This window comes from Streptomyces sp. NPDC051567, from assembly GCF_044454165.1.
GTDB lineage: Bacteria > Actinomycetota > Actinomycetes > Streptomycetales > Streptomycetaceae > Streptomyces.
Map to the genome: position 1 here is coordinate 55,976 of NZ_JBITDK010000018.1, position 54,356 is coordinate 110,331.

Below are 54,356 nucleotides of genomic sequence, written 5' to 3' on the forward strand. Positions count from 1 at the left end.
CGCCACGACCGTGGCGACCATGGCCAGGAGCAGCACCGGATAACCGGCCCGGCGCAGGAGCGGGAACCATAGGATCTTCGGATCATGAACGATGTCCCGCCACACCTGGAATCCTCCCGCACCTGTTCTGTCGCCTCCCCGCAGAGATCTTTCGGATGTTAGCGGAATTCGACGGCCACAGGGCCAATCGGCGTGATATCCGAAACAAGTCCGATAAACGACGCGATACTTTTGTCATTTATTCATAATGGATATTTCAGGGCCGAACGGCCGAATATTCGGTCACGCATTCGGCCCTGTATTCGATCGGGTGTTCCGGGGGCGTTCATGGCGGCGGTTCGGCCCCGGCGCCCCGGCGCCCGTGCCTATGGTGGCGTCGACCGCTGCCGCCGCCCGCCGCAGCGCCAACGGGCCTGGAGGTGTCATGTCCTTCACGATCGAGGAAGAGGCTGTCCGCGACCGGCGGCTGCCGCCCCTGCACCGGCTGACCTACGCCGAGGTGGGCCCGCCCCGGCCGACCACCCTGCCGAACGGCACACCCGCCTGGCTGATCACCCGCTACCAGGAGGCCCGGCAGGTGCTGACCGACCCCAGGTTCAGCCGGGCGGAGCTGCTGGCCCCGGACGCCCCGGTACTGGGCGACGCGGCGGACGTGGCCACCAGCCCGGCCTCGATCTTCAACCAGGACGGCGAAGGCCACCGGCGGCTGCGCCGCACCGTGCAGAGCGCCTTCACCCCGCGCGCCGTCGCGGGCTGGGAGCCCTGGGTGGCCTCCGCCGTCGAACAGGTGCTGGACACGATGGAGGCCGCGGGCCCGCCGGCGGACCTGGTCGCCTCGTTCACCCGGCCGCTGCCGTTCGCCGTGACCAGCCGGCTGATGGGTCTGGAAGGGCTGGACGCGGAGCGGCTGGGCCACTGGACCGGGTACGTCCTCGCGGAGGACCGGCCCGCCGAGGAGGTCGCCGCGGTCCTGGAGGAGTTCGCCGGGTTCGCGGCGGGGCTGATCGCCGAGCGGCGGCGCGCGCCCGGGGAGGACCTGGTCGGCCGGCTGGTGCGGGCGGCGGACGAGGACGGCGCCATCCCCGAGGAGCAACTGGTCCACCTGGTCTGCGGCCTGGCGTCGAGCGGCAACGAGAGCACGACCGGAATGCTCGGCAACTCCCTGGTGTACCTGCTGGGGGAACGGCGGGACGCCTGGTCCCGGCTGGCCGACGACGGGGCGGCGGCGCTGGCGACCGAGCGGCTGCTCCACGCCATCCCGCTCGGCGACGAGGAGAGCAGTACCCGCCGGGCCGTCGAGGACGTGGAGATCGGCGGGGTGTCCATCGCGGCCGGCTCGGTCGTCGCCGTCAGCTTCGGCAGCGCCAACCGCGACCGGAGCGTCTTCCCCGGCGAACCCACCGGCGACCTCTTCGCCCCGCTGGAGGCGGCCAGCATGGCCTTCGGCGCGGGTCCGCACCACTGCCTGGGCGCCAGGCTGATCCGGATGGAGATGCGCCTCGCGCTGCGCGGCATCGCCGCCCGGTTCCCGGAGCTGCGGCTCACCGAGCCGGTGGAGTCCATCGCCTGGCAGCTGGGCTCCACCACGCGCAGCCCGGAGCGGCTGGGCGCGGCCTGGTGAGCAGCTGACGGCCCCCCGGCCCGGGGTGACGGACCCGCATCCGGGCCCGGTCCGGCCCAGGCGGCGCGGGCCCTGGCCGGGGGCCGGGCCGGGGGCCGGCCGATAGCTCTGGGTCAGAGGTAAAATGGTGGGGTGTCCACCGATGTGCTGGACGAATCGTTCGCCGACGCCCTCTCCGGTGTCCAGCGGCTGATCCGACGGAGGCTGCGGGACGGGCTCACCGCCCCCGCGCTGCGGGGCGCGCAGATCGAACTGGTGCGCCTGGTGGCCTCGTGCCCCGGAATCCGGGTCCGCGCCGCCGCCGGAAAGCTCCATCTCGCCGGTAACTCGGTGTCCACGCTGGTCAACCAACTGGTGCGGGCGGGATACCTGATCCGCGAGACCGACCCCGCCGACCGCCGCTCCGCGCTCCTGCACGCCACTCCCGCCGCCCTGGCCAGGCTGCGGGACTGGCAGGAGCGGCGCGACGCGCTCGTCCACGCGGAGCTGGCGCGGCTCGGTCACGCCGACCGGGCCGCACTCGCCGCGGCCCTGCCCGCGCTGCGCAGACTTGCCGAGAACCTGGCCGAGGAGGCGCACGACCCATGAGGACCGACCCCGCCCACACCCTGCCGGCCGAGCCCGGCGAGGGCCCACCGCCCCTGCCCGACGCCGTGCTGACCAGCGGTCTCACCTACGCGTTCGGCGAGCGGCGGGCCGTCGACGGGCTCGACCTGGCCGTCGCGCCGGGCGAGGTGTTCGGGCTGCTCGGGCCGAACGGCGCCGGGAAGACCACCGCGATCCGCTGCGTCACCACCCTGCTGCCGGTGCCCGCCGACCGGGTGCGGGTGTTCGGGCACGACGCGGCCAAGGAACGGATGGCCGTCCGCCGGCTGCTCGGCTACGTACCGCAGCAGCTGTCGGCCGACGCCGGGCTGACCGGCCGGGAGAACGTCTCCCTCTTCGCCCGGGTCTTCGACGTCCCGCGCCGCGAGCGCGCCGAGCGGGTGGCCCAGGCGCTGCGGGCGGTCGATCTCACGGACGCCGCCGACCGGCTGGCCAAGACCTACTCCGGCGGCATGATCCGCCGCCTCGAACTCGCCCAGGCCCTGGTCAGCGCGCCCCGGCTGCTGGTCCTGGACGAACCGACGATCGGGCTGGACCCGATCGCCCGCACCAGTGTGTGGGAGCACATCAACGCCGTGCGCCGGGCCACCGGCATGACCGTGCTGGTGACCACGCACTCCATGGACGAGGCCGACCAGTACTGCGACCGGGTCGCGCTGATGCACCGCGGGCGCATCCACGCCCTCGGCACCTCGCACGAGCTGCGCGCCGCGCTGTGGGAGCGGCTCCGGGTGGCCGGTACGGCAGAGGGGGACACCCTGCCGACCCTGGAGGACGTCTTCCGGGACGTGGCCGGCCACGGTCTCGACCGTCAGGGAGGCGACTTCCGTGATGTCCGCAGCACCCGCAGCACCGCGTCCCGTCTCGGCTGAGAAGCAGGCCGACGCGTTCGGACTGCTCCTGGTCCCGCCACAGGCCCGTACCGGCCGGATGGTCCTGCCCTCCCGGGTCGTGGCCTTCTGCGTGGTGGAGCTCCAGAAGCTGCGCCACGACCGCACCGAGCTGTACACCCGGGCCGTGCAGCCCGCCCTGTGGCTGCTGATCTTCGGCGAGACCTTCACCCGGATCAAGGCCATCCCGACCGGCGGCGTCCCGTACATCGACTACCTGGCGCCCGGGATCATCGCCCAGTCCGCGATGTTCATCGCGATCTTCTACGGAATCATGATCATCTGGGAGCGGGACGCGGGCGTCCTCGCGAAACTGCTGGTGACACCCACTCCCCGGTCCGCGCTGATCACCGGCAAGGCGTTCGCGGCGGGTGTCAAGGCGCTGGTCCAGGCGGTGGTGGTGATCGTCATCGCGGCCCTCCTCGGCGTGGCCATGACGTGGAACCCGGTGAGGCTGGCCGGTGTGGCCGTCGCGGTGGTCCTCGGTTCGGCCTTCTTCTCCTGCCTGTCGATGGCCATCGCCGGGATCGTCCTCACCCGTGACCGGCTGATGGGCATCGGCCAGGCCATCACCATGCCGCTGTTCTTCGCCTCCAACGCCCTGTACCCGGTCTCGATCATGCCCGGCTGGCTCCAGGCCGTCAGCCGGGCCAATCCGCTGAGCTACCAGGTCGACGCCCTGCGGGGGCTGCTCCTGGGCACCCCGTCCCATCTGGCGCTGGACTACGGGGTGCTGGCCTTCGCCGCGGCCCTCGGCATCGTCGCGGCCTCGTCGCTGCTGGGACGGCTGGCCCAGTGAGGGCGCGGTGACGGCTCAGCGGGCGAGGCCCTCGACCACCTCGGCGCCGGGGAGTTCGGCGAACAGCTTTCCGGGGGCGAGGAGTTTGCCCCGGCGCAGGCCGCTGCCGACCAGGACGTAGGGCAGGTCCACGACGGCGGAGTCCACCAGCAGCGGCCAGCCGGCGGGGAGGCCGATCGGGGTGATGCCGCCGTACTCCATGCCGGTCAGCTCGACGGCGGTCTCCATCGGCGCGAAGGAGACCTTGCGGGCCCCCAGCCGGCGCCGGACCACGCCGTTGACGTCGGCGCGGGCGGCCGACGGCACCACGCAGGCGGCCAGCGTGGTCCCGCTGCCGCGCCGGGCGGCCACCACCACGCAGTTCGCCGAGCGTTCCAGCAGTTCGGGCCCGTAGTGGGCGACGAAGGCGGCGGTGTCGGCGATCGCCGGATCGGTGTCGATGTAGAGGATCTGGGCGGCCGGGACGCTCCCGCTCCAGCCGCGGATCGCGTCGGCCACCGGCCGGGGCAGCGCGTCGAGGCGGTCGGGGGCGGGGCGGACGTCGTCGAAGGAACCGATGGGGGCGTTCATCCCCGCACCCTAAGGGCCGGGACGTGCGGGGGCGGGGGCGGGGTCAGGCGGAGCGGGCGAGGTCGCCGGGGTCGACGCCGTGGGCGAAGGGCAGGCCGTGGGCGTACCGCTCCACCTCGTCGACGGCCCAGTGCGCCATCCGGGTCAGCTCGTTGCCGAGCGAGCCCGCGAGGTGCGGGGTGAGGAGCACGTTGGGCAGGGTGTAGAGCGGTGATCCGGGCGGTGGCGGCTGCGGGTCTGTGACGTCGAGGACGGCGTGGATGCGGCCCGACTCCAGTTCGGCGACGAGGGCGTCGGTGTCGACGAGGGAGCCGCGGGCGGTGTTGACGAGGGTGGCCCCGTCCGCGAGGAGCCCGAGCCGTCTCGCGTCGAACATGTGCCGGGTCCCGGGGAGTTCGGGCGCGTGGACGCAGACCACGTGGGCGCGCGGGACGAGTTCGTCCAGCGGGAGCGGCTCCACCCCGAGGGCGGCGGCCTCCTGCGGGCCGACGTACGGGTCGTACAGCAGGACGTCGAGGTCGAAGGGGCGCAGCAGCTCGATGACGCGGCGGCCCGTCCGGGAGGCGCCGACGATCCCCACGGTGCGCCGGTAGTTGCCGTGCCCGGCGAAGCCGGGCAGGAGGTCGGGCGCGACCCGGGTGCGGCAGTAGTGGCGGGAGGTCTCCAGTACCCGTTTGTTCGCGAACAGGATCGCGGCGAGGGTGAACTCGGCGACGGCCAGGGCGTTGGCGGTCGCGGCGCAGGAGACGGTGACGCCGCGGGCCCAGACGGCCGGGGTGACATGGCTCTTGACGGAGCCGGCGGCGTGGACGACGGCCTTCAGCGCGGGCAGGCGGTCCAGCGCGTCCTCGTCCAGGAGGGGCGAGCCCCAGTGGGTGAAGAGCAGCTCGGTGGCCGCGAGCAGCCCCGGGTCGGCGGTGCGGTAGTCGGTGACGAGCAGGGCGGTGTCCGCGTCCGCGACGCGGGAGAGCCGTTCCAGGGCGGGCGTGCCGAGCAGGGCGCGGTGGACGGGGGCGCCCATGGCCAGCAGGGTGCGCGGGGTGCCGGGGGCGCTCGGGGGGTACGGGGTGCGCGGCATCGCGCGGCTCCGGGGTCTCGTACGGGACGACGGTCGGACGGGGTGGACGGGTGGGGTGGACGGGGGTGGCGGGACCATCGTTCGGCCGGGGCCGGGCGGGGTCAAGGACGGACGCGCGTGAGAACCGCACCGGCGGTACGGCCGAGGGGCGCCGGGTGCCCGTGGCTCCCGCACCACGGGCACCACAGGCGCCACGGGTCCCTGCCGTCCACGCCCTCTTGTGGGCCGGTGACGGTCTCTTGAGAATGCACATGACAATCGAAGGGTCTTCGGTCACCTTGCCGTCGCCAGTCATCGGAGGGGAACCCCACATGAAGAAGCCTCTCGCCGGAGCACTGCTCTCCCTGCTCCTGCTGGGGGTGACGGCCGCACCGGCCGTCGCCTCGGCGCCCACGGAGAAGGCCGCGCCCGCCGTAGCGGTCGGCTACGCGGGGACGGTCGCGCTCAGCAACTGTTCCGGCGCCGTCGTCCGCGCGCCCGGCTCCCAGCCGGGCGATCCCGCCCTCGTCCTCTCCAACGGGCACTGCCTGGAGACCGGCTTCCCGGCGGCCGGCGAGGTCGTCAGGGACCGGCCCTCGACCCGCTCGTTCTCGCTGCTCAACGCGGCCGGCACCAAGGTCGCGACCCTGCGCGCGAGCAAGGTCTCGTACGCGACGATGACCGACACGGACATCTCCGTCTACCAGCTGACCCGGACCTACGCCCAGATCCAGAGCCAGTACGGCATCGGCGCGCTGACCCTCGACACCGTCCGCCCGGCGCAGGGCTCGTCGATCAGCGTGGTCTCCGGGTACTGGAAGCGGATCTACACCTGCTCCGTGGACGGCTTCTCCTACCGCCTCAAGGAGGGCGACTGGACCTGGAAGGACTCGGTCCGCTACACCCCGGCCTGCAACACCATCGGCGGCACCTCCGGCTCACCGGTGATCGACACGACGACCGGCAAGGTCGTCGCCGTGAACAACACCGGCAACGAGGACGGCGCGCGCTGCACGGTGAACAACCCGTGCGAGGTCGACGAGAACGGCGTGGTCACCGTCCGCCAGGGCATCAACTACGCCCAGCAGACCCACACCCTCGTCCCCTGCATAGGCGCGGGCAGCGTGATCGACCTGAACCGGCCCGGCTGCGCCCTGCCCAGGCCGTAGGCCCCGGCCGCTCCCCCGCGGGCCGTACGCGCCGCCCTCGTCCGGCGCGTACGCTCTGCGAGGAGCACGGCACGACGATGAGGAACAACGATGAGCAGCGATTCCCCGGCCAGGATTCTCCTTGTGGCGAAGGACCGCAGACTGTGGTCGCTGCTGGAGCGCCTGCTCACCGGCACGGGGTTCGCCGTGGTCGACGGGGGCGGCGGCGCGGAGACGGTGGCCCTGCTGGACCGTGACGGCCCGATCGGCCTGCTGATCTGTGAGCGTACGGGGCCGGGGCTGGACGAGGTGGCGCTGTTCGAGGAGATCCGCGCCCACCCCGTTCACCGGCTGCTGCCGATCCTCGCACTGCCCCCGGCGGACCCGGAGTGCACGGTCCAGGCACTGCGGGCGGGCGTCGACGCGTGTCTCGCGAAGCCGTTCCACCCGGCCGAGTTCCTCGCCCAGGTCCGGCGGCTCACCGGCCGGCAGGCGTGAGCGAGGCCGTGCGGCGGGCCGTCCGGTAGGCCCTCGGGGTGGTGCGGGTGAGCCGGCGGAAGTGGCGGCGCAAGCTCTCGGGCGAGCCGAACCCGGCCTGGACGGCGACCTCCTCGGCCGGGCACTCCCCCCGCTCCGCAGGTGGCGGGCCCGGTCCGGCCGGGCCCGCAGGAGGTACTGGAGCGGGCTGAGCCCCGTGTGTTCGCGAAAGCGCCGGTTGAGGGTGCGGACGCTGGTCCGGGCGCGAGCAGCGCGACCACTGACATGCCCGCGACCCTATCCGGCCGGTCGCCACCACCGTCTCCCGGCCGTGCCCGCCCGCCCGCGGGGCCCGTAGGCACCGCCCCGTACGTACGTCGGCCCTGGTGCTGTGAACGGAAAGGTTCACCGGCCCGTGGCGTCCGGCACGGCCACAGCACCGGCCGCGCGCCGGACCTGGTCGCGCGCGTCGATCGTCCGGGCGATCCAGCCGCGGTAGGCGGGCAGGGAGGTCCAGATGCCGGGGCCGGTGGCGCAGTACGGGTCGCTGCCCGTGTCGCCGTCGCCGGAGCTGCGGTACTCGCTGCCGACGCGGACCGTACCGGTCGGGCGGGCCTGCGTCCGCTGGACGCAGTGGCCGGCGGTGATCACCCATTCGGGGTCGATCAGGGCGCCGCCGCAGACGCCGTGGAGGGTGGTCCCGTCGTACTCCATGGTCATCGGGACGGAGACCATGAAGGAGTAACGCTCGCTGGAGTCCTCGCCGTTGACGACGGCTCCGGCGGTGCCGCTCGCCGCCGTGGCGCACAGCACGGTGGCCGCGCCGACCGCCGCCGCTCTCGCCGGCAGACGGCGTACGGTGCGGGCGGGCGCCGTCCCCTGGCGAGGGGCGGGGGCGGAGGCCGGGTGGTTCATGGTGGTGTCCGTTTCCTTCGTGGTCGTCATGTTCCGCACGGCTGGCGGGCGTTGTCCCGCCCGCGCCGTGGGTTCCTCCATCCTCCGCGCGGCAAGTCGGCCGAAAAAACCGGCCGCGGTACCACTCCGGGTTAAATTCTGGCCATGTCAGTGGTCGCGCTCATCGTGTTCGACGGAGTCCCCGCCCCTCACCTCACCACCCCCGGGCTGATGTTCGACGCCGCCTCCCGCAGTTCCTACCACCGTGTCCCCTACGAGCTGCGGATCTGCGCCGCTTCGGGCGCCGGCCAGGTCGCCACCGGGGCTCCCGGGGCGCTGCGGGTCGCCACCCCCTGGGGGCTCGACGGCCTGGCCGGCGCCAAGGCGGTGGTGCTGGCCGGTTCGGAGGGGTTCCGCCGCGACCCGCCGCCCGGGGTGCTCGACGCGGTGCGCGCCGCGGCCGCCCGTGGCAGCCGGGTCCGCGCGATCGGGACGGGCGTGTTCGCCCTCGCGGCCACCGGTCTCCTCGACGGGCGCCGGGCCACCACGGACTGGCGGCACACCGGAGAACTGGCCCTGCGCCATCCCCGTGTCGACGTGGACCTCGGTGACCGGGTCGTGGCGGACGGGCCGTTCCTCACCTCGTCGGGGGTGTTCGGCGGCAAGGACCTCTGTGTGCGCCTGATCGAGGAGGACCATGGCGAGCTGCCCGCGAACGAGGCCGACCGGCAGCTCTTCCTGATGCTCCCGGACCCCTCGGACGTGCTGGGGGCGGGCCGGGGCACGGGCGACGGCCGCGCGTTCGGGGCGACCACGCGCTGGATGGAGGAATGCCTGGACCGCCCGCCGGCCCTCTCCGACATCGCGGCCCACGCGGGTATCAGTGTCCGCAGCCTCAACCGGCGTTTTCGGGCCGACACGGGGATCACCCCGCTCCAGTACCTGCTGCGCGCCCGGGTGCGCAGGGCGCAATGGCTGCTGGAACACTCCGGCACCCCGGTCGATCTCATCGCGGCCCGGACCGGTCTGGGAACGCCCGCCAATCTCCGGCACCATTTCCAGCGTTTCAACGGCACTACCCCGGTTGTCTACCAGGCGGCCTTCCACACCTTGGTCTCCGTGTTCACCACGGAATAGTCAGAGAATGCTTTCTTCGCGGTTCCTGATGATCTGTCCTGTCCAAAAGGGCTGACGGGAAGGGTCTGAGGTGTCACGATGATCCGTGCTTCCACAGCAGTGCCGGGGCGGTGCACCGTACGTGCGGTGACATCGCGCCCGGCAGCCCTACGCCAAGAAGGGGCCGGGACCGACCATGAACGCCACGCCATTCATATCTCCTTTAGACGGCGGCCAGGGCTTGGACGAGGACCAGGTACGGCTCTACTACAGCCGTAAGACCGGAGACATCCTCCACAAGTACGGGCCGGGCCCGCGCGTGCATTTCCACGTAGGGCTTTTCCCGGACGGTGTCCATCCGGGAACCACCGTCCCGCAGAGCGTCCTCAAGGCCCGCATAACCGGGTCGCAGGAGGCGATAGTCGAATACGCGGCCCGGTCCTGGGGCGCGTACGAGAGGCCGCCGCGGCGGGTCCTCGACATCGGCTGCGGTCTGGGCGGGGGCTCCCTGTACTGGGCGCAGCAGCACGGGGCCTCGGTCACGGGTCTGACCGTCGCGGCCGAACACGTTCCGCTGATCGAGCACTTCGCCCGGCAGGCGGGCGTGGGCGACCGGGTCTCCCCCTCGCTGGGGGACGTCCACGAGTTCACCACCGAGCACGCCTTCGACGCCGCGTACGCCAACGAGAGCAGCGGCTACATGGACCGGACCCGGCTCTTCGAGGTCGTCGCGCGGGCGCTGAGGCCCGGCGGGTGGTTCGGCATCCAGGAGCACTTCGTGTGCCGGCCACAGTGGCGGGAGTTCATCGACGGCTACTACCGGACCAGGCTGGGCACCCGGTCGGAGTACCTGAGAGCCGCCGAGGCCGCCGGTCTCCAACTGGCCCGGGACGAGGACGTCACCGACCGGGTGTGCGAGTTCTGGGTGCAGTCGATGGCCTGGAACACCGCCGAGGCCGACCGGATCAGGTCGGGCACCGCACAGGCGGGCTGGACCCGCGAGCGGCTCCAGGAATCGACCGCCGTGCACGGCAAGTTCTTCCGCGTCTGGCGCGACCACGCGGTGGAGACCCGGCTGATGCTCTTCCGGAAGGGGTGCTGAGGATGACCGTGACGGAGCGTCCTTCCCGCATCGGGCGGCCCCTGCCGCCCTTCTACTGCCCTCTCCCCCTGGAGCCGGGGCTCGTCCATCCACGGGCGAAGGAGCTGGAGGAGCGGGCGGTGGAGTGGGTCGACGCGTTCGGCCTCTATCCCGACGCGACCGAGCGGGCCTGGGGCCTGGCGACCCGCAGCGCCGACTTCTCCTGCCGCATCGTCCCCCGGGGGGAGGTGGAACCGCTGCTGCTGTTCATCGAGTGGAACTACTGGGCCAACGCCGTCGACGACTGGCAGGACTCGGGGGCGGCCGAGATACGGACGGCCGCCGTCGCGGATCACGGCGTACGGCTGCTGCGCACCCTGGAGGCGCCCGGCGCGGCCGTGCTGCCCGATGGTCCGATGACGCGGGCCCTGGTGGATCTGGTGACCCGGACCCATGCCGTGCTGACCCCGTTCGAGCTGCGCAGATTCACCGAGGGGACACGGGACTGGCTGCTCGGGGCGGCCTGGGAGGCGGCGAACGCGGAGCGCGGTGCGATGCCGGGTCTCGCGGACTTCGCCGCCATGGGGACGCTGGCGAACGGCACCCGTTTCTCCCTCACCTGGTCGGACGCGGCGAACGGAATCCGGCTCTCGCCCGAGGTGCTGTACGCGCCGCCGCTGCGGGCCCTGACCGAGGCGGCGGGTTTTGTCGTCAGCGCCGACAACGACCTGTTCTCGTACGACAAGGACGACCACGTCGAGCCGTGGGAGGTGAATCTCGTCAATGTCCTCGCCCGGCAGGAGGGCTGCACCCCGCGTGAGGCGGTGCCGCTCGCGGTGGCCCTGCGGGACCGGGTGATGAGCCTGTTCGTGCGGTTGCGGGGGCAGCTGGCGGACGGGGCGGGGGAGCCGCTCGCCCGGCATCTGGAGGCGCTCGGCCACTATGTGGCGGGCAGCATCGCGTGGCAGGACCGGGCGCCCCGCTACGCCGCCCCCCGCAACCGCAACGAACTGCCGTTGCCGCAGGCGCACTTCGCGGTCCGTTTCACCACCACCCCGAGCGACGGCCGCCAGGGGCCGCCGCCGCTGCCCGCGCTGGCCTGGTGGTGGGAGCAGCTGCGCCCCGTGTGAGGTGGTGCGGGAACGCTACGGGGCCCTGCCGCTGCGGCAGGGCCCCGTGGTGGGCGCGGGCTCCTCAGGAGATGCCGAGGAGCCGGCGCCACCAGCTCGGCCGGCGCCTGCGCGCGGGCCCCGGCCGGGCGGGGCGGCCCGGGGACGGGTTCCCGGTGGTGGCCGCGGTCGCGGTGCGGGGCGCGTCCGGGGTGTGGCCGGACGGCTGCGCGTAAGGGTAGGTGTCCGGCTCCTGCACCGCGCGCGGGGCGAACCGTACGGGCAGGGAGAGCAGGTGGCGGGACATCAGCGTGCCGTGCCAGCGCAGTTCGCTGACGTCGATGGCGAGCTGGATGTCGGGCAGGCGGTCGAGCAGCACCTCGATCCCGGTGTCCGCGATGGCCCGGCCGATGTCCTGGCCGGGGCACTCGTGGGGGCCGCTGCTGAAGGCGAGGTGGGAGCGGTTGCCGTGGACGGAGGCCGCGGGGTCGGGCCGGATCTGCGGGTCGACGTTGCCCGCGGCCAGGCCGAGCAGGAGCATGTCCCCGGCCCTGATCTGCTGGCCGCCGAGCCGGGTGTCCCCGGTGGCCCAGCGGCCGAGGATCGTGTTGATCGGCGGGTCGTCCCAGAGCACCTGTTCGAGGGCGTCGGGCAGGGTCATGTGGCCGCCGGAGAGGTTCGCGCGGAACCGCCGGTCGGTCAGGACGGTCCGCAGGGTGTTGGCGATCAGGTTGGCGGTGGTCTCGTAGGCCGCGATCAGGACGACCCGCAGGTGCATGAGCACCTCGGTGTCGGTCAGCTGCGCGGGATGTTCCAGCAGCCAGGAGGCCAGGTCGCGGGCGGGGGCCGTCTTGCGTTCCCGGACCAGCTGTTCCAGGGTCGCGGTGACGTACCGGTCGCTCTCCAGGGCCGTCTCGGTGCCCTGGAGCATGTCGCGGGCCGCCTTGACCAGCCGGGGGCCGTGCTCGTCGGGTGCTCCGGCGAGCTGGGTCATGACCAGCATGGGGAGCTGGTCGGAGAAGGCGGAGACCAGGTCGGCGCGGCCGTCGGCGGCGATCCGGTCGACGAGCTGGTTGGCGAAGCGCGTCACGTAGCGGCGGATGCCGCGCCGGTCGAACCGTTGCAGGGAGTCCATGACGGCGCCGCGCAGCCGTTCGTGGACGGGTCCGTCGGTGAAGTTGCACACCGGCACCCAGGAGACCATGGGGCCCAGCGGGGTGTCGTCCGGGACCCGGCCCTCCTGCTGGTCGCGCCAGCCGCGCGGGTCGCGGGCGAACCGTGAGGGGGTCCGGGCCACGTCGAGGTTCTCGCGGTGGCCGAGGACGAGCCAGGCGCGCAGGTCCCCGTGGACCAGGACCGGGGCGACCGGGCCGTGTTCGGCGCGCAGCCTCTCGTACAGGCCCATGGGGTCCGCCTCCGCCTCCGGGCCGTGGAGGCGGTGCAGGACGCCCTGGGTTCCCAGGGCGTGGGCCGGGCATCCGGGCGGTGGGGTGGGGTGGGTGCTCACAGTGCCTCCGGAGTCGCTGCCTGGCTGTGCAGGTAACGCATGAGGGTCAGCAGGACGTCGCGGGCGGAGTCGCGCCGGCGGGCGTCGCAGACGAGGATCGGGACCGTGGGGGGCAGGTCCAGGGCCTGGCGCAGCTCTTCGAGCGGGTGCGCGGGGGCGTCGGGGAAGGAGTTGACGGCCACGACGAAGGGGACTCCGCGTTCCTCCAGGCGGCCGATGACGTCGAAACTGATCTCCAGTCTGCGGGTGTCGAGGATCACGACGGCGCCGAGCGCCCCTTCGAAGAGCCCGCGCCACAGGAACCAGAAGCGTTCCTGGCCGGGGGTTCCGAAGAGGTAGAGCACGAGTTCGTCGTTGATGCTGATGCGCCCGAAGTCCATGGCCACGGTCGTGGTGGTCTTGCGGGCCACGCCGCGCGTGTCGTCGACCCCGACGCCCGCTCTGGTCATGGTCTCCTCGGTGGTCAGCGGCCGGATCTCGCTGACCGCGCCGACCATGGTGGTCTTCCCGACGCCGAAGCCGCCGACGATGACGACCTTGACGGCGGTGGTGGCCGTCTGGGGGAGTATGTCCTCGCTCCGCGGCCCGACGAGCGGGTCAGAGTTTCTGTAGTCCATCGATCACTGCCTCGATCAGAGCAAGGTCGGGAAGTTTGGCGGCGGGCACGGGCGGGCGTACGAGCACCCGTTTCTCGGCCAGCAGATCACCGACGAGTACGGTCACCACGCTGACCGGGAGGCCGGCGTAGGCGGAGAGCTCGGCCACGGACAGCGGCGCCTGGCACATCCGCAGGATCGCGGCGTGTTCGGGCTGCATCTCGGGTTTGGCGGGCGCTTTGGCGACGACCAGGGTCACGAGGTCGAGCCGGGCGCTGGTGGACGGTTCGCTGCGCCCGCCGGTGATGACGTAGAGCCGTTCGGGGCTGACCTCCTCCCAGCTGGTGGGCGGCTCGGTCACGCGGGCTGCCCGTCATGTCGGGGCGGGCTGCTCAGGTGCTCTCCAATCCGGCTCACCAGGTCGCGCATCTGCGCTCCCATCAGGCCGGCGTCGACGCCCTCGTCGGCCAGGACCGCCAGGTAGGAGCCGGCTCCCGCGGCCATGAGGTAGAAGAATCCGCCGTCCATCTCGATGACGACCAGACGCATCCGGCCCTCGGAGTGGGGCAGTTCGGCGGCGACCGCGCCGGCCAGGCTCTGCAGCCCCGCGCAGGCCGCCGCCAGGCGGTCGGCCGTGTCCGTCTCGGCGCCGAACTGTGCCACGCACAGGCCGTCCGCGGAGAGCACGATCACGTGCCGTGTCTGCGGTACTCCGGCCGCGAGGTCCTTGAGCATCCAGTCCATGCTGCTTCGCTGTTGCATCACTGCTTACGTCCCTTTATTTCGCTGTACCCGACGCGGCGTCGCCGGCCTGGCCGGGTGAACCGGACAGGCCGCTGTGGAATGCCTCCAGCCACAGGCCCGGTCCCGCGTCGGCAGCGGTCTGCGACGCGGCGACGGGCGCGGGCTCGGGGCTGGTGGCACGGTCTTTGCGGCGTCGTTGCGGCAGGCCGGTGGCGGTCCGTTCGGTGACGGCCACGATGTCGTCACCGGCGGCGGGGACGGGCGCGGAGGCGCGTGCGGAGAGGTGGTCCACGGGGTGCTGCCGGGGCACGGGGGCCGTCGCCCTGGGGCCGGAGGAGGCACCGATGCCGTGGGCGAGTCCGGTGGCGGCGGAGGTGGTGGTGATCAAGTCCTGGGGGACGATGAGCACGGCCCGGACCCCGCCGTACGCGGAGGAGCGCAGGGCGATCTGGAATCCGTACGCCTGCGCGAGGCGGCCGACCACGGCGAGGCCGAGCCGCGGGGTCTCCCCCAGGTCGTTGAGGTCGATGCCGGTCTGGGCCTGCGCGAGCATCCGTTCGGCCCGTTTGCGGGCCTCCTCGCTCATGTTGACCCCGCCGTCCTCGATCTCGACGGCGATGCCCGACTGCACCTCGACGGCGGTCAGGTGGACCCTGGTGTGGGGCGGGGAGTAGCGGGTGGCGTTGTCGAGGAGTTCGGCCAGGGCGTGGATGAGGGGTTCGACGGCGGGGCCGACGACGGCGACCTCGGAGACCGAGTGGAGCTCCACCCGCTGGTAGTCGATGATCCGTGACATCGCGCCGCGCAGGACGCTGTAGAGCGGGACGGCGCGGCTCCACTGGCGGCCGGGGCGGGCGCCGCCGAGGACGGAGATGGAGTCGGCGAGGCGGCCGACCAGGGCGGTGCCGTGGTCCAGGCGCAGGAGGTCGCCGAAGACGTCCGGGTTGCGGCCGTGGCGGTCCTCCATCTCCCGCATCTCCTGGGCCTGCTGGTGGACGATGGCCTGGACCCGGCGGGCGATGTTGACGAAGGCGCGCTGGGCGGATTCGCGGAGGTTCTCCTCGGCGTCGACCGCGTCGACGACCCGGGCCACCACGGTCTGCAGGGCGGTCCGGAACTGTGGTGTCACGGCGGGGTCGTTGCCCCAGCGGTTGCCGGGGCCGCCGCGTCCGCCGATCGCGTTCAGCACCTCCTCGGGGAACTCGCCCCGGCGCAGGCGTTCGATGACCTCGGGCAGGACCACGTCGGCGAGGCGGGTGGTCTCGGCCTCCTGCCGGGACAGGGCGTGCCGCAGGGCCGCGATCTCGGCGCGGCGGGCGGCGGCGGCGCGGCGGCGCAGCACGGCGTCGGTGAGGACGGCGCCGGTGCAGGCTCCGCCGAGGACGGTCCACACGGCGCGGGCGGGCGCCTCGGGCGAGACCAGGGCGCCGGCCAGGCAGGTCACGGCCACCACCGCGATCGCGGGCAGCAGCCAGCTTATCCCCGCCTCGGAGTACGAGGCTTCGGGTGGGGAGTTCTCTTGCGCCATCAAGTTCCTCGTGCCATCGATTGAGGGGATCTTTTGATCGATGGGCCGGAGCATAACGGCGGCCAACTCGACAGGTCGGTGGTTTCGTTGGAGTTCATCGAACCGGAGGAACGTATATGCGCCACGGCCCGCCCGGGGTGGGTTTCCGTGTATACCGGCCTGTTCCGGCGGGGTTGTGGCGCAAAGAGGATCACGGGCGGCCGGATCGCGCGGTCACTATTCGTTCGAAATGTTTATCTCAGCCCATTCCGGTTGCCGCGGGCGGCCCGGACTCGCCCGGGGCCGCGGGGACGGCCTGGTTCCGGTTCAGCTTCGCGAGGGCGGGGAGGGCGGGTTCCCGGGGCCCGTCCCCGCGCGGGGTCCCGACCGACCTCTTCTGGAGGCTGTCGAGGATGGTGAGACCCTGTCCGACAAGGCCGGACATGACCTGGCCCAGGCCGTCGGACCCGTTGAGGACGGTCAGCTGGGCGCCGTTCAGCCCCTTCGCCGCCGCCTCCGCGAGCGCGGGAAGCTGCTCGACGATGCGGTTGGCCGAGATCAACTCCTGGTTCCCCTGCCGCAGCGAGGCGGCGAGCAGGTTGTTCGCGTCGGCGCGGGCCTGGGCGACCGTCAGCTCGGTGTAGGCGCGGGCGTCCGCCTCGAACCGGGTGCGGTCGCGGTCGGCCTCGGCGAGGGTGCGCCGGCTGTACGCCTCGGCGTCGGCGGGGCGCCGTACCTCGGCCTCCAGCCGCTGGGCCGCGAGGGCCGCCTGGCGCTGGGCCAGCCCGGTCTGCGCCTCGATGACCTCCTGGGAGGCGCGGGCCTGGGAGAGCGGTCCGGCCTGCGCGGCGAGGGCGTTGCTCTGCTCGGTCTCGGCGAGGAACCCCGCCCGCTTGATGGCGGTGTCCCGCTCGTACTGGGCCTTGAGCGCGGCGGCCTGCTGTTCCCGTTCGGTGGCCTCCTGGTCGGACTTGGCCTGGGCGATGCGGGCCGCGCTGGCGACGGCCGCGGCGTGCGGGGCGGCGAGGTTGGTGATGTAGCCGGAGACGTCGGCGATCTCCTGGATCTGCAGGGCGTCCACGACGATGCCGAGCTTCTCCATCTCGGAGTGGCTGCCCTGTTTGATCTCCTGGGCGACCCGGTCCCGTTCGCGGATGATCTGCTCGACGGTCAGGCCGCCGATGATCGAGCGGAGGTGGCCCGCGAAGATCCGGCCGACGAGCTGTTCCATGCTGGTCTGCTCGTCCAGGAAGCGGCGGGCGGCGTTGGCGATGGAGGTCTGGTCGTCGCCGACCTTGAAGACGGCGACGGCGCGGACGCCGATGCGGATTCCCTGCTGGGTCACGCACTCTTCGGCGATCTCCGCCTCCCGCAGTGACAGGGAGAGCAGGCTCGCCTTCTGCTTGACGGGCATGACCCAGCATCCGTGACCGGTGACGATCCGGAACTGCGAGTCGCCCGCGCGGCGCTTCGAGCCGGATATGAGCAGCGCCTCGTTGGGGGCGGGAACGTGCCAGAACAACATGGGGCCCTCCTGGTCCGGTACGGCCGGCCGGGTCACAGGGGTGTGAGCGGCTCCACCGTCACCGACCGCGCCGAACTCCGGTCGGTGACGACGACCTGGGTGTGCAGCGGGACGGGCCCGGCCGACCAGGCCGCGAACGCCTCGCTCCCGCCGCGCAGTGGAAGCAGTACCTCTCCCGGCCCGTCGGCGGGGATCGACACCGTCACCCGGCCGATGACGCCGACCGGGTCGAAGTCTTCGTCGTCCTGGTTGCCCTGGTCGCCCACGCGCAACTCCCGATCCTCGAAGGGCCTCGACCTCTCCACGGTACTCCGGCCGGGAGGAGGGCGGGCGGGTGGCGCGAGGGGTGTTCCGGGGGGGGTGGCGGCCCGGGGGTGGCGGCCCGGCTCAGGTCCGGGTCAGGTCCGGCTCAGCTCCGGCTCAGCTCCGGCTCAGCTCCGGTGCCGGGGGCCGTCGTCGTGGGTCGGGGGCCAGCGGGGGGCCACCTTGCCCGGTGCGAGCTGTTCGACCACCTCGGCCAGGTCCTGGCAGGCCTGTTCGATCTTCAGGCGGATCGTCTTCTGCTCGGTGACGACCGCCGACAGCAGCAGGGAGGTCAGCGCCGCGGAGCCGTTGAGCGCCTGGAGGTTGACCATGGCCTCGGCGAGCGAGTGCCCGGCGAAGGGGCCGGACAGGGTGACCGCCGCGGCGGTGGCCAGGACGGAGACCAGCAGGACGCAGGGCGCGCTCCCGGCCAGCTGGAAGCGGAGCGCCGCCCAGATGAGGAGCGGGAAGACGAGGAAGAGCAGGGCGAGGGGGCTGCGGGTGGCCAGCAGGGTCACCGCGACGGCCGTGACCGCCAGGGCGGTCGCCTCGCCCCAGCGGTAGGTGTCCCGGGGCATCCGGACCTTGCGCAGGACCAGGAGGAGCGGCGTGATCACGAGCACGCCCATGGCGTCGCCCGCCCACCACGCCGACCAGCCCGTCCAGAACTCCTCCCGGGGCAGGCTGCCGGAGAGGACCAGCAGGCCGGCCCCCACGGTGGCGCTGATCAGCATCGGCAGCAGTCCGCCCAGGAAGACCAGCGCGACCCCGTCGCGGAGCCGGTCCAGTGCGGTGCGAAAGCCCGCCCGGCGGAGCATCAGGAAGGCGCAGACGGGGGCGGCGACGTTGCCGGCGACGATCCCGAGGCCGACGAGGCCGAAGGGGCTGAGGGCGTCGATGACGAGGAAGGCGCCGAGCGCGATGCCCGGCCAGACGCGCAGGCCCGCCCAGAGCAGGGCGCTGAGGGAGATGCCCGTGGGGAGCCACAGGGGGGTGACGACCGCGCCGTCGACCACCACCTGCTGGAGCAGGCCGATCCGGCCGCCCGCGTAGTAGGCGGCTCCCACGCCGGCGATCCGGGCCAGGGCCAGGCAGAGCCGTCGGACGTCCTCGGTGCGCATCACCTCATCAGACAGGAGCGCGCGCCCGTCGACGGAGAGTGACACGCGCGGGGGCGGTGGCCGTGGGCCCGCGCGTCACCCGCCGGTCCGGTGCGGCCCGCCCGCCCGGTCGGGGGCGCCGTCGTGACGCAGGACCAGGACGGCCGCGTCGTCCTCGTGGCCGGTGGAGTCGGCGACCTTCATGACCTCGGCGGCCAGTTCGCCGGGGTCGCACAGGGCGCCGTCGCGGACGACTTCGGCGACGCGTTCCAGCCCGGCGTCGATGGGGAAGGAGGGGCCTTCGGCCACGCCGTCGGTGAGCAGGACGAAGGCGCCGGCCACGGCCAGCGGGCGCCGGGTGACCGGGTAGCGGGAGCCGGGGAGCATGCCGAGCGGGGGGCCGCCGTCGTCCTCGGCGATGCCGTACCGGCCGTCGGCGGTGGCCCAGACGCCGGGCACGTGGCCGGCGCGGGCGCTCTGGATCTCCCAGGTGACCGGGTCGAAGCGGAGGAAGGTGCAGGTGGCGAAGAGGTCGCAGTCCACCGAGAGCAGCAGGTCGTTGGCGCGGCTGAGGACCTCGCCCGGGTCGGCCGCGGCGGCGGCCACCGCGCGGACGGCGATCCGCACCTGGCCCATGAAGGCGGCGGCCTCGACGTCGTGGCCCTCCACGTCGCCGATGGAGAAGCCGAGTGCTCCGCCGGGCAGCCGGAAGCCGTCGTACCAGTCCCCGCCGATGTTGAGGCCGTCGCGGGCGGGGGCGTAGCGGGCCGCGGTGCGCAGGCCCGGGAGTTCGGGGAGCGAGGCGGGCAGGATCTCGCGCTGGAGCGCCTCGGCCAGCTCCACCCGGGCCTGCTGGAGCTCGGCCCCTTCGCGGGCCTGTGCGGTGAGCCGCCCGAGGCGGGTGAGGAGGGAGTCGGCGCTCTCCGATCGCCGGGACCGATGGAGGGCCATGCAACGCTCCCGAGGTACGTCCGTCTCCGGGCCCCGGCGGGTGAGCCCCCGGCCAGCATATTTCGGGGGGCCGGTGATCACATCACGAGCGCGGCACGAGGGGGCGGACGGGGCCCGCGCGGCCGGGGCGCTCCGGCATGAGAGGGCGGGCGGCTCACCGGTCGCCGGGTTCCTCCGGGGGCCGGGGCGGGAGGTAGCCGCGGGTGCGGACCAGGTTGCGGGTGAGGGCGGTGAAGGCGCGGGCGGCGGCGCTCTCGTAGGCGCTCTCGCGGCGCAGGAGGGTGACCGTGCGCGGCGGGAGGGGCGGGTCGAGGGGGACGGGGCGCAGGGAGGGGTCGTCGTCGGTGACGGCGTCGGGCAGGACGGTGGCCAGGGAGGTGCGCCGCACGATCTCGGTGAGGGCCTGGACCGAGTTGGCCTCCACCGCGGTGTGCGGCCGGACGCCGTGGGCGGTGAGGTAGGCGTCGATGTGGCCGCGGGTGGCGAAGTCCCCGCTGAGCAGGGCCAGTCGGCGGTCGGCCAGCTCGTGGACGGGCAGGGGCGCGGCGGGGGGCGGTGGCCGGTCCCCGGTGTGGGCGGCGGTGACGAGGCCGAGGGTCTCGGTGAAGAGGGGGGTGGCGGTGATGCCGGGCAGGTGGGGGCCGTCGAAGGCGAGGCCGAGATCGTGGGCGTCGGCCAGCAGTCCCGTCTCGATGCGGTCCTGGGGCATCTCGCGGACGTCGAGGGTGATGCCGGGGTGGGCTTCGTGGAGCGCGGCGACCAGGGGGCCGGTGAGGTAGGCGGTGAAGGTGGGGGTCAGGGCCAGGCGCAGATGGCCCCGGGAGAGGTCGGCCAGGTCCATGACGGCCCGCTCGGCGGCGGCGATCTCCCGCAGGGCGGCGCGCGCGTGGCGGACGTACGTCTCCCCCGCGTCGGTGAGGCGTACGGTGCGGCCGGTGCGGTCCAGCAGCTGGGCACCCGCGGTGCGTTCGAGCTGTTTGATCTGCTGGGACAGGGTGGGCTGGGAGATCCGCAGCTCTTGCGCGGCGCGGGTGAACCCGGCGTGTTCGGCGACGGCGATCAGGTAGCGCAGGTGACGGAGTTCCGGGGCCATGAACCGCGATGATAGATGAGATCGATGACGGACCTCGTCTCTGCGCCTTGGAGACTATGGATACAGGTCATCGTCGGCGCCGTCGGCGTCACCCCGGACGCCGCATCCCTCCCGGCGGGGGGGCGGGACCCGCACACGGGGTGTGCGGGTCCCGCCGTCCGGTCCGGGGTCAGCCGGCGCCGGTCCTCTCCCAGCTGTAGAACTCGCGGGCCATCGCGTCCTGCGGGCCGCGCCAGGTCTGCGGGTCGTGCGGGCTGATGTACGCGGAGAGCCCGTCGCTGAGGTCCCGGAACGCCTGGTGGCCGCTGACCCGGGCGATGGCGGGGCCCGGCGGCCGGTCGGACTCGATGAGGTGCAGGTAGACGTCGCCGAACTGGAACAGGCTCCGGCGGGCCACCCCGACCAGGTGGGGCAGTTCGCCCGCGTCCGAGGCGGCGAAGAGGCCCGCGATGTCCGGGGCCGACTGCGGCGCCATCCGGGCGACGATGAGAGCGCGGTGCATCCGCGTCCTGCCTTCCTTCTCAGAGCCGGCTGACGGCGGGGGCGCGGTTCTCGCGCTCGCGCTGTTCGATGCGGCTGCGGATCAGCTCCAGCTGGACGCGGGAGTTGTGGTTGATGCGCCGGGTCATCCCGTCGTCGTCGACCGGGGCGTCCGGTTTCATCGCGAAGTCCTGGGTCCACTTCATCCGGGTGCCGCCGGGCACCGCGAAGTACTGCCAGTGGATGTCCATGTGGGCGAAGGGCCCGGTCTCGACCCGCCGGGCGCGCACCGTGAGGCCCGCGCGGTCGGCCGTCCGTTCCGAGACCCAGCTCCAGACCGTGCCGTTCTCGTCGGGGTGCATGGTCAGGCGGAACCGGGTGGTGTCGCCCTCCTGGGCGAGGATCTCGACCGACGCGTACTCGCTGAAGAGCCCCGGCCAGTTCGGGAGGTCGTTGGTGACCTCCCAGACGAGGTCCACGGGAGCGCCGACGGTGATCTCGTTCTCGGTGTGTCCCGCCATCTCAGGCTCCCGTCATGAGGCTGTTGTTGACGAGGTCGAGGAACTCCCCCGGTGTCCTGCAGCGGTCCGCGTCGGTCGGCAGGGCGCGCCCGCGCCGGTTCTCCAGCTCGCCGACGATGCCGAGCAGGCCCAGCGAGTCGAGGCCGTAGTCGTCGAAGGCGGAGTGCGGGCGGCTCGCCAGGTCGGCGGGGTCGACGGTGATGCCGGCGGATTTCATCAGGGCCGCCAGCTCCTCCATGGTCAGTCGGTCGGACATGAGGGTCTCTCTCTTCCTACGAGGGGGAATCGGGGCCTTTGCGCAGGACGAGCGCGGAGTTCGAGCCCATCCGTCCCCGGCTCAGCACGAGCGCGGTGCGCAGCGGGGCCGGGCGGGCGTTGCCGGTCACCACGTCGAGGTCGTGGCAGACGTCGAAGACGTTCGGGGTCGGCGGGACGATGCCGTGCTCCAGGGCCAGGACCGCGGCGGCGGTGTCGAGGGCGGGCGCCGCGCAGTACGCCCGGCCGGTGCCGGTCTTGGGCGCGGTGACCGCCACCACGCGCCCGTGGGCGCCGAGGGCGTCGGCGAGCGCCGCCGCCTCGGCCGTGTCGGCCCGTAGCGTGCCCAGGGCGTCCGCGAAGACCACGTCGATCTCCTCGGGGGCGCAGTGGGCCTCCCGGAGCGCGCCGCGGATCGCGTGGGCCAGTCCCTCACCGGCGCTGTCGCGGCGCTGGGTCCCGGTGAAGGTCGCGGCGTGTCCGGCCAGGACGGCGCGGACGGTGGCGCCGCGGCGGCGGGCGGCCGTCTCGTCCTCCACGACGAACATCGCGCCGCCCTCGGCGGGGACGTAGCCGACGGCCTTGTCGGTGAACGGCCGGTAGGCGCGCCCGGGGTCCTCCTCGGTGCTCAGGCCCTCGTAGCCCAGCTGGCAGACGACGGAGTAGGGCGCGAGGGGGGCCTCGGTGGCTCCGGCCAGCATGGCCCGGCTGCTGCCCCGGCGGATCGCCCGGACGGCGTGCGCGAGGGCGTCCAGTCCGCCCGCCTCGTCCGAGGCGACGACCCCGCAGGGGCCCTTGAGGCCCTTGCGGATGGAGACCTGGCCGGTGCTGGCGGCGTAGAACCAGGCGATGGACTGGTACGGGCCGACGTAGCGGGGTCCCTTGCCCCAGAGCCGTTGCAGCTCGCGCTGGCCGAACTCGCCGCCGCCGGAGCCGGCCGCGGTGACGACGCCCACGGAGAAGGGCTCGCCCTCGTAGTCGGCCCGGCCGAGCCGGGCGTCCTCCAGGGCGAGGTCGGCGGCGGCGAGGGCGTGGTGGGTGAAGCGGTCGGTCTGGACGAGGAAGCGGTCCTCGACCAGCGCGCCGGGGTCGAAGCCCCGGACCTCCCCGGCGACGCGCAGCGGGAGGTGCTCGCACCCCGGCCGGGTGATGCGGTCCAGGACGCTGAGGCCCGACTGGGTCGCCTTCCAGAAGGCGTCGGCGCCGATGCCGTTGGGCGCGACGACGCCGAGGCCCGTGATGACCGTGCGGCCGGTCACGCGGCCGCCTCCCCGGTACGGGTCATGACGACCGCGGACTGGAAGCCGCCGAAGCCGCTGCCGACGGAGAGCACGCTGCGCAGGGTGCGGGCGCGGGCGGTGCGGGGGACGTAGTCGAGGTCGCACTCGGGGTCGGGGGTCTCGTAGTTGGCGGTCGGGGGCACCACCTGGTGGGTCATGGCCAGGACGCAGGCGGCCAGTTCGATCGCGCCGATGGCGCCGAGGGAGTGGCCCACCATGGACTTGATGGAGGTCATGGGGGTCCGGTAGGCGTGGTCGCGCAGGACCCGCTTGACCGCGGCGGTCTCGTGGCGGTCGTTCTGCTTGGTGCCGGAGCCGTGGGCGTTGACGTAGTCGATCGCGGTGGCGTCGAGCCGGGCGTGGCCGAGGGCGGTCTCTATGGCGCGGGCCATCTCCAGGCCCTCGGTGGTGAGCCCGGTCATGTGGTGGGCGTTGCCGAAGGTGGCGTAGCCGCCGATCTCGCAGTGGACGGTCGCGCCGCGGGCGCGGGCGTGGGCGAGTTCTTCGAGGACGAGGACGGCGCCGCCCTCGCCGAGGACGAAGCCGTCCCGGTCGGCGTCGAAGGGGCGGGAGGCGTGGGCCGGGTCCTCGTTGTTGGGCGAGGTCGCCTTGATGGCGTCGAAGCAGGCCACGGTGATCGGGGAGACGGGCGAGTCGGACGCCCCGGCGACGCAGACGTCCATCCGGCCCTCCTCGATGGAGTGGACGGCGTACCCGACGGCGTCGAGTCCGGAGGTGCAGCCGGTGGAGACGGTCTGGACGGGGCCGCGCGCGCCCGTCTCCTCCGCGACGGCGGAGGCGAGCGTGGCGGGGGTGAACGCCCGGTGCAGGTAGGCGGAGGCGAGGCGGTGGTCCACGTCCCACCAGCTGCCGGACTGGCTGACGGCGGTGTAGTCGTGCTCCAGGCGGGTGGTGCCGCCGACGGCGGTTCCGAGGGAGACCCCGGTGCGCCAGGCGGTGTCCGTGGTGAGGTCGAGGCCCGCGTCGCGGACGGCTTCGCGGGCGGCGACCAGGGCGAACTGGATGTACCGGTCGGCGCGGGCCGCCGCGTCCGGGCCGAATCCGTGCGCGGCGGGGTCGAAGTCGACCTCGGCGGCTATCCGGGAGCGGAACCCCGAGGGGTCGAAGAGGGTGATGCCGCGGGTCGCGGTGCGGCCGTTGGCGAGCAGGTCCCAGAAGGCGGGGACCCCGATCCCGCCGGGGGCGACGACGCCGACCCCGGTGACGGCCACCCGTCGGCGGGTCACGAGAGCGCTCCGCTGCGGTCCGGGGGCTCCGTGGCGGTGTCCTGCCGGGGGGGCGCGGCCTGTTCGGTGTCGACGTGGCCGAACTCCGGTCGGGGGGCGAGCGGTCCGAGGTGGAAGACCATCCGGGCCTCGGCGTCGCCGACGTTGCGGAACCGGTGGCGCATGTCGACGGGGATCAGGAGTCCCTGGTCGGCGTGGAGCGGGTGGGTCTCGCCGTCGAGGTCGACCTCCAGCAGGCCGGTGACCACGTACACGAACTCCTCGGAGTACGGGTGGTAGTGCTCGGCGATGGACTCACCGGGGGCCATGACGGCCAGACCCATGAAACCGCTGGTGGAGCCCACCGTCGTCGGGGTGAGCAGGGCCCGTACGTCGCCGCCGCGCCTGCGGTTGGGCGGTGTTTGGCCGAGGTCCACGATGCGTGGGTGATGTGTGGTCATGACGGGGTTCCTCCCGGCGGCTGGAGCCTGGACGGTGCTGGTGGGGGGCTGGAGGCGAGGGGGCGGGGCAAGGGGGCGGGCGGCGTGGGTCAGGACGGTGCGGGTCAGGACGGCGCGGGGGCGTGGCGGTCGGTGATCAGCCGCATGGTGCGGTGCGCGGCGGCCCGCGCGCGGGCCTCGGCCGGGGTGGGCGCCGGGGCTCCGGCCGGGGTGGCGGGTCCGGTCGTCAGCCGTTCGAGGACGGCGGCCTTGCGCGGGCCGCGGACGCCGAGGACCGCCTCGGGGTCGGCGTCGAGCGGGCCGCGCACGTCGATCAGCCGGACGACGAGGTCGTCGCGCTGGAAGATGCTGCTGCTGCGCACGGGGTCCGCGGGGCGGTGCGCGGCGGCCTCGTCCTGGCGGGCCAGGAACCGGGCGAGCGCGGGACCGCAGCCGGGCCGGGCCGGGTAGAGGAGCGCGTGCCGCTCCGTGCCGGCGGGGTCCGCCTCCGCCGCGGCGACGTGGTGGACGGCCGGGAGCCCGGCGCGCATGAAGAACATCCGGGCGGACTCCGGGTCGTCCAGGTTCCGGTCCTGCTCCAGGTAGGGGTTGACGGCCTCCTCGACGGCGCGCACCTCGGGCTGCTGCGCCACATGGCGCAGCGCGGCCGTCAGGTCGCCCTGGACCTCCACGGTCCGCACGACCCGGTTGCCGTGCATGAAGAGGCTGGTGCGCCGCAGCCGGGTGTGCTCGTCGACCCGGGCGGCCGGGGAGGCGTAGCCGGAGAGGATCTCCGCGACCTCCTTCTCGCTGCCCGGCCGGACGGTGAAGGTGAGGGCGTGGCGGACGAGGTCGGCGCCGAGGCGGGGCGCGGGCTGGAGCCGGGCCGTGGGGCGCGTCGCCCGGTCGTAGCCCCGGCCGGTCTCGCGCAGCACGGTGAACTTGAGCGGGCGCATGGAGCGGGCGCAGGCGCCCAGTGGCCTCACCTGTTCGGCGTGGTGGTCGCTGTTGACCCAGGCCAGGTACTGGGGGGCGCTCTCCCACTCGCTGGTGATGAGCCACTGGGAGGGGTTCTCGAAGGACTGGCACAGCTGGTCGCCGATGTGGCCGGGGACCGACGCGATGTCGTGGCGGAGTTGCTCGTACGCCTCGAAGAACTGCCGCTGGGCCCCTTCGTGGAGGTCCAGCAGGAGGACGACCCGGAGCAGGGAGCCGTCGAAGGCGGACTGCGACACCCGTTCGGACAGGGTGGTTGTCATCTGCTCACTCCTTCGTGGGGGCGTGGAGCCCGGTCGCGTACGGACCTCGTCCGTCACCGGCGGCCTCCGGCCGGGGCCCCGGCCGGAGCGGCGGGCCGCCGTGTCCCCGGAGGGAACCGCTGTCGCTCATCGTCATCCGGGCGGGCAGGTATCGCTACATGTCCGGATCAAGCGGGTGACAACGGGCGAATCGCCTGGGCTTGATCGACGATCGGGGGCATAAGGAGTCCACTCCCCCGCACAGAAAACAGGAGCCCGCAGCTGATGGAAGACAACGCCGATGTTCGCGTACCGGTTCTCGTCGTGGGCGGCTCCCTCGTGGGCCTGTCCACCTCGCTGTTCCTGAGCCGCCACGGGATCAGGCACCTGCTGGTCGAGAAGCACGCAGCCACCTCCGAGCACCCGCGCGGCCGGGGCGTCAACGCCCGGACGATGGAGCTGTTCCGCACGGCGGGCGCCGAGGACGAGATCCGCCGGGCGGCGTCCGTACTGGAGGAGAACCAGGGCATTCTGCAGACGCAGTCGCTGACCGGCGGCGAGCACACCTGGCTGGTCAGATCGGTCGACCCGGGCGGGGCGCTGCGGCGTTTCAGCCCGACCGGCTGGTGCCTGTGCAGTCAGAACAACATCGAGCCGGTGCTGGCGGAACAGAGCGCCGCACAGGGCGCCGAGGTGCGGTTCTCCACCGAACTGATGAGTTTCGAGCAGGACGCGACGGGGGTGGACGCCCTGCTGAAGAACCGGGAGACGGGCGAGCACACCACCGTGCGCGCGGACTTCCTGATCGCGGCGGACGGCCCGCGCAGCCCGGTCCGGGAGCAGCTGGGCATCACCCGGACGGGCAGCGGCGAGCTGTTCCACAACGTGAGCATCACCTTCCGCTCGGAGCGGCTCGCCACGGTCCTGGGCGACCTGCGCTTCATCGTCTGCTACCTGATGCGTCCGGGCGCGGACGGGGCGCTGCTGCCGGTGGACAACGACACCCGGTGGGTCTTCCACGCGCCCTGGCACCCGGACCGGGGCGAGACCCTGGAGGACTTCACCGACGAGCGCTGCGCGGAGCAGATCCGCCGGGCGATCGGCGCCGCGGACCTGGATGTGGAGATCGGCGGCAAGGCGCCCTGGCACGCCGCCGAACGGGTGGCGCGGAGCTACGGCGCGGGCCGGGTCTTCCTCGCCGGGGACGCGGCCCACGAGATGGCCCCCACCGGGGCCTTCGGGTCCAACACCGGCATCCAGGACGCGCACAACCTGGCCTGGAAGATCGCGGCGGTGCTGGACGGGTCGGCGGGGGCCGCGCTGCTCGACACCTACGAGGCCGAACGGCTGCCGGTGGCGCGGGCCACGAGCGAGCGCGCCTCGGCCCGTTCGGCCGAGCACAGCCACCCGGGGTACGCGCCGCCGCCCACGGCGGGCGGCGGTCCGGGCAGCGGGGTCCTCGTCACGGCGATGGGCTACTGCTACCCGCGCGGCGCGGTCGTCGGCGGCGACCCGGACCGGCCGGTGATCCCTCAGGCGCTGCGCCTGAAGGGTGACGTCGGCACCCGGGCCCCGCACCTGTGGCTGGCCCGCGCGGGTGCGCGGATCTCCACGCTCGACCTGTACGAGCGGTCGTTCGTGCTGCTCAGCGGCGCGGGGACGCCCTGGAAGGCGGCGGCGGAGCGGGTGGCCGCGCAGCTGTCGGTGCGGCTGGACGCCTGGACCGTCGGTTCCGCGCCCGACGCGGACCTGGTCCCGGAGAACGGCGCCGACTGGGCCGAGGAGCACGGGACGACGGAGGCCGGAGCCGTCCTCGTCCGCCCGGACGGGTTCGTGGCGTGGCGCTCCGAGGGCGCCGTGTCCGATCCCCGGGCCGCGCTGTCCGAGGTCCTCTCTACGGTGCTGCGCCGGGCGTGAGCGCCGCCCTTCCCGCTGCGCCGGCCGCCCGCACGGCCGGCGCAGCGGACTCATCCGCACGCCCAGCAGCCCGCCCAGCAGCCGGCGGCCCGCCCGGCGGGGGCGCTGCGGCGCGGCGCGGAGCCGGTACGGTGCGCCGGGCGGGGGGCGGGGCGCCGGGCCAGGCAGGCGACCACGACCGCGACGGCGGCCAGTTCCTCGGGGGCGGCCCGGCCCTTCTCGACGCGGAGCAGGTTCGCTATGGGGACGTCGTCGGACATCGGCATGGCCTCTCGTACGGGGAGCGCGCGTGCGCCCGGCCGCGCGGGCGGGGAACCGGTCCGGTGGTGACGCGGGCCGCGCGCGGGGGACCCTTCGCGGCGGCGGGACCGGCCCGGACGGTACGGACCGGCCGGGGCGCCCTCGTCGGGTCGCGGGGACTCCTGACGCCACCGACGCTACAAGCGCGCGGCGCACCCGGCATTCCGGGAGGTCCGCGAACCGGCCCGTCCGGGCCCGGCGGGTCCGGGCGCGGATTCGGCGGGTACCGGTACGGGTCCGGCGGGTACCGGTACGGGTCCGGCGGGTACCGGTACGGGTCCGGCGGGTACCGGTACGGGTCCGGCGGGTACCGGTACGGGTCCGGCGGCGGGCGGCCGGGCCGGCCGCCCGGAGGACCGTGACCGGCCGCCCGCCCCTGACCTGCCGGGGCTGCTCGGGCCATCTGTACGCCGTCTGCACCGTCGACCGGGGCGGGGGGCGGGGCGCGGCCGGGCGGGCCGGGAGCCAGGTCGGCGAGTGGGAGGTCGACCACGAGATGCCCGCGCCGTGCCCGCTCGAACGGCTGCTGCCCCTGAGGGGGAGGGCCGCCGACCCGCGCGACCTGCCCGGCGCCGAGGAGGTGCTCGGCCCTCCGCGCTGAGCGCGCGGACCCGGCGGCGCGGGTCGACGGCGCCCGCGCCCACCGGGACACCGCGCGGCGCCGCCCGCGCACACGCCCGCGCCGGACGCGCGCGGGCGCACACGATCAGGAAGAGGAGCGTGCATGCCGGGCCAGTTCGCGACCGGGGCCACGACCGGAACCGGCACCACGGCCGGGAGCGGGCCCGCGGCCGGGACCACGACCACGACGGACACCGGGGGCGGCGGCGGGCTCCGGGCCGCGGCCCCGGGGCCGGCCCGCGGCGCGGGGCGGCCGTACCGGGCGCGGGGCTCCGCCGTGCTGTCGGCCGTCTGCGCGCTGGCGTGCGCCCTCGCCGCCGCGGCGGGACCGGCCCTCCCGGCCGCCGCCGCGGCCCCCCGGTCCGCGCTCCGCCCCACGGACGGCGGCGCGCACCACCCGCACCACCACCCGCCGCGCCCCTCAGCGGCGGACCAACCGGCGGGCCACCCCGGGGGCCACGCCCCGGACGGCGGCGCCGGAGCGGTCCCGCCCGGTGAGGCGGCGGTGCTCGGCGAGGAGCACGCGCGGGCGCACGCCGGGCGGCGGCAGGCGGTCGCGGGCGCCGGAACGTACCCGCAGTCGGCCCGTACCGCGAGCCTGGCCGCGCTCACGGCCTCCCAGCGCGAGACCAACGCCGCTTTCACGGCGGCCGGGTCCGGCCGGTTCACCGCGTACTTCCCCTCCCCCGACTTCGGTGTCCACGTCGCCCAGCTGCCCACGGGCAAGGTGCTGCTCTTCTCCTTCGAGCGGGTGGAGACCGACCCCACCAAGGAGACCGGGCCCACCGACCGGACCGGCAGGACCAACGCGGGCCGCGCCTTCCTCTGGGACCCGGCCAAGGGCACCGGGGCGCGGGCCTTCCGGAAGGTCCCGCCGCCGACCGTCCTGATGCCGGACGGCTCGTACGTCCCGCGTCCGGCGCCGTTCTTCTGCGCCGGGCACGCCTTCCTGCCCAACGGCATGGTCGGGGTCTTCGGCGGCAACGCGGGCGGGAAGGGCGGCAGCGGCGCCCGGCTCTCCTTCGTCTTCGACCCGTGGACCGAGACCTGGTTCCGCAACCGCGACATGATGGTGGGCCGCTGGTACCCCTCGGTGGTGGCCGGCGCCGACGGCCGTCTGGTCATCATGTCCGGCCAGTCCGAACGGGGTACGGGGACCCCCACCCCGGTCGTCGAGCGGTTCCCGGCGCTGCGCCACCCGGTGCCCCGGCGGACGTACGACATCCCGGTGGGCCTGGCGTCGGAGCGGCTGCGGGCCGACGCCCCGTTCCGCAACGACTACCCGCACCTGTTCTCGCTGCGGGACGGCCGGATCTACGGGCTCGGCCGCGACGCCGACCAGCAGTGGGTGTTCGACCCGGTCACGGAGGTCCGGACCGGCCTGCCCCGGCGGCCCGCGGACTTCCGCGGCTACGGCTCCGCCGTGCCCCTGCCCGCCGGGGTGCGCGGCCCGGACTCCGTCCTGGTGCTCGGCGGCGACCCGCACGACCCGCACACCTACCGGCTCTCCGGCGGGCGGTGGAGCACCGAGGAGCCGCGCGCCTTCGGCCGGACCCAGGACGACACGCTGATCCTGCCGGACGGCACGCTGCTCACCGTCAACGGCGCCCTCAGCACCCGGGACTACGGACACGGCCCGTTCAACCCGCGGGCCGACCTCAAGTACCGGCGGACCGAGCTGCGCGGCGCGGACGGCCACTGGCGGCTCGGCCCCGCCCAGCGGCTGCCCCGGGGCTACCACTCCAACGCCCTGGTCCTGCCGGACGGCCGGGTGATGGTGACCGGGGACGAGCTCCAGCAGATCGCCAACGACCCCGACATCACGGACGCCATGGACGGCAGCATCGAGCTGTACGAGCCCGCCTACCTGCACCGGGGCGGCCGTCCGGCGCTCGACCGGGTCCCGGCGGGCGAGCTGGGGTACGGGGCGGAGTTCCGGGTCGGGAGTTCCACCGCCGCCCGGGTCGCGCGCGCGGTGCTGCTGGCGCCGACGACGGCCACCCACGCGGTGAACACCAGCCAGCGCCATCTGGAGCTGACGGTCACCGGCGCCCGGGGGGACTCGGTCGGGCTGCGCACGCCCCCGGGCGCGGCCGACGCCCCGCCCGGTTTCTACATGCTGTTCCTGCTCGACGCGGCGGGTGTCCCCAGCACCGCGAAGTGGGTGAAGCTCGGCGGCGGCCGGTGAACCCGGGCGGACCGAGCCGACCGACCGACCGCCGGTCGGCTCGGTCGGTCGGTATCGGGCTAGCTGACGGTGAGGTCGTCCCCGTAGACGGCGCTCTGCCCGTACCAGCCGTGCAGGTAGACGGTGACCTGGCCCGAGGCGCCGGTCGTGAACGGCACGGTCAGTTTCGTCCAGCCGGTGGAGCCGGTCCACGTGCTGGCGGTGGCGGAGCCCCGGACCCCGAGGTAGCTGTAGCCGCCCTGCACCCAGCCGCTGAGCGTGTAGGCGGTGTTGGGCACGAGGGTCAGGCTCTGCGCGCACTCGCCGGTCTGCGCGGCGCCCGGCGCGCTCCTCAGCGCGTACGAGCCCCCGTGCGCCGGGGTCTGCACCACCGCGCCGCCGCTCTCGCAGGTCCAGGGCGCGAGGGAGCCGCTCTCGAAGCCGCCGTTGACGACGGCTCCGGTGGAGCCGCCCGGCCCGGAGACGGTGAGGGTGAAGGCGGCCGTGCGGCTGAGGGTGCCCGCGGTCGCGGTGAGGGTGAGGGGGTAGGTGCCCGGCACGGCGGAGGCGTCGACGGTCACCGTCAGCCGGGCCGAGCCCCCGGCGGTCACCGAGGCGGGGCTGAGGGTGGCGTTCACCCCGGCGACGGGCGCGCCGGTCACCGTCAGCGCGAGGGTCCTGGCACTGCCCGAGGTCACGGCCGTGGTGACGGTGGCGGTGGCGGAGCCGCCGGGGGCCACGGAGGCCGAACCGGGGGCGACGGCGAGGGAGAAGTCGTCGGCGACGGGCCCGCCGGGGCCGGTGAAGGGCGCGAAGGCGTGGCTGAAGTACCACGGGTCCTGGACGATGCCCGAGCAGGTGTCGGAGCCCGCCGTGCCCGGGCAGCCGCCGTTGTCGCGCTGGAGGGCCCAGATCGAGAGGGTGTTGATGCCCTGGGCGGTGGCCCAGTCGCGGACGGCGGTGGCGTCGGCGGTGGTGAAGGTCTCGGCGGGGCCGTAGTCGTCGATGCCGGGCATCTCGGTGACGCCGATCATGCCCCAGAGCTGGGCGGGGGTCTTGTCCGGGTAGAGGGCGGCGAGCTGGCCGTAGAGCCCGGTGGCGGCGGACCTGGTGTCGGCCGCCATGTCGTGGGTGGCGCCGTCGTAGTAGTCGAAGGTCATCAGGTTCACGACGTCGACCCGCGCGCCCGCGGCCTTGGCGCTCTTGAGGACCGCGAGGCCGCTGCTCGCGAGGCCGCTCGTGGTGGTGGGCAGGGTGTAGGAGATCTGCAGGGGGCGGCCGGTGGCCGCGGCCCAGTCCTGGACCTTCTTGATGGCCTGGTTGCGGCGGTCGACACCCGCCTTGTTCGTGAGCGAGTTGTCCTCGATGTCCATGTCGAGGCGGGCGACGTCGTAGGTGGTGACGACCTTCTGGTAGGCGGCGGCGACGGCGTCCACGCTGGTGCAGCTGTCGGCGATCTCGGTGCCCCCGTTGTCGGCCGCGTAGCCGCCGAAGGAGGGGATGACGTCGCCGCCGCGGGCGCGGAGGGTGGTGAAGTCAGCGCCGAAGACGGCGGGGGTGACGGGCTGCGCCGTGCTGCCGTTCCAGTACGGGGTGCAGGAGCCCTTGGCCTCGGTCTGGACGAAGGCCATGGTGAGGTACGTGACGCCGGCTCGCTGGGCGAGATCGGCGGGGCTGTCCGAGGAGTACGCCTGGAAGTAGGGCGCGAAGACGTGCGCGGGCAGGGGCGTCGCGGCCTGCGCGGCGGCGCCGGTGCCGAGGACGAGGCCGGCCGACGCGACGAGCGTGGCGAAGGCGGCCATGAGGGCGTGGGGGGACCTGGGACGTCTCATCGATGCTCCCGGTGGGGTGCGGATGAACGGGCGAACGCCTCATGATTGGTCTGGACCACCTACAGGTCAAGGGTCTGGACCACGTGGGCCGGACGGCCCCGTTCCCCCACGTTTTCCCACGTCACCTGGGACCCGTACGCCTCTCGGACCTCTCTCTGCGGGGCCGCGCGAAGCCGCTGCGGACCACGCGGCGGCGGAAACCACCCGGCCGCCGCCGTGTCGTGCGCGGCGGACGGGCCGGGGCGGCTCGCATGGTGGTCGCGGGCACGGATACGGATACGGATACCGGACATGAACACGGACACGGACACGGCTGGGGACGGTGCATGAAGGCCACGGAGGTCATCGCCGACGGATTCGGGCGCGTCCGGGAGGTGGTCCACGAGGTGGTCGGGGGGCTCCCGGCGCACCGGCTCAACGCCCGCGCCGGACCGGCGGCCAACTCGGTCGCCTGGCTGGTCTGGCACCTGACCCGGGTCCAGGACGACCACGTCGCGGACGCGGCGGAGTTGCCCCAGGTCTGGGACGCGCAGGGGTGGGCGGACCGGTTCGGCTTCGCCCTGCCCGCCGGTTCCACGGGGTACGGGCACACGCCCCGGCAGGCCGGCGCGGTCTCGGTCGGCTCGGGCGAGCCGCTGCTGGAGTACTTCGAGGCGGTGCACGCGCAGACCCTGCGGTTCGTCCGGGGCCTGACCGCCGCCGATCTGGACCGGGTCGTCGACGAGGGCTGGGACCCCCCGGTCACCCTGGGGGTCCGCCTGGTCAGCGTGGTGAGCGACGACCTCCAGCACGCGGGCCAGGCCGCCTACGTACGGGGCCTGCTGGAGCGGGGCCGCTGACCTGCGGCCGGTGACGGCCCGAGGGGGCACCGGCCGGCCGGGGGCCGCCGGTTCACTCCGGGCGGCGGGCGTGGACGAAGAGGTGTTCCTCGGGCCCGGCCGTCCCGTCCTCGGGCCGGAAGAGCGCCGTGTGGTGGTGGAGCACCTCCAGCCCCAGCCCGGCCAGCCTGCGCAGGTGTTCCTCGGTGGACAGGCTGGAGACCGTGATCCGGTGGCCCATCCAGACGAGGTCGAGACCGCGGATGTCACCGGGCACGGTGGCCATGACGAAGTACCCGCCCGGCACCACCCAGGACACCATGCGCTCCAGCGCCGCCTCCATCTCCGGCCGGTCCATCACCAGCAGCGTGAAGAAGGAGCACACCGCGTCGAACCCGGCCCCGGGGGGCGTGTACGTCCGGACGTCGGCCCGCTCGAACCGGGCCTGCGGGACCCTGGCCCGCGCCAGGGCGACCATCTCGGCCGAGACGTCGATGCCCGTCACCTCGCAGCCGGCCCGTACCAGCGCCTCGGCCGCCGGACGGCCCGTGCCGCTGCCCGCGTCCAGCACCCGGGCACCGGACGGGAGCCGGGCGGTGAGCCAGTCCAGCGCGGCCAGCCGTCCGGGCAGGCCGCGGAACGCGTCCTCGTACCGCGCGCCGAGCGCGTCGAACACCTCTGCCGCGGACTCGGTCCCCTTCGTCGCCACCCTCGCTCCTCACGCTCGCCGCCCGGGACCCGCAACCGGGCCCGACGGGAAGGTTGTGCCCGCGCCGGGCCGTTCCCACGCCCACCGGTGGACCGCTACGGGTGCCCGGGGACCGTCCGCAGGTGGGCTACGGCGTACGGGCGGGCGCCCGGGGCCGCCGGGCGCAAGAGCCGCGCGGCGCCCCGGTGGGCGGGGCCGACGCGTTCCCTCACGGGCCGCTCCCCGACCGGCCGCCGGCCGGGTACGAGGACGGCGAGGGCGCGGCCGTTGCGGGCGCCGGAGCGCAAGCGCGCGCCGGTCGTCCCGCCCGCCCCGGGCCCCGGACCGGGCCCGTTCCTCAGCCCCGGAGTTCCGCGAGGCGCTCCGGGGAGGCTTCGGCGAGCGCCTTGGTGACGGCGTCCACGCCCTCCTGGAGTCCGTAGACCGGGGTGCCCGGCTGCTGGCGCCAGGAGTCGTCGAGGCCGCCCGCGTCGACGGTGTCGAAGCCGAGTTCCCCGATGAGGGCCCGTACGGTCCGCTTCGCCGCCTCGTCGTCGCCCGCGACCGGCAGGGCCAGCCGGTCCGGGGAGCCCTCCGGGAGCGGCCGGTCCAGGATGTCCTGGGCGTAGGTGCCGTTGAACGCCTTGATCACCGGGTGGCCGAGGTGGCGCTCGGTCCAGCGGCTCTCGGTCAGGCCCTCGTCCTCGATCCCGGCGATCCGGCCGTCGCGCTCCTGCGGGTAGTAGTTGCCGGTGTCGATGACGGCGAAGCCCTCGGCGGCCCCGTCGAGGACGCCCGGGGGCAGGTCCGGCACGTTCTTGAACGGGATGGTGACCACGACGACCTCGGCGCCCCGGGCCGCCTCGGCGACGGTGACGGGGGTGGCGCCGGTCTCCTCGGCGAGCGCGGCCAGGCTCCGGGGGCCGCGCGAGTTCGCCACGGACACGTCGTGCCCGAGGGCGGTGAGCCGGCGGGTCAGGTTGCCGCCGATGTGGCCCGCTCCGATGATGCCGATCTTCATGAGCTCTCCAGATGCGTACGGGGTGGTCGGGTGTCGCGTCCTGTACGAACTCCCGTGACCCGCACGGCATTCCGCCCCGCCCCCGCGGTCCCCCGTACGGAGGACCCGGGGACCTGGCCGTGACCCGGACATGCCGCGGGGCCGGTACCGGGACACCGCCCGGTACCGGCCCCGCGGGAGGGGTCAGGCTCCGCTCGCCCCGAGCATGCCCTCACGCTCGACGATCTTCACGCGCTCGCGGCCCTGGGGCTCGCCGAGGGCCTTCTCCGCCGCGTCCAGGCGGTGCCAGCCTTCCCAGGTCGTGTAGCGGATGCTCCGCCCGGAGAGGAAGGACTCCACCGCGTCCGGCCCGGGCGAGGCGGGCGTGCGCAGGCGGCCCTGCGCGTGGTCGGCGAGGAGGTTGGCGACGGTCTCGTTGGCGTCGCCCTTGGTGTGGCCGATCAGACCGACCGGGCCGCGCCTGATCCAGCCGGTCACGTAGGTCGACGCCAGGTGCTCACCGGCCTCGACGACCCGGCCGCCCTCGTCCGGGACCGTGCCGGTCCCGACGTCCCAGGGCAGCTTGGCCAGCTCGTCCGAGAGGTAGCCCACCGCCCGGTAGACGGCCTGGACGTCCCAGGTGTGGAACTCGCCGGTGCCCTTGACGTTGCCGGTGCCGTCGAGCTCGGTGCGCTCGGTGCGCAGCCCCACGACCTTGCCGTCCTCGCCGAGCACCTCGGAGGGCGATTCGAAGAAGTGCAGGAAGAGCTTGTGCGGACGGTCGCCGATGTCGCGGATCGCCCAGTTCTCCAGGGTCTTCGCGACCATGTCCGCCTGCTTGTTGGCGCGGCGGGCGGCGATCGAGCCCTCGTCGTAGTCGATGTCCTCGGGGTTGACGATGACCTCGATGTTCGGCGAGTGGTCCAGCTCCCGCAGCTCCATCGGGCTGAACTTGGCCTGCGCCGGGCCCCGGCGGCCGAAGACGTGCACTTCGAGCGCCTTGTTGGCCTTCAGGCCCTCGTGGACGTTGGGCGGGATCTCCGTCGGGAGCAGTTCCTCGGCCGTCTTGGCCAGGATGCGGGCCACGTCCAGGGCGACGTTGCCGACGCCGAGGACGGCGACCTTCCGCGCTTCCAGCGGCCAGGTGCGCGGGACGTCCGGGTGCCCGTCGTACCAGGAGACGAAGTCGGCGGCGCCGTAGGAGCCGTCGAGCTCGATGCCCGGGATGGTGAGCGCGCGGTCGGCCGTGGCGCCGGTGGAGAAGATCACGGCGTCGTAGAACGTGTGCAGCTCGTCGAGGCTGATGTCGTTCGGGTAGTCCACGTTGCCGAAGAGGCGGACCTGCGGCTTGTCGAGCACCTGGTGCAGGGCGGTGATGATGCCCTTGATCCGCGGGTGGTCGGGGGCCACGCCGTACCGGATCAGCCCGAAGGGCGCCGGCATTCTCTCGAAGAGGTCGATGGACACACCGGGATCGGCGGCGGCCTCGGACTTCAGCAGCGCGTCGGCGGCGTAGATCCCTGCGGGACCGGCACCGACGATTGCTACCCGCAGGGGGCGAGGCATGACAAAGGTTCCCTTCGAGCGACAGCAAGCTGGATCAAGGGAAACCTTAAACTAAGGCAAACCTTACCCGACACCCGGTGTCTGTTTATGACCCCATAACCAAAAGTTATGACCCCACCAGGCCCCTCACAGGGTCGCACACCCCCGGCGCGGGCGTTCCCGCGCCTGTCCCGAAACCGCCCGCGCGGGCCGTCCCGCCCGGCCCCCCACCGGGGCCGCCCGGACCGAACTCGCTGGTCAGCGGTGGCCCCACCTGACAGACTGGAGCGGCTCGACCACCCCCAGGAGGACACATGGCAGACGAGACCGACACCCCGCAGGACGAATCCCCGGCCGACGAGGCCAAGCGCAGGTTCCGGGAGGCACTGGAGCGCAACGCGGCCAATGCCCAGTCCCAGCAGGCGCACCAGAGCCGCGCGAAGGTGCAGGGCTCCAGCAGCGGCCCCGGCGGCAAGAACAAGAAGGTCCGCCGCAAGACCGGCTGACCCTCGCACACGAGGAGCTCAGTCTCGCCGTCCCGGCGGCGGGACCGAGCGGGCTGCCCGTCGCGGGCGCCCGTGCGGGGCGGCACCGGCCGTGACCGCGTTGGGCCACTCGGGTGAGTGGCGATAACCCCGGGCGCCGACAGCAGTTGATCAGCTCGCCCTGCCGAGGGCAGCTATCTCATGCGACAGTGCGACAGAAGGACTCACCCCATGCTCAAGAAGTTCATGGCCACCGCCGCCGTCACCGCCTCCGTGCTCGGCGCGGGCGCCGCCGTGGCGACCCCGGCGATGGCGATCGGCAACGACGACGGCATCAACACCGTGAACGGCAACGGCTCCCAGCAGCTCTACGGCAACGGCCAGACCCACGGCGACCAGAGCCCGCAGCTCAGCGCGGTCCAGGGCTCCCTGAACAAGCTCTGCGTCGGCCTCCCCGCGAAGGTCAACGCCCAGTCCCTGGTGGCACTCCTCGCCAACGTCGGCGTCCAGGACGTCAACGTGCTGGCCAACCCGCAGAACCAGCAGTGCGCCGAGAACTCCACCCAGGCCAAGGGCGACGAGCCGCTCTCGCACATCCTGGACAACATCCCGGTCCTCTCCGGCAACGTCTCCGCCGGCAGCTGACCCACCGGGCCCGCGCGGCCCGCAGCCACCTCCCCACGGACACCGTCCTCCCGATCCGCACCGGCGCGACCTCACGGCGCCGGTGCGGATTCGTGTCCGGACCACGAACATCATGTGACGGCGGGGCAAAGGAAAGTTCCTCTGGTCTATACCTTGACAGGTCCAGACCAGCTTCTGTTCAGTGTCGGTAGCTGTCGCCCCATACGACAACTACCCCCACTCAAGGAGCAGTTACGTGATACGTGCGCTACACCGCCGCGCCCTCTCCCTGGCCGCCGCCGCTGCCATGACGGTCGGTCTCGCGATCTCCCTGCCCTCCTCCCCCGCCGCGGCGGCTCCGGCGTGCGTGACCCCCTGGGCCTCCGTCAGCGTGTACACGAACGGCACGAGCGCCTCGCACAACGGGCGCAACTGGAAGGCGAAGTGGTGGACGCAGGGCGAGACGCCCGGCACCACCGGACAGTGGGGCGTCTGGGCCGACCAGGGTGCCTGCGGCGTGCCGGACCCGGTGACGGACTTCGTGGTCACCGAGGCGCAGTTCAGCCAGATGTTCCCGAACCGCAACCCCTTCTACACCTACCAGGGCCTGGTCGACGCCCTGGCGGCCTACCCCGCCTTCACCAAGACCGGTGACGAGACGACCAAGCGCCGGGAGGCGGCGGCCTTCCTCGCCAACGTCTCGCACGAGACCGCCGGGCTCTACTACATCGTGGAGCAGAACAAGAACAACTACCCCCACTACTGCGACGCGACCCAGCCCTACGGCTGCCCCGCGGGCCAGGCCGCCTACTACGGTCGCGGACCGATCCAGCTGAGCTGGAACTTCAACTACAAGGCGGCCGGTGACGCCCTCGGCATCAACCTGCTGGCCAACCCGTACCTGGTGGAGACGGACCCGGCCATCGCCATGAAGACGGCGCTCTGGTACTGGAACACCCAGAACGGCCCGGGCACCATGACCCCCCACGCGGCGATGGTGAACGGCGCGGGCTTCGGCGAGACCATCCGCTCCATCAACGGCGCCCTGGAGTGCAACGGCGGCAACCCCGCCCAGGTCCAGAGCCGCATCAACAACTACAACAACTTCACCCAGCTGCTCGGTGTGACGCCGGGGAACAACCTCAGCTGCTGACACCGGCGACCCGTCGCCTTCCTGACGGGACGACAGCCTGACGGCCACCTGGCAGGCCCCACCCGGGCCGGCCAGGTGGCCGAGGTGTTTCCGGGGGGCCTCAGCGGGTGCGCAGGGCGGTGGCCAGCTGGGCGCGGGAGCGGACGTGCAGCTTCCGGTAGATCCGGGTCAGCCGGGCCTCCACCGTCTTGACGCTCACGAAGAGTTTGGCCGCGGCCTCCTGGTTGCTGGCGCCCTGGCCGACGAGGAGCGCGAGCCGGGTCTCGGCCTCGGTCAGGGCCGCGAACGCCACCGGCCGGCCCCCCTCGGCGGGGGACGGCTCCCCCGCCAGTTCCGCCCAGGGCCTGGCCCCGGCCCGGTCGAAGACCTCGGCCGCCGCGCGGAGCGCGGCGCGGGCGGGCGCGCGGCGGCGGCGCCGTCGCTCCACCCGGGCGAGCGCGAGCAGCGTACGGCCGTGCTCCAGGGGCAGGTGCAGGGCCGCGAACCGGTGCGCGGTGGCCTCCAGCAGGGCGACGGCTCCGTCGGCCTCGCCCCGCGCGGACAGGCACAGGCCCCGGGCCCGGTCGAGGGCGGCGAGCACGGTGGTGCGGCCCAGGCGCAGGGCGACCGTACGGACGGAGTCCAGGAGTTCGGCGGCCTCGCCGGGGCGGTCGGCGGCGACCAGGGCCTCCGCCAGTTCTCCGTGCCAGCGCAGCACCGAGGGGTCCACCACCTGCTGGGCGGCCTCCAGTTCGGCGACCCGGCGCAGGGTGGCGACCGCCTTCGCGGCCTCGCCGGTGGCCAGTTCGACCAGGCCGAGCACGTACAGGCCGCGGGAGAGGAAGACCTGGTCGCGTTCCTCCTCGGAGGCCCGGATGCCGCGCCGGGCGTACGCGGCGGCGCGGGCGAAGCTGCCGCCCGCCGCCTCGGCCATCGCGGCGACGTACCAGGCGGGGCCGGGCGAGAGGCCCGCCTCGATCGTCAGCTCCAGGGCGCTGCGGGCGTGGGCGGCGGCCGGGGCGCAGCGGCCTCGCCGCAGCTCGACCTCGGTGAGGCTGCGCAGGACCTCCAGGACGTCCTCGGCGGAGCCGGTGCTGCGCACGGCGGGGAGCAGTGCCAGGAGCTGGTGGCGGGCGTCGGTGAGGCGGTCGTCGAAGAGCGCGTGCCGGACGGCGAGGTACTGCGGCGCGTGGCGCATGCCGAGCGGTACCTCGGGGACGGGCAGGGCCAGTGCCCCGGCCAGGATCTCCTCGGCGTCCGGGTCCCCCAGGATGCGGCCCATGCGGGCGCGTACGGTCAGGGCCATGGCCTCGGCGGTCCGGTCGCCGCCGAGGGCGGCGAGGGCCCCGGCCCCGGCGGCGGCGTCGCGGGAGCGGACGGGGTCGCCGTCGCTGAGGTTGTGCTTCCAGGCGGTCCGCAGTTGCACGGCGGCCTGGAGCGAGGGGTCCCCGGCGGCGTCGGCGGCGGCGTGCGCGAAGGTCTCGTCGAGGGCGCCGAGGGCCTGGCCGGCGGCGTCGATGACGGCGAGCCGGGCCCGGACCCGGTCGGCGGGCGGGGCGTCGCGGGCCAGTACGGCGCGGGCGGCGCGGCGGGCGAGGTCGGCGCGGCCGGCCCAGCCCGCGTCCTCGGCGGCGCCGACGAGCCGGGCCAGTTCCTCCCCGGGCAGGTGGGACGGGGTGCGTTCGGCCGCGAGGAGGCCGAGTTCGGCGGCGAGGGCGCGCTGGCCGCGGCGGCGGCAGGCGGCGGCGGCCCCGGTGATCTCGGCGGCGAGCCGTTCGTCGGGGGTGTCCACGGCCAGCGCGCGGTGGCGTACCGCCTGGACGGGGTCGTCGACGGCGGTGGCCAGGGCGGCGTGTCCGGCGGCGCGTTCGGGCCAGCCCGCGTCGGCGGCGAGGGCGGTGCGCAGCGCCCCGGCGGTGAACTCCACCGCCCCGTCGGCCCCGACGGTGACCAGGGCGGCCTTCTCGGCACCGGCCAGCTCCGCCTCCGCGTCGGGGCAGCCGGCCCGGCGCAGCAGGGCGGTGGTCGGGCGGGTGGCGAGGGCGGCGAGGAGCAGGGTGCGGCGGGCCTGGCGGGGTGCCTCGGCGAGGAGGCGGCGGGCGACCTCGCGGGCCTGCCCGGACAGCGGCAGGGTGTCGGCGTGGTGGGCTCCGCCGTCGCGGGAGCCGGCGAGGGAGCGGCCGAGGGCGAGGGCGAGCCGGGGGTTGCCGCCGCTGGCCTGGTGGATGCGGCCGGCGAGGCGGGCGGGCAGGCCGCGGCGGACGAGGAGTTCGGCGACCTCGTCGGCGCCGAGCGGGGGGACCTGGATCTCGGGGGTGCCGGGGCCGCAGAGGGACTCGGCGGCCGGGGCGGCGCCCTGGACGCACTCGGCCACCAGGACCCGTACGCGGGGCGGGGTCAGGCGCAGGGCGAAGCGGAGCAGGGCGGCGGTCTCGGCGTCGAGCCACTGGGCGTTGTCGAGGACGAGCAGGACGGGGCGGCGGACGGCGAGGGTCCGCAGGACCTCGGTGACGGCGAGGCGCAGCGCGACGTGGTCGCGGCCGGCCCGGGGGGCGTCCGTCTCGCGGCGCAGGAGGGCGACGGCGGTGCGCTGGGGGCCGGAGAGGCGGTCCAGGGCGTCGGCCGGGACGGAGGCCAGCAGGGCGGCGGCGGAGGCTTCGGGGAGGAGCTGGTCGGCGGCTTCGGGGGCGAGGCGGAGCACGGTCTCGTGGCGGTCCTCGGCGGCGTCGGCGACGGCGCGCAGCAGTTCGCTCTTCCCGGCGCCCGCGGGGCCGGTGAGCAGGGCGCGGCCGTGCGTGGTCAGCGCGCGGCGCACCGCCTCGGCCAGTTCACCGTGTCCGATGCCCGTCGCGGCCTGCCCCGTCGCCTCCCCCACCCACCGCCACCAGCCTCTCGGTCCCGGGCTTCCATGCCGTTCTCGTCGGACATGCCGTTCTTATAAGAGGTGACAATACGAGGTCGGGTGCCGGGGCGACCCCGATTGTGACGCAGGAATCAGCGGGCGGTCCGGCGGTGCGCGCCGGAGAGCCGCCGGTACGGGTGTACCGGCGGCTGTGCGGGACGGGCTGCGGCCGGTGCGGCCGGACGCGGCGTCAGAAGCCGAGGCTCCAGGAGTCGATGTAGCCGGTGTCGGCGGAGGCCACGTCCTGGACCCGCAGCTGCCAGGTGCCGGCGGCGGGCAGGGCGGAGGCGTCGACGGTGTAGGTGGTGAGGAGGTTGTCGGCGCTGTCCCCGGAGGAGTTCTTCAGGCGCTGGACGACGGCGCCGCCGGGGCCGACGAGGTCGATCACGAGGTCGCCCCGGTAGCTGTGCTTGATGTCGACCGAGACGGTGAGCGCGGCCGGTGCGTTGCCGGTGCGGCCCGTGACGGTGATCGGGGAGGAGACGGCCGGGCCGTTGTCGGGGACGGCGACGTCGGTGGCGTTCTCGTGGACCGGGTCGGCGGGCCCGGAGGTCACGGCGGTCACGGTCCTGGCCGCGTCGGCGAGACCGGCGCCGCAGCCTCCGGTGCAGACACCGGCCAGCGGGCGGGCGTTGGTCTTGATCGCCGTCTCGATCTGGGCCGGGCTGAGCGTGGGCCTGGCGGCGACGAGGAGCGCGGCGAGGCCCGCGACGTGCGGGGCGGCCATGCTGGTGCCCTGGTAGGGCTTGTAGCTCTCGGTGCCCGGGGTGGTGGCGGCGGAGTTCAGCGTGGAGAGGATGCCGTTCTCGGGGGTGGTGACGGTGCCGGGCGTGTCGGTGGCGCGGCGGGTCTCGCCGCCCGGGGCGGTGATGTCGACGAGCCTGCCGAAGTTGGAGTAGAAGGAGCGGTCGCCCGTGCGGTTGCCGGCGGCCACGTTGATGACGTTGTTGCAGCTGGCGGGCGAGAAGCCGGCCGCGTCGGCGTTGCTGTTGCCCGCCGCCACGACGACGGTGGTGCCGCGGCCGACGGCGGCGTTGACGGCGTTCTGGTAGCTGGCGCCGCAGGTGCCCGAGCCGCCGAGGCTCATGTTGATGACCTTGGCGGGGGTGGTGTTCGCCGGGATGCCGGGGACGGTGCCGCCGGAGGCCCAGGTGATGGCGTCGACGATGTCCGAGGTGGTGCCGCCGCACTTGCCGAGGACGCGGACGGGCTGGATCTTCGCGCCGTGTGCGACGCCCGCGACGCCCTTGGCGTTGTTCGCGGCGGCGGCGATGGTGCCGGCGACGTGGGTGCCGTGCCAGGAGGAGTCACTGGCCTTGGAGCCGACGGCGCATTCGCCGGCCGCGCTCCAGTCGCCCTGGTCGGCGGGGTTGTTGTCGCGGCCGTTGCCGTCGCGGGCGCCGGTGGAGCTGGAGATGAAGTCGTAGCCCGCGACGATGTTGGGGGCCAGGTCCGAGTGGGCGACGTAGCCGGTGTCGAGCACGGCGACGGTGACGCCCGCGCCGGTGGTCCGGTCCCAGGCGGCGGGGACGTTCATGCCCGCGGTGGGCTCGAAGAGGTCCCACTGCTTGGCGTACTCGGGGTCGTTCGGGGTGGCCAGTGCGTAGGCGCGGGCGTCCGGCTCGACGTAGGCGACGTCGGGGTCGGCCCGGAACTGTGCCATCACGGTGGCCGCGTCGGCGGGGGCGGCGGAGCCGCCGAGGCTGACGAGGGCGGCGCCGGTGCCCAGGCGGCGGTCGAACTTCGTCTTCTTGCCCGCCTTGCGGCCCTTGGCGGCGGCGTCGTCGGTGGCGGCCGTGTCGGAACGGGCCTCGGTGGCCGAGGACTTGTAGCCGACGATGAGGTTCTCGACCGGCGCGGCGGGCGCGGGGAGAGCGGCGGGGGCCGGGGCCGGGGCGCCGGGGGTGAGGGCCACGGAGGTGGTGGCGGAGCCGGCGAGCAGGGTGGCGGACATCGCCACCACGGATATGAGCCTGCGTCTGGACGCGTGCACGGAAGGTCCCTTTCGGTGGCCGCGTCCGGGCGTGCCGGAGCGGCCGGTCGGTGCTGTGCGGGGGGTGGGCCGGCGGCTGCGGGGCCGGAGACGAGTCGGTCGGGCTCGCTCCGGCCACCGCTGCGCGCCGCGTCGCTCCGGCCCTGGCGGTGGGCGGGCGACGGCGGTACCGGCGACCGGACAGGCGTCACGGCACCGTGCCATGTGGGGTTGGCACGGGGGCCGCCTGACCTGGGGAAGATCGCCGGTGGGCAGAGAGTAGGCAGCGCGGAGGTGAACTCGCTACGGGGAAAACCCTTGTCGCGGCCTTGACGGCGGCGCGGGGCCGGCGGGGTACGGGGGCCCGGCGGCCGGTGGGGCGGTGGCGGGGCGGCCGGGCGGGGAGCGGGCGGGCGGGCGGTGGCGGGGTGGTCAGCGGGGCGGGAAGAGCTTGCGGAAGTAGCTCCAGCTCGTCTCGTTCGGTTCGCTCCACTCCTGCGGGGCGCGAGCGAACTCGGGGTGGTGGGCGGCGATGTGGGCGCGGGTGCGGTCGGGCACCTCGGTGTAGGAGCCGAGCTTGCGGCCCCGGCAGTGGAAGGTGAGGCCGCCGGGGCGGCCGCCCTGTTCCATCCAGGGCAGCCAGGGCGACATCCGGGTCCACGACATCGTGGCGGGGACGCTCGGCGCGTCGGTGGTGAGGACGGAGGCGGGCGCGAAGAACTGGAAGAGCTCCAGTGCCTTGTAGGTGTCGTCCGCCGAGTGGAGCGGGTACTGCGCGACCGGCAGCGGCGAGGGGTGCGCCAGCGGGATCTCCAGGCTGAAGCAGACCTGGTCGCCGAGGTCGGTCAGGGGCACCGGGAAGGGGCGCAGCCGCTGGTTGGCCGGGTCGTTCCAGACGTGGAGCACCGGCTTGTCCTGCCAGGTCTCCAGGATCTCCCGGGTCGCGGGGTCCAGGTAGAACGCGGCCTCGCGGGAGAGCAGTCGCAGGCCGCCGGTCTCCTCGTCGGGGATCAGGCGGGCGACGTTGAGCCCCTCGAAGCCGAAGAGGCGCCGGTAGGGCTCGTCGGGGGCCCAGGAGTAGATGTCGCCCGTCCACCAGAAGGTGACCTCGGCGCCGTCGAGCGAGGCGCGGGCGCGGGCGAAGGCGTTCAGGAGTTCGGCGGGTGTCATGGTCCGTACTCTGCGCGGTCGCCGCCCCGCCGGGCAAACGGCGGGGCGGCGGGGCCGGTCGGGCGGGTTCACCGGTTCATGGAGTCACGGGTCACGGGGTCACGGGGTCACGCGTCCGCCGGGTCACGGGTTGTGGAAGCGGACCTCGGGTGCTCCGGCGGACGGGCCGTCCAGGACGGGCCGGGACTCGCCCTTGAGGTGCTGGTCGAAGAAGGCCGCGACGTAACCCCGGGTCAGTTCGACGGCGCGGGCGCCGGGGAGCGGGGCCCCGGGGCGGACCACGCCGAGCTGGTCGGCGAGGGAGGGCATGTCGGTGAAGCCGGAGTGGTCGGCGCCGTCGACGGTGATCCAGCGCTTCCAGCCGTCGAGGAGCGGCCACGGCTCGCTCCAGGCGCCCGGGACGCCGGGCAGGGTGTCCTGCGCGCCGATCAGCAGGAAGGGACGGCCGCCGATGCCGCCCGCGGGGAACGGCGAGGACAGGGTGCCGTCCATGTCGATCCCGGCGCGCACGCGCGGGTCGGCCGCCATCGTCTGGATCGCGGAGGCGCCGCCGATGGAGTGCCCGGCCATGGCGATCCGGGTCCGGTCGATCAGGCCCGCGTGGCGCCAGGCCGGGTGACGGGCGGTCAGCCGGTCCAGGAGGAAGGAGACGTCGCGGCCCCGGGTCTCGGTGACGGCCCGGTGGCCGCCTTCCTTGTCGATCCGGTCGCAGGCCAGGCAGGGCGGTATCCGGCCGCCGGGGAAGGTGGTGGACACGCTCTCGTAGGCGTGGTCCACCGAGGCCACCAGGTAGCCCCGGGAGGCGAGGTCCTCGGCGAGCGCGGTGAGGGTGGCGCGGTGGAGGGTGAAGCCGGGCGAGAGCACGATCAGCGGGTGGCGGCCCGGGACCGGGCGGGCGCCGGTCCGCGCGTGGGACCGGGTGCCGGCGAGGGCCTCGGGCCCGATCACCCCGTCCAGCCCCTGGAAGGCCAGGAACAGCCGGGCCTCCTCGGTGCTGAGGTAGGGCGCGGGGGCGCCGCCGGTGGAGCGCCGGGCCGGGTAGGTCATGGTGACCATCAGCTCGCGGGGTCCGGAGCCGGCCCAGGGGTCGGTCCGGTCCCGGTCGACCAGGTGCAGGTCCTCCCGGCCGACCTCGAACCGGCCGGTGGGGCGCGGGAGTTCGGGGACCGTGGCGCGCTGCGCGGCAGGGACGGGAGCGGCGTACGAGGTGCCCGTGGTGGTGAGCAGGAGGGGGGAGAGGAGGGCGAGGAGCGTGACAGCGACCGCTGTCCGGCGTCGGATCATGCCACCGAACCTAGTGGGGCCGGCCTGGCGGATCATCAGCTCTCCGGCGTATCCGTGTCACCCTGGAGGTGGAGGCCGCGTGGCGCCGGTCCCCGTGCCCGGTCCGTGGGGACCGGGCGCGGGACGGGCCGCCGCCGGGGGCCGGGCCGGCCGGGGGTCAGGCCAGCCGGGGGTCAGGCCAGCCGGGGGTCAGGCCAGCCGGACGGGGAGTTCGTACAGGTCGTTCTGGGTCAGGATCGGCTTGTTGCGGAGCTCCTCGGGGCCGACGGCCAGGGTGAGGTCCGGGAAGCGGGCGTACAGGGCCGGGAGGGCGACCAGGGCCTCCAGGCGGGAGAGGGCGGCGCCGGGGCAGACGTGCGGGCCGTGGCCGAAGGAGATGTGGCGGTTGGGGGTGCGGGTGGCGTCGAACGCGCCCGCGGTCGGGCCGTGCTGGGCCTCGTCGCGTCCGATGGCGCCGAAGGAGACGATCAGGCCCTCGCCCCGGGGCAGGACCTGGTCGCCGACCTCGATGTCCTGGGCGGCGAAGCGGATCAGGACGTGCGAGGTGGGGGTGGACCAGCGCAGGGTCTCCTCGACGACGTTCTCCCAGGGGATCTCCCCCTTGAGGACGAGGGCGCGCTGCTCGGGGTGGGTCTCCAGGGCGACGACCGCGTTGACGATCAGGCTGATCGTGGTCTCGTGACCGGCCGCGACCATCAGCTGGAGGGTGTTGGTGATCTCCTCGGTGGTGAGGCGGTCGCCGTCCTCCCAGGCGGCGATGAGGGCGCTGGTGAGGTCGTCGCCCGGCTCCCGGCGCTTGGACTCCACGATGCGGGAGAACAGCGCGCCGAGGTCCGCCATCATCTGCGGCACTTCCTCGGGCAGGGTCTGCGTGGAGAAGAACTTCTCGAAGAGCGCCTTGAGCCGGGGGTGTTCGGCGGTGTCGACGCCCATCAGTTCGCTGATGACGTTCATCGGCAGCGGGTAGGCGAACGCGGCCTTGAGGTCGACGCTCTCCCCGGCGGGCCGCTCGGCCAGCCGGTCGAGCATGCCGGTGGTCAGCGCCTCGATGCCGGTCCGCAGCTTCTCGACCCGGCGGACCGTCAGGGCCTGGGCGACCAGGGTGCGCAGGCGGCGGTGCTCGTCGCCGTCGACGGTCAGCATGGAGCGGCCGGGGTTGGCGAGGCCGATCAGCGGCCAGTCCGGGGGGATCTCGCCGCGCTGCCAGGCGCCCCACACGCCGATGTCCTTGACCAGCCGGGGGTCGGTCAGCAGCCGGCGGGCCTCGGCGTGGTGCGTGACGGCGTGGACGCCCACCCCGCCGGGCAGGACGACCCGGACCAGCGGGCCGGCGGCGCGCAGCGCGGCGCTCTCGGCGTCGAGGTCGGTGACGAAGGGGTCGAGGGTGAGGGCGGCGGGGGTGGCGTGGTCGACGGGGCACGTCATCGGGTGGCTCCAAGGGCGGGGGTCGGGGTGTAGGTGACCGGGAGCGCGGACAGGCCCCGCAGCCAGGGCGAGGGGCGCCGGGAGAGGGTGGCGGCGGGGACGGCGAGGTCGACGTCGGGCAGCCGGTCGAGGAGGACCTCGATGCCGGTGCGGGCGATGACCTCGGCGACCTCCTGGGCGGGGAAGGGGCAGCGGTGCTCGCCGTGGCCGAAGGAGAAGAAGGCGTTGTTGCCGCCGGTCAGGGCGGACGCGTCGGTACGCACGTGCGGGTCGGCGTTGGCGGCGGCGAGGCCGAGGAGGACGAGGTCGCCGCGGGCGATGCGCCGGCCGCCGAGCTTGGTGTCGCGGGAGGTCCAGCGGCCGGCCACGTTCTGGGTGGGGGTGTCCTCCCACAGCACCTCGTTCATGGCCTCGCCGACGCTGTGCCGTCCGCCCGCGAGCGAGGCCGCGAACCGGTCGTCGGTGAGCATGAGGCGCAGGGAGTTGCCGATCCAGTCGGCGGTGGGCTGGTGGCCGGCGGCCATCATCACCATCAGGTCCTGGGCGATCTCCTCCAGGGTGAAGCCGGCCTGGTTGGCGAGCATCCGGGAGGCGACGTCGGGGCCGGGCGCGGCCTGTTTGGCGGCGAGCAGCGCGAACATGGACCCGCCGAGGTGGCGCTGGCCGTCCAGGGCCCCCTCCCGCCCGTTGATCATGTCGTTCATGGCGGTGACGAGGCCGGGGCCCTGTTCGTCGGGGAAGCCGTAGATCCGGGCGAGGACCCGCAGGGGCAGGAGCATGGCGTACTGGGCGACGATGTCGCACTCGCCCTTGCCGCAGAGCGCGTCGATCAGTTCGTCCGCGAACCGCTCGGCGTGGCCCTTGAGTTCGAAGGGGTCCACCGCTTCCAGCGCGTCGCAGATCACGGCGGCCCGTTCCCGGTGGCGTTCGCCGACGGTGTAGAGGATCGACGGCTGCTTGCGGCCGATCATCGGGAGCAGCGGCCAGTCGGCGGGGATGCGGTCCCACTGGTTCCACAGGTCGGAGTCGCGGGAGAAGAGCACCGGGTCGCTGGTGACCTGGTGGAGTTCGCGGTAGCCGAGGACGAGCCAGGCCGGTATGTCGCCGTCGAGGACGACCGGGGCGACGGCGCCGTGGTCGCGCCGCATCTCCCGGTAGAGCTCGGTCGGGTCGGTCTGGAACCGGGGCCCGCCCAGGGGGACGGGCGGGTGCTCGGGGGTGGTCACGGGGTGGGCTCCGGGGTCTTCGGCAGGCGGGCCGCGAGGGTGGTCTGGAGGTGCTGGACGAGGGAGATCAGGACGTGCTTGCTGGAGGTGCGGACGCGGGCGTCGCAGAAGACCAGCGGGACCTCGGCCGGGAGGTCGAGGGCCTCGCGGATCTGGTCGGGGGTGTGGGCGGGGCCGCCGAAGTCGTTGCAGGCGACGACGAAGGGGGTGCCGTGGTGTTCGAGCCGGTCGATGGCGTACCAGGAGTCGGCGAGGCGGCGGGTGTCGACGAGGACGACCGCGCCGAGGGTGCCGGAGAAGAGCCGGTCCCACAGGAACCAGAACCGTTCCTGGCCGGGGGCTCCGAACAGGTAGAGGACGTTGTGCGCGTCGAGGGTGATGCGGCCGAAGTCGAAGGCGACGGTGGTGGCGCTCTTCGCGGCGATCCCGTCGGTGGAGTCGACGGCCTCGCCGGCCTTGGTCATCGTCTCCTCGGTGTTCAGCGGGCGGATCTCGCTGACCGAGCGGACCATGGTGGTCTTGCCGACGCCGAAGCCGCCCACGATGACGATCTTCAGGCCGTTGTCGGCGGTGCTCCGCAGGGCCTGGCGGGGTGGTGGCGGGGGCTCCCCCGGTCTCGGTCCCAGGGGACCTTCTGCGGGGACGGCGTCAGAGGTTACGGAGTCCAACGAGCACCTGCTCCAGGATGTCGAGGTCGGGAAGGCTGTACGCCGAGTGCGCCGTACGCGGGTGGCGGGCGCTGATCCGGCCGGTGTCGTGGAGGTCGGCGAGGAGGATGCGGACGATCGACACCGGCAGCCGCAGTTCGGCGGCGATCTCCACGACGGCTGTCGGGTACTGGCACATGCGCAGGATCGCCGCGTGCTCGGACTGCATGCCGGGCACCGGGTCGTACTCGGCGACGATCAGGGTGACCAGGTCGAAGGCGTCGGAGCCGGAGCGGCTGCGGCCGCCGGTGAGGGTGTAGAACCGGTCCGGGGTGTCGTCCCGGCCCGGCCTGCTCCTGCTCATCCCCGGGGCCGGGCGATGAGGTGCTCGCCTAGCTGTTCGACCAGTTCGGACATGTTGTGGCCGACGAGGCCCGCGTCCGCTTCCTCGGTGGCGACGAGCGCGAGGTGGGCCCCCTCGCCGGCCTCGACGATGAAGAGGATGCCGCCGTAGAACTCGGCCATGGCGGAGCGGACGCCGCCGGTCCCGTCGCCGAACTCGATGGAGGCCCCGTGCGAGAGGCTCTGGATGCCGGCGGCGATCGCGGCGAGCTGGTCGGCCTGGTCGACGGAGAGCTCCGGGGTGCGGCACAGCTTGAGGCCGTCGCGGGAGAGCACGAGGCCGTGGCGGGCGCCGGGGGTCCGCTCCAGGAGGCCCTCCAGGAGCCAGCTGAGGGTCTCGTCGGTGGTGGAGCCGGTCATTCCGTGTTGCCTTCCGGGTGCGGGGGGTTGGGTGACGGCGTGGGCGGCGCGGAGGCGTCGCGGACCGCCTGGCGGAAGCTGCCGAAGCGGGCGGCCGACCGGGAGGCGCCGGTGGGGGCGGTCCCGGTGCGGGCCGCCGCGGAGGCGGCGTCGGGTCCTTCGGGGTGGGCGGCGGCCAGGGTCCGGCCGCGCCTGCGCCGGGGGAGGCCGCTCTCGCCGAGCAGCGGGTGCTCGCCGGTGGACTCGGCGGCGGAGCCGTCCGCGGCGGGTGCGGCGGCCTCGGGGCGGGTACGGTCTCCCGCGCCCTCGGCGGCGGGCGGCCCGGCGGGGCGGTCGTGGACGGCCTCGGGCGCGGGGGCCGGGGCGGCGGCGGGCGGGGGGAGTGCGGCGGTGACGGCGACGAGGGCGGGCGTGGGACCGGCCTCGGCCGGGGTGCGGTTGACCAGTTCCTGGGGCAGCATCATCAGCGCGCCCGTGCCACCGCGCGCCGAGGGCCGGAAGGAGACCTTCAGCCCGTGCTTGCGGGCGAGGCGGCCGACGACGGCGAGGCCGAGCCGGGTGCCGGAGAGCCCGGCCAGGTCCAGCGACTCGGCGCGGACGGCCCGTTCGGCGCGGCGGAGCTGGACCTCGCTCATGACGAGGCCGCTGTCCTCGACGGTGATGATGATGCCGGCCGGGACCTCCTCCACGTAGACGTGGACCTCGGCGGTGGGCGGCGAGAAGTTCGCGGCGTTGTCGAGGAGTTCGGCGAGGGCGTGCATGACGCCTTCGGCGGCGTGCCCGGCGACGGCCGCTTCGCTGGTGCAGTGGAGCCGGACCCGCTGGTAGCCGCCGATGCGGCCCATGGCTCCGCGCAGGATGGACTCCATGACGATCGGCTTGGCCCAGCGGCGGCCCGAACGGGCGCCGGTGAGGACGGCGATGGAGTCGGCGAGGCGGCCCGCCTGGGCGGTGCGGTGGTCGAGGTGGAGCAGGTCGCCCAGGACGTCCTCGTCGGCGTGCCGGTGTTCCATGTCGCGGAGGTCGGCGAGCATGCCGGTGGCGAGGGCCTGCATCCGGCCGGCCGCGTTGGCGGCGGCGGCCATGGCGGCGGCCCGTCCGGACTCGGCGCGGCGCAGGCGGTTGCCGAGCCGCTCGCGGGAGGCGCTCTGGGCGGCGGTGAGCTGGTCGAGCTCGGTGGAGTGGACGAAGGCCAGGCTCTCCAGCTCGGCGGCGTGGGCGCCGGCCAGGCGACCGCGTTCGGCGGTGTGCGCCGCGGCGCCGCGCGCCGCGTCGGCGGTCAGCCGGGCGATGCGCGCGTCACGGTCGGCGAGTTCGGCGCCGAGGCCGGTGACCCGGGCGCGCAGCAGTTGGGCGGTGCGCGTGGCCCAGGTCACGGCGAAGGCCGCGAGGGCGAGCAGCACCGCGCCCGCGCCGGAGAACCAGGCGAGGGGGGTGCGGACGGAGGGCGGGGCCGCGGCCACCGCCGCCGCGCAGAGAGCGCCGGCGGCCACTGCGGTGATCAGCAGGGCCAGCGCGGAGGGGCGAAGGGGGGAGGGCGAAGCCGTCATCGATCAAAGCCTCATACGGGGCGTAAATGGAGGAGAGCGTTCCTGTGGCAACGAGAACCAACTATAGGAGAGTTATTGATCGTTTTGGAAAGGTTCTGGCGACTATCGCGTTCTGCAATGACAACTGACGGGTGGTTTGGGGTATTTTGCCACGAGTGGGAGTGCGTAGGGGAAGGGATGGAGGAAGGCGTAGGGGAAGGCGTCCACCGGCTGTCGAGAACAGGCCGCCGGAGCCCGGGAGCCGGGCAGACCGGGGCGGGGGGCCTCCCCGGCGGCCCGGCACGGAAAATCCGGCAAGGACACGCAGGAGTGGAACGATCATCACATTGCGGTCCATGACATCCTGTGACGTCACAACTCGCCGGACGGTATCGGCGGACGTCCGGGGGATATGGGGAAGGTCATGAGGCTCTGCTTCCTGGTGGAGGAGCACTACCGCCACGACGGCATGCCGAACGAGGTGATCCACCGGCTCGAAGCCTGGGGACACCGGGTCGACGTGGTGCGGCCGGGCGGCTCGCTGCTGCGGATGACCGAGGTGGTGAACGCGGGGGCCCACGACGCCTGGGTGCTCAAGACGGTCTCCGGCGGCCCCGGTCTGACCCTGCTGGAAGCCGCCGCGGCGGCCGGGGCGACCACGGTCAACGACGCCCGGTCGATCCGGGGCGTCCGGGACAAGGCGCTGGCCGCCGCCATCGGGCGGGCCCGGGGGCTCCCGCTGCCGCCGACCTGGGCGGTGGCCCGCCCCGAGCTGCTCCGGGAGATACCGGCGGCGGAGTACCCCCTCGTCGTCAAGCCCGCGGACGGCAGCTCCGGCCGGGCGGTGCACCTGGTGACCTCGCCGGAGCGGCTGGAGTCGATGCTCCCGGACCTCGCGGGCGAGGGCATGCTCATCGCCCAGCCCTACGTGCCCAACCCGGGCACCGACATCAAGGTGTACGCGGTCGGCGGCGAGCTGTTCGCTACCGAACGCTGCTCCCCGCTCCACCCCGACCCCGCCGTACGGGAGCGCCGCGTACCGCTGTCGTCCGAGGTCGCGGCGATCGCCGCGCAGGTGGGGGCGGTGTACGGGCTCGACCTGTACGGGGTGGACGTGCTGCTGGGCCCCGACGGGCCGGTGGTCGTCGACGTGAACGACTTCCCGAGCTTCCGTCAGGTGCCGGACGCGACGGCGCGGGTGGCCCGTGCGGTGCTGGACCTGGCCCGCAAGGGCGGCTCGGCGGACGGCGCCGGGTACCCGCTGCCCGTGCCGGTCCCGGCGCAGGTGTCGGCGGGCGCGGGCGCCGGGGCGGGTGACCCCGTATGAGGATCGCCCTGATCACCCCGGAACCCGGCCATCCGCTGCTGGCGGCGGCCACGGCCGTGCTGGTGGACGCCGGGCACGACGTGGCGGCCCTCGATCCGTCCGCGCCGCAGGAGCCCCTCGGGCCCCTGGCCGACGTGTACCTGCTGAAGTCGCGCACCCCGGGGGCGCTGGCGCTGGCGCGCGGGCTGGAGCGGCGGGGCGCCACCGTGGTCAACCCGTCCGCGGCGACCGCGCTGTGCCAGGACCGCACGCTGATGGCGGAGCGGGCACTGCGGGCGGGGCTGCCCTTCGCCCGGACCCGTACGCACGCCTCCTTCCGCGGGTGGGCCCGCGGCGCGCGGCTCGCCGCCCCCGTGGTGGTCAAGAGCCGGTACAGCCGCCGGGGCGACCTGGTCGCCCGCGCCGACGGCGCCGCGCGGCTGCGGGAGCTGGCGCGGGCGTGGCCGCAGGAGCCGGTCGTGGTGCAGGACTTCACGCCCAACAGCGGCTGGGACCACAAGCTGTGGGCGATCGGGGACCAGGTCTTCGCGGCCCTGCGCCGCTCCGAGCTCTCCCCCGGGGGCCGCGGCCCCACGGAGCCGCTGCCCCTCGGCGCCCTGCCCGCCGGATGGGCGGACCTGGTGCGCCGGACCGGCGAGGTGTTCGGGCTGGACGTCTACGGCGTGGACATCGTCCAGGCCGTGGACGGGAGCCCGCTGATCGTGGACGTCAACGCCTTCCCCGGCATCCGGGGCCAGGCCGGCGCCCCCCGGGCCCTGGCGGCGCTGGCCCTGCGCCGGGCGGCCGGACCCCGTACCCAGGACGTGCCGCCGGCCTGACCGCGGACGGGCCCCGGGGGCGGGAGGCCGG

General features: G+C 74.1%; 54 protein-coding genes (1 of these 54 cut by a window edge). 18 read left to right on the forward strand and 36 right to left on the reverse strand.

The window, feature by feature from the left end; all coding sequences use genetic code 11:
- A protein-coding gene (locus ACIA5F_RS20305) for a sterol desaturase family protein (RefSeq protein WP_399354993.1) crosses the window boundary here: on the reverse strand, positions 1-21 show its start. It extends 789 nt beyond the left edge of the window; the window shows 21 of its 810 coding nt (coding positions 1-21); its start codon is at positions 19-21; its stop codon lies beyond the left edge, outside the window.
- 403 nt (positions 22-424) lie between these two features.
- Between ACIA5F_RS20305 and ACIA5F_RS20310 the strand changes: the two genes are divergently transcribed.
- The 4 genes from ACIA5F_RS20310 to ACIA5F_RS20325 all read left to right on the forward strand — a co-directional run bounded on the left by ACIA5F_RS20310 (position 425) and on the right by ACIA5F_RS20325 (position 3,916).
- Positions 425-1,621 (forward strand): cytochrome P450, encoded by a 1,197-nt coding sequence (locus tag ACIA5F_RS20310; RefSeq protein ID WP_399354842.1) that lies wholly within the window; start codon positions 425-427, stop codon positions 1,619-1,621.
- Positions 1,622-1,753: 132 nt separating this feature from the next.
- A complete protein-coding gene (locus tag ACIA5F_RS20315; protein ID WP_399354844.1) occupies positions 1,754-2,209 on the forward strand; it encodes a MarR family winged helix-turn-helix transcriptional regulator in 456 nt (151 codons plus the stop codon).
- Positions 2,206-3,099 (forward strand): ATP-binding cassette domain-containing protein, encoded by an 894-nt coding sequence (locus tag ACIA5F_RS20320; RefSeq protein ID WP_399354845.1) that lies wholly within the window; start codon positions 2,206-2,208, stop codon positions 3,097-3,099. Before ACIA5F_RS20315 ends, ACIA5F_RS20320 begins: the two co-directional genes overlap by 4 nt.
- Complete coding sequence (locus ACIA5F_RS20325) at positions 3,059-3,916, forward strand: ABC transporter permease (protein ID WP_399354847.1); 858 nt, start codon at positions 3,059-3,061, stop codon at positions 3,914-3,916. Before ACIA5F_RS20320 ends, ACIA5F_RS20325 begins: the two co-directional genes overlap by 41 nt.
- Positions 3,917-3,931: 15 nt before the next feature.
- Here the strand turns inward: ACIA5F_RS20325 and ACIA5F_RS20330 are convergent, their stop codons facing one another.
- Both ACIA5F_RS20330 and ACIA5F_RS20335 read right to left on the reverse strand, forming a co-directional pair.
- Positions 3,932-4,486 carry a YbaK/EbsC family protein gene (locus ACIA5F_RS20330; protein WP_399354849.1) on the reverse strand — a complete coding sequence of 185 codons (555 nt, stop codon included), beginning with the start codon at positions 4,484-4,486 and terminating at the stop codon, positions 3,932-3,934.
- Positions 4,487-4,529: 43 nt separating this feature from the next.
- Positions 4,530-5,564, reverse strand: a complete 1,035-nt coding sequence (locus ACIA5F_RS20335) for a hydroxyacid dehydrogenase (RefSeq protein ID WP_399354851.1) — start codon at positions 5,562-5,564, stop codon at positions 4,530-4,532.
- Between the two features lie 311 nt (positions 5,565-5,875).
- Here ACIA5F_RS20335 and ACIA5F_RS20340 point away from each other — a divergent pair, with 311 nt between their 5' ends.
- On the forward strand, positions 5,876-6,712 hold the full coding sequence (locus tag ACIA5F_RS20340) for a serine protease (RefSeq protein WP_399354853.1): 837 nt from the start codon (positions 5,876-5,878) through the stop codon (positions 6,710-6,712).
- A gap of 90 nt (positions 6,713-6,802) precedes the next feature.
- The gene (locus tag ACIA5F_RS20345; RefSeq protein ID WP_399354855.1) at positions 6,803-7,189 is read left to right on the forward strand and encodes a two-component system response regulator; all 387 of its coding nucleotides are present in this window, start codon (positions 6,803-6,805) and stop codon (positions 7,187-7,189) included.
- Positions 7,190-7,573: 384 nt separating this feature from the next.
- Here ACIA5F_RS20345 and ACIA5F_RS20350 read toward each other — a convergent pair whose 3' ends face one another.
- A complete protein-coding gene (locus ACIA5F_RS20350; RefSeq protein WP_399354857.1) occupies positions 7,574-8,113 on the reverse strand; it encodes a trypsin-like serine protease in 540 nt (179 codons plus the stop codon).
- Between the two features lie 114 nt (positions 8,114-8,227).
- On the opposite strand from ACIA5F_RS20350, the gene ACIA5F_RS20355 reads away from it, so the two are divergent.
- From ACIA5F_RS20355 to ACIA5F_RS20365, 3 genes are all read left to right on the forward strand, one after another.
- Positions 8,228-9,199 (forward strand): GlxA family transcriptional regulator, encoded by a 972-nt coding sequence (locus ACIA5F_RS20355; RefSeq protein WP_399354859.1) that lies wholly within the window; start codon positions 8,228-8,230, stop codon positions 9,197-9,199.
- 175 nt (positions 9,200-9,374) lie between these two features.
- Positions 9,375-10,280, forward strand: a complete 906-nt coding sequence (locus tag ACIA5F_RS20360; protein WP_399354861.1) for an SAM-dependent methyltransferase — start codon at positions 9,375-9,377, stop codon at positions 10,278-10,280.
- 2 nt (positions 10,281-10,282) lie between these two features.
- A complete protein-coding gene (locus ACIA5F_RS20365) occupies positions 10,283-11,389 on the forward strand; it encodes a hypothetical protein (protein ID WP_399354863.1) in 1,107 nt (368 codons plus the stop codon).
- Positions 11,390-11,453: 64 nt separating this feature from the next.
- Here ACIA5F_RS20365 and ACIA5F_RS20370 read toward each other — a convergent pair whose 3' ends face one another.
- From ACIA5F_RS20370 to ACIA5F_RS20450, 17 genes are all read right to left on the reverse strand, one after another.
- Complete coding sequence (locus ACIA5F_RS20370) at positions 11,454-12,875, reverse strand: cytochrome P450 (RefSeq protein ID WP_399354865.1); 1,422 nt, start codon at positions 12,873-12,875, stop codon at positions 11,454-11,456.
- Positions 12,872-13,492: a GTP-binding protein gene (locus tag ACIA5F_RS20375; protein ID WP_399354867.1), complete on the reverse strand. Its 621-nt coding sequence runs from the start codon at positions 13,490-13,492 to the stop codon at positions 12,872-12,874. Before ACIA5F_RS20375 ends, ACIA5F_RS20370 begins: the two co-directional genes overlap by 4 nt.
- Positions 13,473-13,832 carry a DUF742 domain-containing protein gene (locus ACIA5F_RS20380; protein WP_399354869.1) on the reverse strand — a complete coding sequence of 120 codons (360 nt, stop codon included), beginning with the start codon at positions 13,830-13,832 and terminating at the stop codon, positions 13,473-13,475. Before ACIA5F_RS20380 ends, ACIA5F_RS20375 begins: the two co-directional genes overlap by 20 nt.
- Positions 13,829-14,233 carry a roadblock/LC7 domain-containing protein gene (locus tag ACIA5F_RS20385; RefSeq protein ID WP_399354870.1) on the reverse strand — a complete coding sequence of 135 codons (405 nt, stop codon included), beginning with the start codon at positions 14,231-14,233 and terminating at the stop codon, positions 13,829-13,831. The genes ACIA5F_RS20380 and ACIA5F_RS20385 overlap by 4 nt, the downstream gene beginning before the upstream one ends.
- 16 nt (positions 14,234-14,249) lie before the next feature.
- Positions 14,250-15,743 carry a sensor histidine kinase gene (locus ACIA5F_RS20390; RefSeq protein ID WP_399354872.1) on the reverse strand — a complete coding sequence of 498 codons (1,494 nt, stop codon included), beginning with the start codon at positions 15,741-15,743 and terminating at the stop codon, positions 14,250-14,252.
- A 238-nt stretch (positions 15,744-15,981) separates the two neighbouring features.
- The gene (locus ACIA5F_RS20395) at positions 15,982-17,247 is read right to left on the reverse strand and encodes an SPFH domain-containing protein (protein ID WP_399354874.1); all 1,266 of its coding nucleotides are present in this window, start codon (positions 17,245-17,247) and stop codon (positions 15,982-15,984) included.
- Between the two features lie 32 nt (positions 17,248-17,279).
- Complete coding sequence (locus ACIA5F_RS20400; RefSeq protein ID WP_399354876.1) at positions 17,280-17,519, reverse strand: hypothetical protein; 240 nt, start codon at positions 17,517-17,519, stop codon at positions 17,280-17,282.
- A gap of 159 nt (positions 17,520-17,678) precedes the next feature.
- Positions 17,679-18,674 (reverse strand): MASE1 domain-containing protein, encoded by a 996-nt coding sequence (locus ACIA5F_RS20405; RefSeq protein ID WP_399354995.1) that lies wholly within the window; start codon positions 18,672-18,674, stop codon positions 17,679-17,681.
- A gap of 72 nt (positions 18,675-18,746) precedes the next feature.
- Positions 18,747-19,601, reverse strand: a complete 855-nt coding sequence (locus ACIA5F_RS20410) for a PP2C family protein-serine/threonine phosphatase (protein WP_399354878.1) — start codon at positions 19,599-19,601, stop codon at positions 18,747-18,749.
- 154 nt (positions 19,602-19,755) lie between these two features.
- Complete coding sequence (cynR, locus tag ACIA5F_RS20415; RefSeq protein WP_399354880.1) at positions 19,756-20,694, reverse strand: transcriptional regulator CynR; 939 nt, start codon at positions 20,692-20,694, stop codon at positions 19,756-19,758.
- 169 nt (positions 20,695-20,863) lie between these two features.
- A complete protein-coding gene (locus ACIA5F_RS20420) occupies positions 20,864-21,196 on the reverse strand; it encodes a TcmI family type II polyketide cyclase (protein ID WP_399354882.1) in 333 nt (110 codons plus the stop codon).
- A gap of 19 nt (positions 21,197-21,215) precedes the next feature.
- Positions 21,216-21,695 (reverse strand): SRPBCC family protein, encoded by a 480-nt coding sequence (locus ACIA5F_RS20425; RefSeq protein ID WP_399354884.1) that lies wholly within the window; start codon positions 21,693-21,695, stop codon positions 21,216-21,218.
- A gap of 1 nt (position 21,696) precedes the next feature.
- A complete protein-coding gene (locus ACIA5F_RS20430; RefSeq protein ID WP_399354886.1) occupies positions 21,697-21,951 on the reverse strand; it encodes an acyl carrier protein in 255 nt (84 codons plus the stop codon).
- A gap of 16 nt (positions 21,952-21,967) precedes the next feature.
- Positions 21,968-23,209: a beta-ketoacyl synthase N-terminal-like domain-containing protein gene (locus tag ACIA5F_RS20435; RefSeq protein WP_399354888.1), complete on the reverse strand. Its 1,242-nt coding sequence runs from the start codon at positions 23,207-23,209 to the stop codon at positions 21,968-21,970.
- Complete coding sequence (locus ACIA5F_RS20440; RefSeq protein ID WP_399354890.1) at positions 23,206-24,477, reverse strand: beta-ketoacyl-[acyl-carrier-protein] synthase family protein; 1,272 nt, start codon at positions 24,475-24,477, stop codon at positions 23,206-23,208. Before ACIA5F_RS20440 ends, ACIA5F_RS20435 begins: the two co-directional genes overlap by 4 nt.
- On the reverse strand, positions 24,474-24,917 hold the full coding sequence (locus tag ACIA5F_RS20445) for a cupin domain-containing protein (RefSeq protein ID WP_399354892.1): 444 nt from the start codon (positions 24,915-24,917) through the stop codon (positions 24,474-24,476). Before ACIA5F_RS20445 ends, ACIA5F_RS20440 begins: the two co-directional genes overlap by 4 nt.
- Before the next feature lie 104 nt (positions 24,918-25,021).
- The gene (locus tag ACIA5F_RS20450) at positions 25,022-26,155 is read right to left on the reverse strand and encodes a SchA/CurD-like domain-containing protein (RefSeq protein WP_399354894.1); all 1,134 of its coding nucleotides are present in this window, start codon (positions 26,153-26,155) and stop codon (positions 25,022-25,024) included.
- A gap of 264 nt (positions 26,156-26,419) precedes the next feature.
- Here ACIA5F_RS20450 and ACIA5F_RS20455 point away from each other — a divergent pair, with 264 nt between their 5' ends.
- Entirely contained in the window at positions 26,420-28,051 is a 1,632-nt protein-coding gene (locus ACIA5F_RS20455; RefSeq protein WP_399354896.1) for an FAD-dependent oxidoreductase, read from the forward strand.
- Positions 28,052-28,101: 50 nt separating this feature from the next.
- On the opposite strand, the gene ACIA5F_RS20460 is transcribed toward ACIA5F_RS20455, so the two are convergent.
- The gene (locus ACIA5F_RS20460) at positions 28,102-28,311 is read right to left on the reverse strand and encodes an acyl-CoA carboxylase epsilon subunit (RefSeq protein WP_399354897.1); all 210 of its coding nucleotides are present in this window, start codon (positions 28,309-28,311) and stop codon (positions 28,102-28,104) included.
- A 398-nt stretch (positions 28,312-28,709) separates the two neighbouring features.
- Between ACIA5F_RS20460 and ACIA5F_RS20465 the strand changes: the two genes are divergently transcribed.
- On the forward strand, positions 28,710-28,952 hold the full coding sequence (locus ACIA5F_RS20465; protein ID WP_399354899.1) for a hypothetical protein: 243 nt from the start codon (positions 28,710-28,712) through the stop codon (positions 28,950-28,952).
- Positions 28,953-29,075: 123 nt separating this feature from the next.
- Positions 29,076-31,160, forward strand: coding sequence for a galactose oxidase-like domain-containing protein (locus tag ACIA5F_RS20470; RefSeq protein ID WP_399354902.1), 2,085 nt, complete (start codon positions 29,076-29,078; stop codon positions 31,158-31,160).
- Positions 31,161-31,219: 59 nt separating this feature from the next.
- Here ACIA5F_RS20470 and ACIA5F_RS20475 read toward each other — a convergent pair whose 3' ends face one another.
- The gene (locus tag ACIA5F_RS20475; RefSeq protein ID WP_399354904.1) at positions 31,220-32,971 is read right to left on the reverse strand and encodes a glycosyl hydrolase family 18 protein; all 1,752 of its coding nucleotides are present in this window, start codon (positions 32,969-32,971) and stop codon (positions 31,220-31,222) included.
- 326 nt (positions 32,972-33,297) lie between these two features.
- Between ACIA5F_RS20475 and ACIA5F_RS20480 the strand changes: the two genes are divergently transcribed.
- Positions 33,298-33,810 (forward strand): DinB family protein, encoded by a 513-nt coding sequence (locus tag ACIA5F_RS20480; RefSeq protein WP_399354905.1) that lies wholly within the window; start codon positions 33,298-33,300, stop codon positions 33,808-33,810.
- A 52-nt stretch (positions 33,811-33,862) separates the two neighbouring features.
- Here ACIA5F_RS20480 and ACIA5F_RS20485 read toward each other — a convergent pair whose 3' ends face one another.
- The 3 genes from ACIA5F_RS20485 to ACIA5F_RS20495 all read right to left on the reverse strand — a co-directional run bounded on the left by ACIA5F_RS20485 (position 33,863) and on the right by ACIA5F_RS20495 (position 37,043).
- Positions 33,863-34,498: a class I SAM-dependent methyltransferase gene (locus ACIA5F_RS20485; protein ID WP_399354907.1), complete on the reverse strand. Its 636-nt coding sequence runs from the start codon at positions 34,496-34,498 to the stop codon at positions 33,863-33,865.
- Positions 34,499-34,835: 337 nt separating this feature from the next.
- A complete protein-coding gene (locus ACIA5F_RS20490; RefSeq protein WP_399354909.1) occupies positions 34,836-35,630 on the reverse strand; it encodes an NADPH-dependent F420 reductase in 795 nt (264 codons plus the stop codon).
- A gap of 51 nt (positions 35,631-35,681) precedes the next feature.
- Positions 35,682-37,043 (reverse strand): FAD-dependent oxidoreductase, encoded by a 1,362-nt coding sequence (locus ACIA5F_RS20495; protein WP_399354911.1) that lies wholly within the window; start codon positions 37,041-37,043, stop codon positions 35,682-35,684.
- Between the two features lie 293 nt (positions 37,044-37,336).
- Between ACIA5F_RS20495 and ACIA5F_RS20500 the strand changes: the two genes are divergently transcribed.
- The 3 genes from ACIA5F_RS20500 to ACIA5F_RS20510 all read left to right on the forward strand — a co-directional run bounded on the left by ACIA5F_RS20500 (position 37,337) and on the right by ACIA5F_RS20510 (position 39,284).
- Positions 37,337-37,528 (forward strand): DUF5302 domain-containing protein, encoded by a 192-nt coding sequence (locus ACIA5F_RS20500; RefSeq protein WP_399354913.1) that lies wholly within the window; start codon positions 37,337-37,339, stop codon positions 37,526-37,528.
- A gap of 210 nt (positions 37,529-37,738) precedes the next feature.
- The gene (locus ACIA5F_RS20505; protein ID WP_399354914.1) at positions 37,739-38,152 is read left to right on the forward strand and encodes a rodlin; all 414 of its coding nucleotides are present in this window, start codon (positions 37,739-37,741) and stop codon (positions 38,150-38,152) included.
- Between the two features lie 286 nt (positions 38,153-38,438).
- Positions 38,439-39,284 (forward strand): glycoside hydrolase family 19 protein, encoded by an 846-nt coding sequence (locus ACIA5F_RS20510; protein ID WP_399354997.1) that lies wholly within the window; start codon positions 38,439-38,441, stop codon positions 39,282-39,284.
- A 100-nt stretch (positions 39,285-39,384) separates the two neighbouring features.
- Here ACIA5F_RS20510 and ACIA5F_RS20515 read toward each other — a convergent pair whose 3' ends face one another.
- The 10 genes from ACIA5F_RS20515 to ACIA5F_RS20560 form a co-directional block, all read right to left on the reverse strand.
- Entirely contained in the window at positions 39,385-42,138 is a 2,754-nt protein-coding gene (locus ACIA5F_RS20515) for an AAA family ATPase (RefSeq protein WP_399354915.1), read from the reverse strand.
- Between the two features lie 217 nt (positions 42,139-42,355).
- Positions 42,356-44,119 carry a S8 family serine peptidase gene (locus tag ACIA5F_RS20520; RefSeq protein WP_399354999.1) on the reverse strand — a complete coding sequence of 588 codons (1,764 nt, stop codon included), beginning with the start codon at positions 44,117-44,119 and terminating at the stop codon, positions 42,356-42,358.
- A 450-nt stretch (positions 44,120-44,569) separates the two neighbouring features.
- Positions 44,570-45,307 carry a DUF1838 family protein gene (locus tag ACIA5F_RS20525; protein WP_399354917.1) on the reverse strand — a complete coding sequence of 246 codons (738 nt, stop codon included), beginning with the start codon at positions 45,305-45,307 and terminating at the stop codon, positions 44,570-44,572.
- Positions 45,308-45,430: 123 nt separating this feature from the next.
- Entirely contained in the window at positions 45,431-46,591 is a 1,161-nt protein-coding gene (locus ACIA5F_RS20530) for an alpha/beta hydrolase family protein (RefSeq protein ID WP_399354919.1), read from the reverse strand.
- Between the two features lie 189 nt (positions 46,592-46,780).
- Positions 46,781-48,016 (reverse strand): cytochrome P450, encoded by a 1,236-nt coding sequence (locus tag ACIA5F_RS20535; protein ID WP_399354921.1) that lies wholly within the window; start codon positions 48,014-48,016, stop codon positions 46,781-46,783.
- Positions 48,013-49,242: a cytochrome P450 gene (locus ACIA5F_RS20540; RefSeq protein WP_399354923.1), complete on the reverse strand. Its 1,230-nt coding sequence runs from the start codon at positions 49,240-49,242 to the stop codon at positions 48,013-48,015. The genes ACIA5F_RS20535 and ACIA5F_RS20540 overlap by 4 nt, the downstream gene beginning before the upstream one ends.
- A complete protein-coding gene (locus ACIA5F_RS20545) occupies positions 49,239-49,910 on the reverse strand; it encodes a GTP-binding protein (protein WP_399354925.1) in 672 nt (223 codons plus the stop codon). The genes ACIA5F_RS20540 and ACIA5F_RS20545 overlap by 4 nt, the downstream gene beginning before the upstream one ends.
- Entirely contained in the window at positions 49,891-50,253 is a 363-nt protein-coding gene (locus tag ACIA5F_RS20550) for a DUF742 domain-containing protein (protein WP_399354927.1), read from the reverse strand. Before ACIA5F_RS20550 ends, ACIA5F_RS20545 begins: the two co-directional genes overlap by 20 nt.
- Positions 50,250-50,651: a roadblock/LC7 domain-containing protein gene (locus ACIA5F_RS20555; RefSeq protein WP_399354929.1), complete on the reverse strand. Its 402-nt coding sequence runs from the start codon at positions 50,649-50,651 to the stop codon at positions 50,250-50,252. The genes ACIA5F_RS20550 and ACIA5F_RS20555 overlap by 4 nt, the downstream gene beginning before the upstream one ends.
- Positions 50,648-52,201: a sensor histidine kinase gene (locus tag ACIA5F_RS20560; protein WP_399354931.1), complete on the reverse strand. Its 1,554-nt coding sequence runs from the start codon at positions 52,199-52,201 to the stop codon at positions 50,648-50,650. Before ACIA5F_RS20560 ends, ACIA5F_RS20555 begins: the two co-directional genes overlap by 4 nt.
- A gap of 403 nt (positions 52,202-52,604) precedes the next feature.
- On the opposite strand from ACIA5F_RS20560, the gene ACIA5F_RS20565 reads away from it, so the two are divergent.
- Both ACIA5F_RS20565 and ACIA5F_RS20570 read left to right on the forward strand, forming a co-directional pair.
- The gene (locus ACIA5F_RS20565; RefSeq protein ID WP_399354933.1) at positions 52,605-53,507 is read left to right on the forward strand and encodes a RimK family alpha-L-glutamate ligase; all 903 of its coding nucleotides are present in this window, start codon (positions 52,605-52,607) and stop codon (positions 53,505-53,507) included.
- On the forward strand, positions 53,504-54,325 hold the full coding sequence (locus ACIA5F_RS20570; RefSeq protein WP_399354935.1) for a RimK family alpha-L-glutamate ligase: 822 nt from the start codon (positions 53,504-53,506) through the stop codon (positions 54,323-54,325). Before ACIA5F_RS20565 ends, ACIA5F_RS20570 begins: the two co-directional genes overlap by 4 nt.
- Positions 54,326-54,356 lie beyond the last annotated feature (31 nt).

Excerpts from the sequence above, each read along its gene's own strand:
- ACIA5F_RS20310 (WP_399354842.1), top strand. The coding sequence starts at position 425 with ATGTCCTTCACGATCGAGGAAGAGGCTGTCCGCGACCGGCGGCTGCCG.
- ACIA5F_RS20320 (WP_399354845.1), top strand. The coding sequence starts at position 2,206 with ATGAGGACCGACCCCGCCCACACCCTGCCGGCCGAGCCCGGCGAGGGC.
- ACIA5F_RS20325 (WP_399354847.1), top strand. The coding sequence starts at position 3,059 with ATGTCCGCAGCACCCGCAGCACCGCGTCCCGTCTCGGCTGAGAAGCAG.
- ACIA5F_RS20330 (WP_399354849.1), bottom strand. The coding sequence starts at position 4,486 with ATGAACGCCCCCATCGGTTCCTTCGACGACGTCCGCCCCGCCCCCGAC.
- ACIA5F_RS20335 (WP_399354851.1), bottom strand. The coding sequence starts at position 5,564 with ATGCCGCGCACCCCGTACCCCCCGAGCGCCCCCGGCACCCCGCGCACC.
- ACIA5F_RS20340 (WP_399354853.1), top strand. The coding sequence starts at position 5,876 with ATGAAGAAGCCTCTCGCCGGAGCACTGCTCTCCCTGCTCCTGCTGGGG.
- ACIA5F_RS20345 (WP_399354855.1), top strand. The coding sequence starts at position 6,803 with ATGAGCAGCGATTCCCCGGCCAGGATTCTCCTTGTGGCGAAGGACCGC.
- ACIA5F_RS20350 (WP_399354857.1), bottom strand. The coding sequence starts at position 8,113 with ATGACGACCACGAAGGAAACGGACACCACCATGAACCACCCGGCCTCC.
- ACIA5F_RS20355 (WP_399354859.1), top strand. The coding sequence starts at position 8,228 with ATGTCAGTGGTCGCGCTCATCGTGTTCGACGGAGTCCCCGCCCCTCAC.
- ACIA5F_RS20360 (WP_399354861.1), top strand. The coding sequence starts at position 9,375 with ATGAACGCCACGCCATTCATATCTCCTTTAGACGGCGGCCAGGGCTTG.
- ACIA5F_RS20365 (WP_399354863.1), top strand. The coding sequence starts at position 10,283 with ATGACCGTGACGGAGCGTCCTTCCCGCATCGGGCGGCCCCTGCCGCCC.
- ACIA5F_RS20375 (WP_399354867.1), bottom strand. The coding sequence starts at position 13,492 with ATGGACTACAGAAACTCTGACCCGCTCGTCGGGCCGCGGAGCGAGGAC.
- ACIA5F_RS20385 (WP_399354870.1), bottom strand. The coding sequence starts at position 14,233 with ATGCAACAGCGAAGCAGCATGGACTGGATGCTCAAGGACCTCGCGGCC.
- ACIA5F_RS20390 (WP_399354872.1), bottom strand. The coding sequence starts at position 15,743 with ATGGCGCAAGAGAACTCCCCACCCGAAGCCTCGTACTCCGAGGCGGGG.
- ACIA5F_RS20395 (WP_399354874.1), bottom strand. The coding sequence starts at position 17,247 with ATGTTGTTCTGGCACGTTCCCGCCCCCAACGAGGCGCTGCTCATATCC.
- ACIA5F_RS20410 (WP_399354878.1), bottom strand. The coding sequence starts at position 19,601 with ATGGCCCTCCATCGGTCCCGGCGATCGGAGAGCGCCGACTCCCTCCTC.
- cynR (WP_399354880.1), bottom strand. The coding sequence starts at position 20,694 with ATGGCCCCGGAACTCCGTCACCTGCGCTACCTGATCGCCGTCGCCGAA.
- ACIA5F_RS20420 (WP_399354882.1), bottom strand. The coding sequence starts at position 21,196 with ATGCACCGCGCTCTCATCGTCGCCCGGATGGCGCCGCAGTCGGCCCCG.
- ACIA5F_RS20425 (WP_399354884.1), bottom strand. The coding sequence starts at position 21,695 with ATGGCGGGACACACCGAGAACGAGATCACCGTCGGCGCTCCCGTGGAC.
- ACIA5F_RS20430 (WP_399354886.1), bottom strand. The coding sequence starts at position 21,951 with ATGTCCGACCGACTGACCATGGAGGAGCTGGCGGCCCTGATGAAATCC.
- ACIA5F_RS20445 (WP_399354892.1), bottom strand. The coding sequence starts at position 24,917 with ATGACCACACATCACCCACGCATCGTGGACCTCGGCCAAACACCGCCC.
- ACIA5F_RS20450 (WP_399354894.1), bottom strand. The coding sequence starts at position 26,155 with ATGACAACCACCCTGTCCGAACGGGTGTCGCAGTCCGCCTTCGACGGC.
- ACIA5F_RS20455 (WP_399354896.1), top strand. The coding sequence starts at position 26,420 with ATGGAAGACAACGCCGATGTTCGCGTACCGGTTCTCGTCGTGGGCGGC.
- ACIA5F_RS20460 (WP_399354897.1), bottom strand. The coding sequence starts at position 28,311 with ATGTCCGACGACGTCCCCATAGCGAACCTGCTCCGCGTCGAGAAGGGC.
- ACIA5F_RS20470 (WP_399354902.1), top strand. The coding sequence starts at position 29,076 with ATGCCGGGCCAGTTCGCGACCGGGGCCACGACCGGAACCGGCACCACG.
- ACIA5F_RS20475 (WP_399354904.1), bottom strand. The coding sequence starts at position 32,971 with ATGAGACGTCCCAGGTCCCCCCACGCCCTCATGGCCGCCTTCGCCACG.
- ACIA5F_RS20480 (WP_399354905.1), top strand. The coding sequence starts at position 33,298 with ATGAAGGCCACGGAGGTCATCGCCGACGGATTCGGGCGCGTCCGGGAG.
- ACIA5F_RS20490 (WP_399354909.1), bottom strand. The coding sequence starts at position 35,630 with ATGTCCGGGTCACGGCCAGGTCCCCGGGTCCTCCGTACGGGGGACCGC.
- ACIA5F_RS20495 (WP_399354911.1), bottom strand. The coding sequence starts at position 37,043 with ATGCCTCGCCCCCTGCGGGTAGCAATCGTCGGTGCCGGTCCCGCAGGG.
- ACIA5F_RS20500 (WP_399354913.1), top strand. The coding sequence starts at position 37,337 with ATGGCAGACGAGACCGACACCCCGCAGGACGAATCCCCGGCCGACGAG.
- ACIA5F_RS20505 (WP_399354914.1), top strand. The coding sequence starts at position 37,739 with ATGCTCAAGAAGTTCATGGCCACCGCCGCCGTCACCGCCTCCGTGCTC.
- ACIA5F_RS20510 (WP_399354997.1), top strand. The coding sequence starts at position 38,439 with ATGACGGTCGGTCTCGCGATCTCCCTGCCCTCCTCCCCCGCCGCGGCG.
- ACIA5F_RS20520 (WP_399354999.1), bottom strand. The coding sequence starts at position 44,119 with ATGTCCGCCACCCTGCTCGCCGGCTCCGCCACCACCTCCGTGGCCCTC.
- ACIA5F_RS20525 (WP_399354917.1), bottom strand. The coding sequence starts at position 45,307 with ATGACACCCGCCGAACTCCTGAACGCCTTCGCCCGCGCCCGCGCCTCG.
- ACIA5F_RS20530 (WP_399354919.1), bottom strand. The coding sequence starts at position 46,591 with ATGATCCGACGCCGGACAGCGGTCGCTGTCACGCTCCTCGCCCTCCTC.
- ACIA5F_RS20535 (WP_399354921.1), bottom strand. The coding sequence starts at position 48,016 with ATGACGTGCCCCGTCGACCACGCCACCCCCGCCGCCCTCACCCTCGAC.
- ACIA5F_RS20550 (WP_399354927.1), bottom strand. The coding sequence starts at position 50,253 with ATGAGCAGGAGCAGGCCGGGCCGGGACGACACCCCGGACCGGTTCTAC.
- ACIA5F_RS20555 (WP_399354929.1), bottom strand. The coding sequence starts at position 50,651 with ATGACCGGCTCCACCACCGACGAGACCCTCAGCTGGCTCCTGGAGGGC.
- ACIA5F_RS20560 (WP_399354931.1), bottom strand. The coding sequence starts at position 52,201 with ATGACGGCTTCGCCCTCCCCCCTTCGCCCCTCCGCGCTGGCCCTGCTG.
- ACIA5F_RS20565 (WP_399354933.1), top strand. The coding sequence starts at position 52,605 with ATGAGGCTCTGCTTCCTGGTGGAGGAGCACTACCGCCACGACGGCATG.
- ACIA5F_RS20570 (WP_399354935.1), top strand. The coding sequence starts at position 53,504 with ATGAGGATCGCCCTGATCACCCCGGAACCCGGCCATCCGCTGCTGGCG.